Raw genomic sequence first — 56919 nt, forward strand, 5'->3', positions numbered from 1 at the left:
GAAATAAAGTGCAGCTGCATGCCGTTATCGACAGCTTCAATGAGCGTGTGACTCCATGTGTTCGGTGAATCACGCAATTCTTCGCCACGAATATATCCATGGGTTTCAAACCCCAAGTCTTTTCCGGCGGCGGCTACCGCTGCAATGTGGTTTGAGTAGGCGCCGCCAAATGTGACCAGTGTTGTTTTATTTTCAAGTTGGGCCTGCTGAAGATTTAATTTCAGCTTGTGCCACTTATTGCCTTGAATGGTGGGGTGGTTCAAATCATCACGCTTCATCCAAACCTCAATTCCCTTGTTGGAAAAACATGGGTGACTGAGTTTTGATAAAACGGTTTGATGATGCATTAGTTTTTTCTGAGACAAATTTGAACCCTTAACGCGACAGAGTTGGTAAAATTCACGTTTTGATAAAATTCTATTCGATTCAACGAGGAGTTCGCGTGGAACATTTAACCACCAGCTTAGATGTCTTATTTATCCTTTTAGGGGCTATTTTAGTCCTGTTCATGCATGCCGGTTTTGCTTTTTTGGAAGTGGGAACGGTACAACACAAGAATCAAGTTAATGCTCTGGTCAAAATCATGTCGGATTTAGGTGTGTCGACCGTAGCTTACTTTTTTATCGGTTATGGTGTTGCTTATGGGGTTTTCTTAGGCTTCAACTTGGATGGACAACTTGCCAAGGCGATGACGGAAAAGTCCGGTTATGAATTGGTTAAATTCTTTTTCTTGATGACGTTTGCTGCGGCGATTCCGGCGATCGTTTCCGGTGGTATTGCCGAGCGTGCGAAGTTTTACCCGATTCTACTGTCTACCTTCTTTATCGTTGCGTTTGTTTACCCGTTTTTTGAAGGGATTGCTTGGAACGGTAACTTCGGTATTCAGGATTGGCTAAAAACCAACTATGGCGCGCCTTTCCATGATTTTGCAGGTTCAATTGTTGTTCACGCCGTGGGCGGTTGGATCGCATTGACTGCCATTATGGTTCTAGGGGCGAGACGTGGTCGCTATGGCAAAGATGGCAACATCAAGCAGGTGTATCCACCATCAAGCATTCCGTTTCTAGCGTTGGGTGCATGGATTCTGACCGTTGGTTGGTTTGGCTTTAACGTCATGTCTGCACAGCAAATCACTGGCATTCAAGGTTTGGTTGCCATGAACTCATTGATGGCGATGGTCGGGGGAATTTTGGCTGCAACTTTCATTAGCGACAAAGACCCAGGTTTCGTGCATAACGGACCTCTTGCCGGTTTGGTGGCGATTTGTGCGGGTTCTGATGTGGTGAGTCCATTAGGCGCATTGGTTATTGGTTTGGTTGCCGGGGCTTTGTTCGTTAAGGCATTTGTCTGGACGCAAAAAACGTTGAAAGTCGACGATGTACTTGGGGTTTGGCCGCTGCACGGTTTATGTGGTGTTTGGGGCGCGATTGCCGCAGGTATCTTCGGTGGCTCGGCGCTTGGTGGCCTAGGTGGTGTCTCCTTTATGTCTCAGCTGATCGGAACCTTGATGGGGATTGCCGTTGCTTTGATTGGCGGATATATCGTTTACAAACTGATTGATATGTTCTTCGGCATTCGTCTGTCTGAGGAAGAAGAACATCAGGGCGCGGATTTGACGATTCACAAAATTCATGCAAATCCACCGCGAGATGAATATTGATTTAGTAACTTATTGATTTTATTTGAATCGTTTTGCCGGTTTATTCATCGGTTGAAACAAACACAATCTAAGTGACTTTAATTAAAAACAACCCGCTTTCTCCAAGCGGGTTTTTTTGTGCTATTCTTGTATCCGGCTTGGATATTTATAAAATATAAACAGACTCATCGACGACTATGCGCAAACTTTCTGCTGATCAACTCTACCGCTTTACCACTATCAACCCTGAAAAATTTGAAGAACAAGAGACGAATGTCAATGCGTTCATGAAACGCTTTCATCCTCGTGCCTATCAATCTCTGAATTTTGGGTTGCATCTCAAACGAAATCAGAACCATATTTTTATTATGGGGGAACCGGGGGTTGGCCGTATTGGCATGACCAAATCCGTGTTACGTGATGCCGCTGCACGAAGAGATATTCCGCAGGATGTCGTTTTGGTGTCGGATTTCAGTGAATCTAACAAGACCCAGTATCTTTATTTCAAAGCTGGACATGGGCATGCTTTTAAAGCGGCCATGGAAGAGTTTATTACGCAGTTGAAAACGCAGCTGCCGGTCGTGTTTGACGGGCATGCTTACCAGTTGAAAAATCAGCAGTTGGAAAATGACCTTGCACAAAAGCAAGAAGCCGCTTTGACACCGGCATTCGAGTTGGCGGAATCATTGAGTATTGAGATTCAGCAAACTGAAAACAATTTTGTGCTGTTGGCGGTAGTCGATGGCGAGCGCTTGCGTATGTCCGAATTGAAGAATTTGGAAGAACCGCTACAAAAACATTTCCTTGAAGCCTTGGATCAAGTTGAAGAAGAGTTGAACAAAGGGCTGACCCGTTTCCCGTTCTTGCAGCACGAGTATTTGGATGCCGGTAAGAAGCTGAATACCCGTTTCGCCAACGATCATCTGTCACCATTGATTGATGCTCTGAAAATGGAGTTTGGAGAAAATGACTCTGTTAAACAGTACTTGGAGTCTTTGAAAGATGCGGTGATTTCCAAGCTACATTTGTTTTGGGATCAGTCCGGTGAAAGCGTCACCAGCACCACACAGAATTCCATGGAAGACCTGTTGGCTGAACAGCACGGTTTTTCGATTTTTGAAGTGAATCTTTTGGTCGACCATAGTGGTCTGAAGCATGCGCCAATTATTTACGAACAAAATGCCAGTATGCCGAAATTATTCGGTTACACCATCAACTCAGCCAGTGCCAATGCTACTGATACCCTGACGTTGGCAATGAACCATCAGGCCGGTTTGCTACAAAAAGCGAATGGCGGTTTCTTGTTGCTGAATGTTGAATCTCTGCTGAAAGACCCTGAAATCTGGTCGAATTTGAAAGCAGCGTTATTGAGCAAGAAACTGACGTTTGAAATTCCCTCTTCAAGCAGTGTGGTACCTTACCATTTGCCGGATTATCCGTTAAATGTCACGTTGGTTCTGCTTGGGCGCGCCATTCATTTCTATGCCTTACAGGAAATTGACAGTCAATTCAGTCGTTTGTTTAAGGTGCAGGTCGAGTTTGAAGTTGAGCTGGAACGTACAGAAGAACATGAATTGGTGCTGGCGAAACAGTTAGAAAACGAAATCAAGGATTGGGATGACTTACCTGTCTCCGTTTCTGCTTATGAAAGATTGATTGAATACGCTTCACGTTTGGCAGAGTCGGAAAGCCGTCTTTACACCAACAAGGCGATTTTGCGTGATGTACTTGCCGAAGCGAATGCTTTTGCCAGAGCAAACGATGAAACTGAAATCACCAGAAGTACAATCGAAGCGACGATTTTGCAACGGGATTTCCATACGGGCTTGATGGAAGATTATTTCCACCGCGCGATTATCGAAGAACAGGTATTGATTTCGGTTACCGGCTCGCATATCGGGCAGGTCAATGGTTTGACGGTATTGACAGTCGGACGCCAATCATTCGGTCAGCCAGTTCGTATTACCGCTCAGGCTTCATCCGGCGATGAAGGGGTGGTTGATATTGAACGTGAAGTTGAAATGGCAGGTCCTATCCATTCCAAAGGGATGTTGATTTTGTCCGGCTATTTACGTGGCCGCTATATGAAGTTCAAAGCGTGGGGCTTTAGTGCATCTATCGTTATGGAACAAACTTATGATGGCGTTGAAGGAGACAGTGCTTCCTCGGCGGAATTGTTAGCGTTGATTTCATCGATTTCTCAAATCCCATTGCGCCAGGATTTGGCGATTACCGGGTCGGTAAACCAGTTTGGTGAAATACAACCTATCGGTGGTGTGAACGAGAAAATCGAAGGCTTCTTCAAGGTCTGTAAAGCACGCGGTTTGACCGGCACGCAAGGCGCGGTTGTTCCTGAAGCAAATACCAAACATTTGATGTTGAATGCAGAGGTGCGAGAAGCGGTAGAGTCTGGTCAATTTCATATTTACGCGATGAGTCATATTGACGATGCTCTTGGCTTGTTTACTGATATGCCAGTTGGCAAAGTGAACGAGAAGGGTGAATTCCCTGAAGGCAGCGTCAACGATAGAGTGATTAAAGCACTGGAAAAAATGAACGAAAAGCATGACGAAAGTCATGATGATTAAGCGTTCGCTTAAAGCGGACACAAAACACGTCTAAAACCCGTCAATAAAACGGGTTTTGATTGTTCTTATTGTTCGTGGTTTTGACGCCGTTCCTGATGACGGCCTTTCCATGACTTGGCGACATGCCAGCGCCAGAAAATGTGGATGCCGAAATAACTGACAACCGCCAATACAACACCGACGACCGTACTGCCCAAGTACAGCGGTAACCAAATCTGATCCAAGGTATGCAATATACCGTCAAGCGACAAATCAAAAGCTTCTGAAGACTGTGCTTTATCTCCTAGAATCCATGTTCCCACCAAATAGTTGAAATAGAAAATCGGCGGCATGGTCAAAGGATTGCTGATCCACACCAAGGCAACACTAATCGGCAGATTTGCTCTGAAAATAATCGCGGTGATGGCGGAGGTCAGCATTTGAGAGGGAATTGGAATCGACATCCAAAATAAGCCACTTGCAAAGGCTTTTGCCGTATTATGACGATGAACGTGCCATAAATTCGGGTTTGCTATCCATTTGGCGAGAAAACCAATGCCTTTTATTTGGCGAATTTTTTCAGGGTTGGGCGCGTATTTTTTGATGAGTTTTTTCGGCATAGCGGTCGAGTTACTAAAATTTTTATGTTTCGTTATTTTGTTTTAGGGTTTATCAGCGCATTAGTCGGCATTTATCATCTGTCTCAACCGCCATGGACAAGCGGTACCGTGGGCTTGTTTTCGCTTTCCCTTTTGTTGTTTGTTGGCGCATTGCGTTTTTCAATGCCTCGGTATTCTTTCTTTACCAAGCTCAACCAAATTATTATACAGCTTATTTTCGGCGCACTTATTGCATTTTTGTTGAGCTTTTATGTCGAAAATACCGCCATAAAAATCCCTGAAACGGCGTTTAACCAGAAGGTTTGGGTGGAAGGCGAGATTGTCGGTTTGTCCACTGAAAAACAAACCGACTTCGGTCAGAAAAAAGTCCAATTCACCTTAAAACTGTCTCGCATTAATCAGCAGGCATTCCCCCCAACCTGGCAGATTTTTTCACCCAGAATCCGATTGTCTTGGTATTTTGATAAAACCGCCACCAGCCCGACATCATTGCCGAAAGCCGGCGAAAAGTGGCGCTTTTATATCAAGCTCAAGCCAAATCATTTCAGTTTGAACCCCGGTGCGTTTGATTACGAAACCTACTTGTTTCAACAGCATGTTCAAGCGGTTGGCTATGTGTTGAATGCGAAAACCTATGCTACTGCACAGCGGTTGGCGGCGCCATCTCAAGTTAGCTTGCAGCAGTGGATTTGGCAAAGGCTAAACCCTTGGTTTCAACAAAGCGCGTTTGGCGGTGTTTTCGGGGCGTTGCTCTATGGCGACAAATCTCAGATTACCGCACCGCAATGGCAGGTTTTCAGGCAAACCGGTACCGTCCATCTTATGGCGATTTCCGGTTTGCATATCGGCATCATGGCGGCCATTGGCTTTTGGTTGTTTGCATCAATTTGGAAAGGGCTTGTGTTGTATTTGCCGTTGCCTGCTTTGCGACAAAGAATCTCCCGTACTCCCAGCGTGATTTGGGGAAGTCTCGGCGCCAGCGGCTTTGCATTTATGTATATGGCGTTAGCAGGGTTTGCCATTCCTACGGTGAGAGCGGGGTTGATGGTGTTGATCCTGTTGATTTTTATCGTGTTTCGCCGTCGTTTTCAAGTATGGACGGCATTGGCACTGGCGGCATTTTTTATCACGTTACCGGATTCAAGAGCCGTGCTCAGCCAAGGATTTTGGCTGTCTTTTATTGCGGTTGCCATCATCTATGCGGTTATCGCATCTCCCGGTTTTCAGGGGCGTAGAACATGGCAGCAGTTTTTACTGCTACAACTCGCACTGACTTTGGGAATGGCGCCCATCTTGACGTTATTCTATGGTCAAGTGCCGACCATTGGTATTCTTGCTAACTTAATCGCCGTTCCGGTAGTTACACTGGCGGCGCTTCCTTTACTGATGTTGTCGGCGGTTTTTATCCTATTGTTTGGCTCATGGTTGCCGGGCGTTGCCGAGTTTGTCATGGGAGTCAATAACGAACTATGGCAATGGCTTTGGTGGGGGTTGAACGAGATATTGAAACTGGGTGAACACACTGCGGTTTATTGGATGCCGGGCATTGTCTCACCGGTTGCGCTGATTGGCCTTTATGCAGGATTGGTCATTTGGGTTTCCGCTAAATGGCCCACTGAGTTCAGTTTTAAAGGGAAGACATACCCTTGGAGAGAAGCTTATCGGTGGCTTGGTGCAGTCTTGATGATTGCGCTGTTCTTTCTACTGTCTTTCGGTTACAGCCAGTTCAAAAACGGCTTGTCGCCGGGAGAAGTCAAGGTGACTTTGTTGGATGTGGGTCAAGGCCAAGCCATGGTATTTGAAACTCGCGACCATACTTTGGTTTACGATACGGGACCCAAATTCAGTGATGCGTTGGATGGTGCCAGTATGGCGTTGCTGCCTTATCTTGCGCATGAAAAACGTAACAAAGTTGATTTGCTGGTGGTGAGTCACTCGGACATGGATCACGCAGGAGGAACCCAAACGCTGTTACAAAATATAGAAGTCGATCATGCCATTTCCGGGCAGCCGAAAAAATTGAATAGCAGGCTACAACAGACGTCTATCAAAACGCAATTCATGCCATGTTTTGCCGGGCAATCCTGGATATTCGATCAAGTTCATTTTGACGTCTTATCCCCACAAAAGGGCGTAGTCGCATCGGATGATAATGATGCGTCCTGTGTGTTACGGATTTCAACCGGCAAGACGGCGATGATGCTGATGGGAGACGCTTCAAAGGCGATAGAACATACTGTGATTGAGCAGTCTCGAAAGCCGGGGAATATGGCATTGAAATCCGAAGTGCTGATAGCCGGTCATCATGGTAGCCATACTGCAACCTCCTTGGCTTGGCTGGAAGCCATACAACCCAAGTTGGTGCTGTTTTCAGCTGGCTACTTGAATCGTTATCATTTTCCAAATAAGCCGGTTGTCGAGCGCATAAATAAGCTCGGCATCTCCATGCTCAATACCGCATGCAATGGTGCCATAACCTTAAAAATGACACCAAATGAATTTCAAGTCGAAAATCGTCAACGCATCGACCATAAAACTTGGTATCATCATCAATGTAAAGCGCCATAATCGCCAACCGATTAACCTTTACCATCTTTTCGTTTTCCCTTATGAATACATACCGCCGAGGATTCTATGAGTTGGCCGAGTTTCTGGCTGAGAGCCGATCACAATTACATTGCTTGGCAAAGCCGCTTGCTGTTGCCGATTTCCCGATTGGTTTGCCGCGTGGCACGTCGCCGTCTTCAAGCATTTGAAACACAACCTCCGCGCAAAGCCACGGATGCGAAAATCATTGTCGTCGGCAACATTGTTGTCGGTGGTTCCGGTAAAACGCCTTTTATCATGTGGTTAGTGGAGCAGTTGCAACAACAAGGTTTCAGTTGTGGAATCGTGAGTCGAGGCTATGGCGGCAAAGCCAAAACCTGGCCGCAAATGGTCACGCCGGATTCCGACCCGAAATGGGTGGGGGACGAACCAGTGATGCTCGTCAGACAGGCGAAAGTACCGATGGCGGTGTCACCAAACAGAGTGGACGCTATTCGGTATCTGGAGCAAAACGTCAAGGCGCAAGGCGGTCATCTCGATGTGATTATTTCGGATGACGGCCTACAGCATTATGCCATGGCACGTGACATGGAAATTGTGATGGTGGATGGCGAAAGAGGGCTGGGGAACCGCATGTGTTTGCCATCAGGGCCTTTGCGCGAGTCTAAACGTCGCCTTAAGACAGTAGATTTTATCGTTAGTAATGGCACCTTGCGCTATCCGTTGGCGATTGCCGATACCATTGAAATCATGCGTTTGACGCCGGTTTGTTTTCGCAATGTGAAGCACCCGGAAAAAACCTTACCGCTTGACGCATTCAAAAACCAAGCGGTGAATGCCATTGCCGGCATTGGTAATCCGGCACGTTTTTATCGTGCGTTGCATCGCTTAGGGGCGATAGTAACATCGCGTGATTTTGCCGATCATCAGGCGTATCAGCCGAAAGATTTTTCGTGGTTAAAACAGCAAAAGGAAGCAATTCCGTTACTGATGACCGAGAAAGATGCGGTAAAATGTGTGGCATTTTCTGAAGATGATTGGTGGTACTTGGAAATTAAACCTCAGTGCAGCCAACCTTTTGCCGAGCAAATCATCAAGAAATTACGTCGTCTTTGAACTGGCTTCAAGACGGACAAAAACGCAAAGAACACAAAACGAATATAAGCGAACTAAGGAAGAGTTGATTTCATGGATCCAAAACTTTTGGACATTCTGGTCTGTCCGGTCACCAAAACCTCTCTATTGTTTGATAAAGACAAGCAAGAGCTGATTTCCACTGCGGCTAACCTGGCTTATCCTGTTCGCGACGGTATTCCGATTATGCTTGAAAACGAAGCCCGCGAACTGGCGCCGGAAGAAGAGGAAGCCTATCGTAAACAAAAAGGGCAGCACGCATAAGTATGGAGTTTATTGTCGTTATTCCCGCCCGCTATGAGTCCAGTCGCCTTCATGGCAAACCTTTGATGGATATTCTAGGTAAACCGATGATTCAATGGACTTGGCAGCAAGCCAAATTATCTGGTGCAGACCGCATAGTCATCGCCACAGAATCTGAAGCCGTTAAACAAGCGTGTGAAGCTTTTGGCGCCGAAGTTTGCTTAACAGCGGCAACGCATCAATCTGGTACGGAACGTATCGCTGAAGTGGTCGAAAAGCTAGGCTTTTCTGATGATGACATTATCGTCAATGTTCAGGGCGATGAACCCATGTTACCGCCTGAATTAATCGTTCAGGTTGCTGATGGGTTGTCTACCCATGAAAGCGTACAGATGGCGACACTCTGTGAGCCGATTGATGATGTTGAAACCGTTTTCGACCCTCATGCGGTGAAAGTGATTCGTAACCAAAAGAACTTCGCATTGAACTTCACTCGTGCGCCAATGCCTTGGTCGCGAGATACCTTCTCCAACGAGCCACCAACCTTACCCGATAACTGGGGCTATAAGCGTCATATTGGTTTGTATGCTTATCGTGCGGGTTTCGTTAAACGTTATGTTGCGTGGCCGGAGTGTGCTTTGGAGCATGTAGAACGTTTGGAGCAGTTGCGTGTTTTATGGCACGGCGAAGCGATTTTGGTGTTGGACGCCTTGGGTGATGCCGGTATTGGTGTCGACACCCAAAAAGACCTGGATAAGGTCCGTCGCTTAATGTCGGAAAAGGCATAGCTTCTAAATTCAAATAACTGAAATGCCCCAACCTGGCAGATTTTAAACACAAAATACTTCATGTCTAAACTTTTAAATTTCTTAACATTAGTCGGTTTGATCGCATTTGGTTATTGGATGATCAAACGTTATTTCCATCAAAGAAAATTGCGACAGGAAGGCATTGTCATCGAACAAAAAGGGCTAAGACCGATTACGGTTTTCAGTATTGTTTTATTGTCGATTTATGCCCTGTATCTCATTGTCCACTTCTGGAATATGTCTTAAAACAAGAGTTACTGACAAGCGTCTATTTTTTCGAATAAACCTTTCTCGCAGCCTCTATTTGATGGCACAACGCTGGTAAAGCTTCAATAAAGCGTTGTGTCGGGCGTTGGTATAAATCGCTATTGACCCCAATGATTTGACGGTTCTGAACAGCTTGTAGCATTGGGAAAGCTTGCCAATTACGGCGCCATGAAGTCTGTTTGTCTTTGGCGCCACCCATTAGAATCACCTGAGGGTTCTTCATCAACACGCTCTCCCTGCTGATCTGTGGCGCTAAGGGGGTTAGGTCCGCAAACACATTTTGTGCCCCGCATAGTGACAGCCCTTGGCTGATGAACTGTTGACCATTGATGGTGGTAAGCGGTTGGTTCCACACTTCGTAGAACACGGAAACAGGCGCCTTGGAGGCGTATTGCAGTCTTAAAAACGTCAAGCGATGCTTCAATTCTTCAGCCGTCGAAAAAGCATGGCGTTGTGTACCCGCTCTGCGGCCGATTTCCTCGATTTCATTGGGGATGTCATTAAGTGTCTGGATATTGGATACAAAAACACGTAATCCCAAGTCTTGTAGTCGTTGCAAATCTTGTGGTTTGATTGAGGCTTGCCATACCAGAATCAAGTCAGGTTTCAAGGCGACGATCTGCTCAAAATTTAAGTGAAACGCATCGCCGACCTTGGGGAGTTTAGTCGTTGAAGCCGGATAGTTTGAATAGCGGTCAACCCCAACCAGATCTTTGCCCGCGCCAGCGGAAAAAACCATTTCCGTCAGGTGGGGTGACAGTGAAATAATCCTAAAGTTTCCTGCTTGAGATAAGGTTGGTAACGACAACAACAGGCAAAACAATAAGATGGGCAGGCGAGACAGAAGCATTGGGTTTTTCTCAGTAGTCCACGCCGATTTGCGCTTTGACACCGCTTTTATAGGCGTGTTTGACTTCCTGTATTTCCGAAACCGTATCGGCAATCTCTTTTAGCTCTGCAGCAGCTGAACGCCCGGTAACCACCACATGTTGCATCTCAGGGCGGGCCTGCAGTGCGCTGAGTACCCGTTGCCTGTCAATATAATCATAGCTCAGTAGATAAGTCAGCTCATCAAGCACCACCAAGTCATAGCTAGGGTCAGACAACATTGTTTCGGCAATTTGCCAGCCACGTTCCGAGGTGGCGATATCCTGTTCGCGGTTTTGAGTGTCCCAAGTAAAGCCATCGCCTAGCACATGCCATTCACAGTTTGGTTGGGCGCTGAAAAAAGCTTCTTCACCCGTATCGGTACGACTTTTGATGAATTGACAAACACCGACTTTCAGGCCATGCCCCAGTGCTCTGGCGACCATGCCGAATGCAGACGTCGACTTACCTTTGCCATTACCGGTAATCACCAGCAAAATTCCTTTTTCGATGTTGGCTTTGGCGATGGAAGCATCAATCTGGGTCTTCTTTCGTTCCATGCGGACTTTGTGATAGGTATTTTTCTTATCAGTCATTTTGTGCTCCCAGCAGGTTTAATAGCTTGTCCATATCCAAACAGCTCTCCAAGGTATTTGCCAATAGGTCTAATTGTGCGTGGCGTTGTTGGTCGGCGTCAAGCTCAGGTTGTGTTGCCATAGGATTGTTGTCTTTTCCCAACGTCCAGTTCATCAAATACTGGATGGCGGAAGGTTGGTCGAACACCCCGTGTAGATAGGTGACGAAAATCTGGTTGTCTTCACTGAACCCCCCTTCAACACTACCGTCTTCCAAGATGATTGCCGGAGTGAGGTCGGATAAATTGGTTTGACCACAATGGATTTCATAGCCGACAACGTTCGTTGTTTCATCCGAGATGAAGCGTCCTGTTCTATTTTGCAGGGCTTTTTCCGGCATGAGTGTGGTTTCATAGTTTAATAGTCCAAGCCCGTGTTGGCTGTCGCCACTTTCAGACTCCATGCCATGCGGATCATGAATGGCTTGTCCCAGCATTTGTAGACCACCGCAAATGCCGATCAGCTTACCGCCATAACGTAGGTGATGGTTCAAATGGGTTTCCCACCCTTGAGTTTTCAACCATTGCAGATCGAATGCGACATTCTTGCTTCCCGGCAAGATGATTAAATCCGCGGGTGGAATGGCTTCATTATGCTTAACCCATTGAAATTCAATGTCAGGGTGCTGCTGTAAAGGCGCAAAGTCGGTGTGATTGCTGATATGAGGAAACAGCGGGGCGATGACCTTGAGAGAGGTGTCGGACTTCTCGGTTTGTTGGAAGTCAACGGCATCTTCCGCGTCCAAAAACAAACCGTGAAGGTAGGGCACCACGCCTAGAACCGGTTTGCCTGTTTTGGCTTCCAGCCAATCCAAACCATCTTTCAGTAGCGCCAAGTCGCCGCGGAATTTGTTGATAACAAATCCTTTGATACGGTTTTGCTCAGAATCCGACAGGCAGGCGAGTGTACCGACGATATGGGCAAATACGCCGCCTTTGTCGATGTCTGCAACCAGAATGACCGGGCAATCGACGGACTCGGCAAATCCCATATTGGCAATGTCGCCTTCGCGTAAATTCACTTCGGCAGGGCTGCCGGCACCTTCGGTAATAATGTAATTGAACCGATGGCGTAAAGTGACAAAGGAGTCCAATACGGCATTGGCCGCAGTGGGTTTATATTCGTGATAATTCAGTGCGTTATAGTTGCCGATGCTCTTGCCTTGAATAATGACCTGAGCACCGACATCGGAATTGGGTTTAAGAAGAACGGGGTTCATATGCACGCTGGTTGGCACACCGGCAGCAAAAGCCTGCAATGCCTGCGCACGACCGATTTCCCCGCCGTCTTCGGTAACGGCGCTGTTCAAAGCCATATTTTGAGGCTTGAAAGGCGCGATTGACAAACCTTGCCGCGCCAAAACGCGGCAAAGTCCGGCGACTAACGTACTTTTCCCCGCATCAGACGTACAACCCTGCACCATTAAGCAATGAGAAGGGTTGTGGCTTTTGGAGGAAGTGTTTGTCGCTATCATATCTTCGGTGATTTACAGTTTGCCTCGCACGCCGACGAACAAAAGCGTACCGCCGTTGTTGTAGACATACTTTGGTGTGACGCCATCGCTTTCGTAGCTAGCAACTGCAGGCGTGTAATCTTCATTAAATAGATTCTGTACTTTACCGTAAATGGAAACATGCGGGTTAAATTGGTAGTCTGCAACCAAATCTGTGGTGCTGTAGTTTCCAATATTCGCGCCTTTCTTATCCGCCTTGTCATACAGGTTGCCAACATATTTTGTTTGGATACCGACATGGGTACGAGCCAAACCATAGTAATCAAACCCTAAGCCACCTTGTTGTTCAGGTCGGCGTGCCAGCCATTTCCCGTCCTTATCTTTTGCAGTCTGTTGCGTGAAGTTCAGCGTCAGATCACTGTCAATCGCATCCAATGTGCGCTTGTAGTTGGCTTCAATGCCTTCGTATTTAGAAGTGCCTTTTTGGTTGTAGTATTTGTAGCTGGCATCCGTTACCAATTCATCTTTGATTTCGTTGTTGAAATAGGTCAGCTCCAAGCCGTAAACACCCAAGGTCGCATCATAACCTGTCGAGGTTTCAGGTGTCAGTTGTGTGGTTTGTGTCGACAAATTGGTCAACTGATAGAGTGATGGTGCATTGTAGCCCGTGCCGTAGTTGGCGCTGATGAAGACTTCCGGGATGACATGGTATTTTGTACCGATTTTGCCCGTTGTTTTATTGTCGAAACGGTTGTACTCGTCATAACGAACCGCTTCGGTAATGACCCATTTTTCGCCAAACAATTGGTTGGTATTGTTCGCAGCGGCGGAACGGTTGTAATAGCTGTTTTTGTTTTTAATATCTTCAAGTTGTTTTGAAGCTACCGCAAAACTTGCTTGCTGTTTGTCGGCATAATGCCAATCTGCCTGCGCGCCGAACTGATTCACTTTACCTTCGTAAACAGAAGAGTAGGCTGGGTACTCTCTACGGATGTGAGAGTCCTGCGCATAGAGTTGCGTGTCGACCTTACCGAAGGTTGCCAGATAGCGTAGCTGTCTCAACGTGCTTTCAAAAGTGCTGTGTGAAGCCGTATTTGGCGTGCTGTAATCCGACTCGGAATCCCCACTACTATGCTTGATAAAGGTTTCCAAACGTTGTTGTTTTTCAAAGTTAATGCCTAAACGGAAAGAGGCTTCCTGCTGTGCAAAAGGGTCTTTTTCATCACCTTTACCGGAAGTTTTGTATTTTTTGATTGAGGTAAAACCGTCACTCGATAAGTCGCTGAAGTTTAATGCGAAATCGACTTTCTCATTACCTGCACCCAAGCTGGCAGCCAGTTTTTTCTGGTTGTTGCTACCAAACTCCAGGTTTGCATTGGCGCGCTTGCCGCCTTTTTTTGTGATGATGTTGATGACACCAGCGGAGGCGTTTGCACCCCAAACACCGGATTGAGGGCCCTTGATAATCTCAATGCGCTCAACGTCATCCAACATGATATTCGCGAAGTTGGTAGTACCGTCCGTGAGTGTCGGGTCGTTCAACTGCATGCCGTTTTGTAGAACGAGAATATTTTTACCGCCCATGCCGCGCATGAAAAGGCTGGTAGCCGTCCCTAAACCGCCATTTGAATAGGTGGTTAAGCCCGGAACTTGTCGCATGGCATCCTGTAGCGTTTGGTACTGGTGGTTTGCAATGTCTTCGGCGGTAATCACCGTGACATTTGAGGTGACGCTTCCAATATTTTGAGGCGTGTTATTGGCAGTCACAACGACTGAATTCAGGTTCTGGTCATCGGCAGCAAAGCTGGCAGAACAAATCGAAAAGATAGCCAATGCAATCGGCGTTTTGGCTAAACGCATTTTGTTAGGGTTCATAGAATTCCTTCGTAATGTTTATACGAAGGCAACAACGGATCGGGACAAGTGCCCGAACAAAAAAAGAGGTGGTAATGCCTGACGACACAAAAAAATCTCTTTTTCCGTATTGCCCACCGCAATCGGTTCAAAAGTTCGGCTCTACACAAGTGTGAGCCGGTTTTTCTGGCCGGTATCCGGGCTGAAGAACAATTTCCTAACGCCTTCTCGGAAGCTCTTGAGAGCAACTCCAATGGGTTGTTGTCAGGTCTTTTCTATCACCGTTGCGGGGGCAGCACTCGATTTGATGCGGTTTTGCGTTATCGCACGAGTTTCCCGTTTAACTGCATGTCATAAGACAGCAAGCACCAGAAAACGTGTATTCTACCGAAGAATTGAGTGGGGTAAAGAGGCAAATCGGCAAATTAGAGCTTTTGAGGGGGGAGATGCATAAAATCTACCAGGTTGGGGAGATAACTTTGATACCCAACCTGGTAGATTTTAAGGGTTTGCGGAATAGTGCGTGGAGTCTAGTTTTTTAATCTTTTATCAAAAACTCAAAAACGGAATAGTCAGTGGAAAGCTTTGTGCTAAACTTTACTCCATAAAATGGAATGGAGTGTGGAAATGGCAAAAAAGGAAGCAAAAACAGATTTATGGGTTCATGGTTTACTAAAAGAAGCAGGCATTGACCTTGAACCCCAAGGTAGCACTATTCTTGAAATTGATAATGCCTTAAAAACAGCTTCTAAAAGCGGCTCTGGCAAAGTAGGTTTTCCTGAATTTGTTGGCGTTGTGAAAGATTTTATTCTTGTTATAGAGAATAAAGCTGATGTTGCTAAACACGTAAAGCTTGATTCAAAAGGCTTGATTAGCGGAACGGTTAAGGACGTTAAGGATTTTGCTGTTAACGGCGCTCTTTTTTATGGCCAGCATTTAGCTCAAAACACGTCTTACAAGAAAGTTATCGCCTTTGGTATTTCTGGCGATGAAAAGAAACACAAAATTAGCCCATACTTTATTGATGAAACAGAGTATTACCGTGAGCTACCAGAGGTAGAGTCTTTCATCTCATTCAATGAAAATAACATTATTGAATACTATACAAGAGAAGTTCTGCAAGAGGATACCGACCAAGAAAAAGAACTCGCTGAAATCTTACGTGATGCTTCAGAACTGCACGAAGATTTAAGGAATTACGGAAATCTAAAAGATATTGATAAACCACTAATTGTTTCGGGTATTTTATTAGCCCTTAGAGAGGCTGAATTCGGTGGTTTTGATGTCAATCACTTAACTGGAGATGAGATTGATACAGATGGCGACAAAATATATAGCGCTATCGAAAAAAACCTTAAGCGTTCAAAAGTAGCTCCAGATGTCAAAAGGGATAAGATTCTTAGCCAGTTCTCGATTATTAAAGATACACAAATCTTAAATGAGATAAACACCACGCTGAACAAAACCCCTCTTAAGCATTTCACTGAATTTTTACATGACAAAATTTACAAAAGCATCAAATACACAAGCTCTTCTGAGGACTATTTAGGGCGCTTTTATGGCGAATTTATGTCCTATTCTGGCGGTGATGGACAGACCCTTGGAATTGTATTAACCCCTAAGCATATTACCGACCTATTCTGTGATTTAGTTGACATCAAATCGGATGACACCGTGCTTGACCCTTGTGCGGGAACAGCAGGCTTTTTAATCGCTGCTATGCATCACATGATTGCACGAACAGACAATGAAAATAACAAGAAAAACATCCGTCAGAAACAATTACATGGTTTTGAATTACAGCCCTATATGTTCACCATTGCCACAACCAATATGATTTTGCGAGGCGATGGAAAAAGCAATCTAATTAATCATAACTTTCTAAACGAAGACCCAAATAAGCTCCAATTAAAAGGTGCAACCGTTGGGATGATGAATCCGCCATATTCACAAGGCTCAAAGAAAAATCCAGATTTATATGAGATTGCCTTTACAGAGCACTTGCTAGATTCATTATTAGAAGGCGGTCGGGCAATTGTGATTATTCCGCAATCCTCTTTAACAGGGAAATCTAAGGAAGAAAAAGCAATAAAGGCGAACATCCTTAAAAACCATACGCTAGAAGGCGTTATCTCGCTCAATAAAGACACGTTTTATGGTGTGGGAACCATTCCATGTATTGCCATTTTTACGGCTGGCGAACCTCATCCAGAAGACAAGGAGTGTAAGTTTATCGACTTTAGAGAGGATGGGTTTAAAGTTAGTCCTCATGTTGGATTGATTGAAACAGAACAAGCTAAAGACAAGAAGCAACACCTTTTAGATGTTTGGTTTGACCGCATTGAAGCAGAAAGTAAATTCTGCGTTAAAACAACTGTTGAAGCGGATGATGAGTGGCTTCATAGCTTCTATTACTTCAATGATGAGCTACCAAGTGATGCTGACTTTGAAAAAACTATCGTGGATTATCTGACGTTTGAATCGTCGATGATTATGCAGGGTCGGGAATATCTTTTTAATTCAATAGGCTCCAAGAAGGTTTTTGTAGACATTGAAAGCCTTGATGATAAGGGATGGCATGAATTCTTCCTAAAGGACATTTTTCAAGTTGTTCAGCGTGGTAAGCGTCTCACTAAAGCAAACCAAACAGAAGGAAATCACCCTTATGTTTCATCAACCGCAATGAATAATGGGGTGGATAACTTTATTGGAAATGAAGAGGGTGTTCGCATATTCTCAAGTTGTTTGACTATCGCAAACAGTGGAAGCGTTGGCTCAAGCTTTTATCACCCGTACAAATTTGTCGCAAGTGACCATGTGACTCATTTACAAAATGATAAGTTCGACCGCCATATCTACCTGTTCATAGCGACTTTAACAAACAGGCTGTCGGATAAATACAACTTCAATAGAGAGATTAACGACAAACGCATTTCAAGAGATAAAATCATGCTTCCCACCCAAGATGACGGAAGCCCTGATTTTGAATATATGAGGCAATATATGATGAATCTGGAATATCAGAAACGGAATCAATATCTTGACTACATTCAAAGTCAAAGTTGAGTAACGCTTATTTATGAGCTTGCTCAATCTGCAAAGCTTTCATGTTCTCTCTCAACAAGAGCATGAAAGCCATTTAGAAATCACCGTAGAAAACCTGTTTAAGCCACAAGCCTGTCCGCATTGCGGCTTTACACAACTCTACTCCCACGACAAAACAGAGCAGATTTTCTTTGACATGCCGATGCAGGGAAAACCTCTTGTCCTAAAAACGCAACGTGTCCGCTACAAATGCCGTTCATGTGGTAAAACTTTTCGGGAGCCTTTAGCTGATATTGATGGTAAGCGTTTAATGACAACTCGACTCAAAGAGTACATTCAAAAGCGTTCCATGAGCGATACCTTTGCAGTGGTTGCCAGAGAAACAGGTCTGGATGAGAAAACGATTCGTCATGTTTTTGATGATTACGTTGCGGAAAAATCTAAAGAAATGCCATTCGAAACGCCTAGAGTGCTTGGCATTGATGAATTAAAGTTAGTCGGTAGCTATCGTTGCATCTTAACCAATATTGAGAAGTGTAGCGTTTTTGATATGTTGCCCTCTCGAAAGAAAGCCGATGTTATGAAACACTTAAAATCTCTTAAAAATCCTGAGAAGGTTGAAATAGTGACAATGGATATGTGGTTGCCTTATAGAGATACGGTCAAGCAGATTTTACCTGATGCTGTGATAGTAATTGATAAATTCCACATTGTCGCCACTGCCTCAAAATGTCTTGAAAAAGCTTGTAAAGGCATTCGCAGCCAGCTCGAAAAAAAAGAGCGTATCAAAAAGAATGACCGTTTTGTTCTGTTAAAGCGTCGCCATTCATTGACCGATAAAGAGGTTATAAAACTACAACAATGGTCAGCAAGGTTTCCAGATTTAGGGTTGGCCTATGATGCAAAAGAAGCGTTTTATTGTCTGTTTGACCAAGGCTTAGATTCCAAAGCCGCAGAGCAAGCTTTAATTGATTGGCAAAGAGGCTTATCACCTCAAATTGCACATTACTTTGAAGCTTTAACAACTGCATTATCGAACTGGATGCCAGAAATTTTGAATGGCTTTGTTTTTGATTACGAAATAACAAATGCCTATACTGAGAGCATTAATCGCTATGCAAAGGATGTTCAGCGTATGGGTAGAGGATACAGTTTTAATGTGGTAAGGGCTAAAATGCTCTACAACGCAGAGGCAAATAAACCAACAACCAGTACGATTCGCAAGAAGAAGCGAAAACCTATTGAAGAAGCACCTGTCTTTTATTTAATGTTGGATAACCTTACTGGTTCAGCTTCACAAAAACAGAAATACAGAACAGAAATTATTGAAGAAAAACGCTATTACGGTGCTCACATTCCCACTCTTTGCGAATTACTCGAAAAAGGTGAATTTGACTAAATTCCCAATTTAGCTGGAACGTGTGTGGAATTCATTTAATAGATTTTCCACGCACTATTCCAGGTCCCCGATTTTAAAGGACAGTGTATTAGGGTGCTTCGTTAGTGTTGTCTGATTGTCTGCGCTCTTCGGCTTGGCGTTCGGCTTCGTATTTCTCTCGAATTTGATGGGTGTAGCGATAGGTGATCCACAAAATTGGAAAAACGATAATCAGCGAATAGATCATGGACATAATACTTGCCGCAACTGTCGTGCCTTGCAGATGAACCGCCAAGCCGACAATGAACATAATCAACAGGCTGTTTCTCAATGCACGTTTAAAAGGGGACTGAAGCATGGCGTTTCCTTTAAAGAGTTAGTTTTCCAGCAGTGCCTGCAGGCATTTCAAATAAGCCTGCTCATCAGGTTCGGTTTGGTTACGTTGCGCTTGCCACATGGCTTCCGCCAGACATTCCATCATGGCATGTTCAGTTTCATGAACATCTCTTAGACGTTCACCCAATTTCTTGTAAACGGCCTGAATGCCTACCGGGCGATCCATGGAGACTTGTTCCTGCAGTCCCAAGTGCATTCCCATGTGAAGAAAAGGATTGGTTTCGCCCATCTCTGGGAAATAGTTATTGCCAAGATGTTGACTGTTGGTCAGCATGGCATGGTATTCAGGGTGCATTTCAATGACGCGGGCGACAAGGGTTTCCATCGCATCCAAAGGTTCGTTATTGCGCGCCTTTTGCCAAGTGTCCACGTAGAATTGACGCAGGCGGTCTCTTTCGGTTGTGTAAATCATTTCAATCTTGTAACTCTATGGGTATTAGCACTATTTTAACGAATTACGCTACCGGGTTGGAAAGTAATCGGCAATGCGGCAGACTGACATTGAACCTGTTAAACTGAGCTGAAACTGCTAAAATCATTATGAGTGATGAAATAACACAAACCATCAATACGCGCAAACTTGCCTACAAACTGGGAGAAAACTCTTGTTACAAAGACCTAGGTTATCGTTAAAAATAATTCATACGAGTCTTCGTGTGCGCTATTTCTTGGCGGTTATGGTCGGTTTGGCGCTGTTTTCTTCACCAACATTCTCGCAGGAAAGTAGCGCGGAAGAAATATTGGAAAGTCATCCTCTTGGGCTGGTCAGTCCTGAGATTCAAGCAGAATTAAGCAATGAAGCTTTACACACTCAACTGGTCACTGCGGCCATTGAGTACGACACCTTTAACCAACGATGCAGAGGGGTGAGCGCAGCCTATAACGAGTCAAAAGTGAACCGTTTGTTTCTGAACAAGTTCGGCATCACCATGAACGACTATATGATGAACTATATGTCGAAGGACGCCAACGACCCCAGAGACGTGAAACAGAAAATCGTTAACCGTGTCTATCAGAGCATCGCCAAGATGGGCGGTTGCCAACCAGCCCGATCCAAAGGACTGGAAAAAAACCTGAAAGACGAATACCGTAATCTGTACCATCAGGTCGAAAAATCTACTTGGTTCCCAAACGTTCATAACGATTGATCGTTAATTAACAGGCTGTTTCCTTAAATTTAAACGCAGTTTAGAACTGAAGGCATCGTTTATGAAGATTTTAATTGCCCCTGATTCATTTAAAGGCAGTTTGGAAGCGGTTACTTTTTGTGAAGTCGCCACGCAAGCCATTCACAGTATCTACCCCAATGCCGAAGTCATCAGTCAGCCGATGGCTGATGGCGGCGAAGGGTTGGTTGACACCTTATCCAGCCTTGACGGTGCCGAACGTATTTCTGTCATAGTGCAAGACCCGGTTGGTAAAGCGATTACCGCCAATTATGCCTATCTTCAAGAATCTCAAACCGCCATTATCGAGATGGCAGCCGCATCTGGTTTACCCTTGCTGAAACCTGATCAACGTAAGGCGATGAAAACCTCAACCTATGGTACCGGTCAACTCATACAGGACGCGCTTTCCAGAGGTGCCAAACATTTCATTCTAGGGCTGGGCGGCAGTGCCACTACCGATGCCGGTATCGGGTGTTTGTCGGCAATGGGCTTTCAATTTCTCAACACAAATCAAGAACATGTCTCTTTGGATGGTGAGGGCTTGTTGGCTTTGGAAACCATTATTCCGCCAACCAATTTGGCTTTAGACAGCATCAGCGTTCAAGTGGCGTGCGATATTTCCAATCCACTGTATGGCGAAACAGGGGCAGCCTATATGTTTGGTCCACAAAAAGGTGCGTCATCAGAAGAAGTGGCATTATTGGATCAGGGGTTGCGAAACTTTGCACGTGTGGTCAAGAAGGATTTGCAGTTAGAAGTCGCAGAGCTTGCCGGTGCGGGTGCAGCAGGCGGCATGGGTGCAGGGCTAAGGCTCATCGGTGGGCGGTTGGAATCCGGTTTTAAAATCGTCTCCGAGTTGCTGCAACTGGAGCAACAGTTTCAAACACATCAATTCGATTTGGTCATCACTGGAGAAGGACAGTTCAACGAGCAAAGCCAATACGGCAAGGTGCCGGTCGAGGTTGCCAAGCTTGCCAAGAAATATAAGGTATTCGTTGTCGGCATTGTCGGCGGCATTGATTTTCCGATTGCCGATATCCATAAGCTTGGCATTGATGCCATCTTCAGTATTACCGACAGACCTTTGGCGTTGGAAGATTGTTTTAAAGAAGCCAGGCCATTACTTTTTAATTTGATTCAGAACATTGTCAGACTAACGTTTAGAGATATTCAGGCGTAAAATATTAGCTGAGAATGGCTTGAATGCTTTTCTGCTAGTGGTTTATGACGATATAAAGCTCATTAAGGAGTCGTGTGATGGGTGAAATGTACGATGAATATCAAAAGATGCTGGATCAAGGCATCTATGAGGATGAAGAAGACCTGATGAATCAAGAAGGTCTAAGTTATGACGATTTGTATAAAGACGATGATGAATATGACGAAGAGGATGACTTCGTCGAAGATTTCGATGATGGTCTGGGTAATAGGTTAGAAGATGATTTGGATAACGATTTGAACGATGAGTTCAATAAAGACTACTAGGATGGTGGCGTAACTTGATTGCCGTTAAAATTTAACGGCGTGCATATTCTTGAGCATAGGTAGCAACCACTATTCGTCCTAGGGTTTGCTACACACTTCTGGATTTCATATCAAAAATCTACCAGGTTGGGGTTAATGCGGCGAAAACTGATCGCTGATAATTCTCCCCACTTGTTCAAGTACATGGTTTCTGGTTTCAAAAGGTTCTTTGCTGCCAGTGTAATAAACCGCCACTAAAATCGGGTCATCGGCATCCGGCCACATGATGGCGATGTCGTTCATCGCACCATTGTTTCCAGAACCGGTTTTATCACCGATAGGCCAGTAGGTCGGAATGCCGGCACGAAGCTTATTGGCACCAGTTGTGTTATTTAGCATCCATTGTGTGAGTTGGTTTTTTGAAGCTTCTGACAACACATGTCCCAAAAGGATTTTCTTCATGCTTTTCAACATGGCGTTGGGCGTTGTGGTATCGCGTTCATCACCAGGTATATTGGTGTTGAGATGGGGCTCAATACGATCAACACGGGTTTCCCTGTCACCAATGCTTCGCATAAAGGTCGTCAGTCCTTGCGGGCCTCGAACAGGCTCAAACAGCAAGTTGGCGGCAGTATTATCACTATGTTGAAGCGCGGCCGCCAGTAATTGCGAAACGGTCATTTCGCCCTCGCCATTATGTAGGTTTTTTCGCGTGATGGGGGCATAGTTCAACAGGTCAGAAGTGGAGTAGGTGACAACACGACTAAGAGACTCTTCTTTGGCATCTACTTTGGCGAGCACTGAAGCCGCTAGCAGGAACTTAAAGGTACTACACAAAGCAAAGCGTTCATTGCCTCGGTATTGCAGTTGAAAGCCACTACTGGCGTCCCAAACCGCGACGCCAAGACGCCCGCCGAAAGTAGATTCCAGCTCTGAGATTTGCTGTTTGAAGTTTGCTTGGGCACTTTTCAAGCTATCGGCATAGGCTGGGGCGACAAACAGCCATAATGACAGGGTAAAGAAAGAAGACACTATCGTTGTTTTGACAGTCTGTAATACTTTCATAAAGTTTCCTTTAGCAAGGTTAAGCATGCGGCGTCGTTATTAAACGCCATGTGGGCAAAGAGATGCAACTTATCGTTTGGCAATCAGTTGGACGACAGCGCCCAATCCGCTATGAAAAGTGCCTTCGGAGACATCTCTTTCAGTTTCGTGCATCATTAAGCAATCCAGTCCTTGGATTTCGTTTTCTAAATTCTCTAGGCTGACGGTCATCTCAACCACTTGTGGTCCGCCGGTTTTGTATTCGAGTTGCTTCGGGCAATAGGCTTCCAGCAAAAAGATGCCGTTAGGTTTTAGTGCATTTGCGATTTGCGCATGAACACCTTGCCGCATGGCAGGAGGCAAATGGCAGAAAATGGAAACGATACCGTCCCATTTGGATTGACCTAGGTCGAAATGAGCAAGGTCGGCAACGACAGTCTCGATTGCTACGCCGCGTTGTTGAGCCAGTTTTTGCGCTTTTTCCAATCCGACGGCAGAGTTGTCTACCGCAGTGACATCATAGCCTTGTTCTGCAAGAAAAACGGCATTGCGACCTTCACCTTCAGCCAAACAAAGTACTTTGCCTTTTGGCAGTTGTTGGTAATGTTCGGCAAGAAAAGTGTTAGGTGATGTTCCGTAAACATATTCATCAACGGCGTAGCGATCATCCCACATGTAATGTCCTTGTTATTCAGTTTTGTCTTTGTATTCGCACAGGTCATAAATGCAGCAGGCACCGCATCTTGGTTTGCGCGCAGTGCAGGTATAGCGTCCGTGTAATATCAGAAGGTGGTGCGCGGGGATTATGTACTCCTTCGGCACGAACTTCATTAGGTTTTTTTCGACCTCCAGCACATTTTTTCCAGGTGCTATCTTGGTGCGATTTGAAACACGGAAGATATGGGTATCCACCGCCATGGTGGGTTGCCCGAACGCGGTATTTAAAACGACGTTGGCTGTTTTCCGTCCAACACCTGGGAGCGCTTCAAGTGCCTCTCGCGTCTGTGGAATTTCGGAGCCGTGAAGGTCTATCAGCATCTTGCAGGTTTTGATGATATTTGCCGCTTTGCTGTTAAACAGGCCAATGGTTTTGATGTATTCTTTCAAGCCTTCTTCGCCAAGCGCATAGATTGCTTCTGGCGTATTGGCAACAGGGAAGAGTTTGGCTGTGGCGATATTCACGCCCTTGTCGGTCGCTTGCGCCGACAAAATAACGGCAATCAGCAACTCGAAAGGGTTCGAGTAGTTCAGCTCGGTTTCCGGGTTCGGAATGGCCTCGGCTAGACGTTGAAAAATTTCAAGGCGTTTTTGTTTATTCATAGATTAGGACTGATTGACTGCTACCTGTATTCCTAAGGCATTGGTTTTTTTCGCATGACGTCTTTGTTCGATGGCATTTTTCAGTGCCACCAACAAACCCAGGCCGATGAATGCACCCGGAGGCAAAATTGCCAACAGCATCGGGTGGAAGTCGGATGGCATATAAAGGGTTAAACCTTTGGCGGCATCACCGAACATCAAGTTCATTTGATCGAAAAGGGTGCCATTACCGATAATCTCGCGCATTGCGCCCAGTACGACCAAAACAGCGGTGAATCCTAGCCCCATGAAAAGACCATCGATAAAAGCTTTGTCGACAGGGTTTTTGGAAGCATAGGCTTCTGCTCGACCGAGAATGGTACAGTTGGTAACAATCAACGGAATGAAAATCCCCAGAATACCATGGAGTGTGTGAAGGTAAGCATTCATCATCATGTCGATAATGGTCACTGCCGAAGCGATGATGGCAATGAAAATAGGAATGCGAATTTCCGGTGAAACGTGGTTTCTAATTAGGGATACCAAAACGTTGGAAATGACCATAACGACCATGGTGGCAAGCCCAAGTCCAAGACCATTGACGGTGTTATTGGTAACGGCAAGTAAAGGACATAGCCCCAACATGGCAACCAGCGCCTGGTTGTTGTCCCAAAGACCGTTACGGGCGATTTTGGAGTAATCACTCCAAGAGGTTTTTTGCGTAGTGTCAGTCATAGAGTTTTGCTCCTTGCTGATTGACGAATGTCAGTGCTTTTCTCACGGCTTTGACGACCGCTCTTGGTGTAATCGTCGCGCCGGTAAACTGGTCGAAAATACCACCATCTTTTTTCACGCGCCACTTGGCCGCGTTGTCATCACGAAGGTTCATGCCATTGAAAGAAAGTATCCAGTTGGACTTTCTAAGTTCTATTTTGTCGCCTAGTCCTGGGGTTTCTTTGTGTTTCAAAACACGCACTCCCGAAATGCGGCCATCCGGAAATACGCCAATCAATATGGTGATTTTACCGCTATAACCGTCAGGCGCTATCGCTTCAAAAATGACGCCGGCAGGTTTGCCGTTTTTGCGCGCGCGATAGAAGGTGACCGGGGTTTCTGAACCTAGCAAGGCTTCATTGGTGAAGTTCTTGGTATCTTTCAGTGGGTCATTATCGTAGCTGGAAGCCGGTAGCACTTCGTTAAATGCCGCCTGTTTGTTTTCTTTTTCCGCGTTGTCGATCAACTCTTGTGTGATGAACTTAACCGCCAATAGTAAACCGACACCGAGCAGCACATAGAGGCTCAACACGCGTGCAGACTTAAACATCTGCTGGAAGATAGACGCTTTTTGAGTATTTTGGGGGGTTTCCGTTGTCTCTGTCATAGCAAAAGCTCTATTTTTTGTGCCCAAATACACGCGGTGTGGTGTATTGGTCAATCAAAGGTACGAACATATTCAAAATCAATACGGCAAAAGCGATTCCATCCGGAAAAGCGCCCCAGTTACGAATGATATACACCATAATACCAATGCCAATTGCATAGACCAAACGCCCTTTTGGCGTGGTGCTTGAAGTGACTGGGTCGGTGATGATAAAGAAGGCAGCCAGCATAACGCCACCGGAAAGTAAGTGGTAGCTTACAGGTGCATAAGTGCTAGGGTCGATTTGATGAAAAATGAACGCCATGGTCGCCAATGCGCTCAGAAAGCCAACCGGATATTGCCAGCGAATCGTGCGTTTATACAGCAACCATAAACCGCCCAATAGGAAAGCCAAGTTGACTTCTCCCCAACCAATCGGGAAGGCATCTTTTCCGAAAGTGGCACTGTTGAGTGTTGCTCCGACGGGGACGCCTGTTGAAAGCGCTGTTTTTACTTCTCCTAGTGGGGTCGCTCCTGTGATTTGGTCGATAGCAACATTCGCGTGGCCGAAGAAAATCACCGATGCGGATTCCATGAAACTAAGGTAGTGTCCTGATACTTCAGCCGGCAGTGTCCACTGTGTAACTTGCGCCGGAAATGAGATCAATAGGAAGGCATAGCCGAGCATTGCCGGGTTGAATGGGTTATAGCCCAATCCGCCATAGAGATGCTTTCCGAAAATCAGCGCAAAGGTTACGCCCGATACAATGATCCACCAAGGCGCTTCTGGCGGAATACAAAATACGATACCGGTGATGGTAATCAAGCCACTTAGATCTGCCAGATAAGGAATAACAGGGCGTCGACGAAGCTTAAGCATTGCGGTTTCGACAACCAAAAGCGTTAAAACTGCCAGCGCCCATTGGATAGTGATACCAAAGCCAAAGAAGTAAATATGTGCCATTAACGCAGGGATGGCAGCATATTGCACCTGAATCATGGTTTTACGCACCGAAACGACATCATGCGTAAAAGGAGAGGTTGCGGTATTAAGTAATGAGTTATCGCTCATGAATCACTTCCTGATGTTTCAGTATTGTCAGGCAGGGGTTTCTTGCGTGCTGCGGCACGTTTTTTCGCAGCTTCCATTGCAGCTTGACGCTTATCGACCACTGGTGCTTCTTCCACCTTAGCAGTGTTTTCTTCCTGCGCTGAGATTTCTGTTTGGTCTGCTTGCATTTGACGTTTTGCAGCCATTTCCTGAGCACGTTTCTGTGCCGCTAAACGTGCGCGGGTCTTGGCATCCAATTCGGGTGAATCCACTTCGGCAGTATGTGATGAGGTGTCCTTTGCTGTCTCGGATTCTGATTCCGTATTTTCGGATTTTTTCGCCGCCGCCTGAGCACGTTTTTTAGCGGCCGCCATGGCTTTTCCACGTGCCGACATAGCAGGGTTGGTTGCCGCTTGTGGTTCAGATTTTTCAGTGGCAGCTTCGGCACGTTTCCTCGCGGCAGCAATCGCTTTTTCGCGCGCGGATAGCGGTGCACCTGGCTGTTTTTCGTCCTCAGAAGTTGCTGTACTTTCAGTAGTTGTAGCATCACTTGATTGCGCTGCTTTTTTGCGAGCTGCTGCGGCTCTAGCGGCGGCTGCGGCAGACGAAGGGGCTTTTTGCTCAGGTGCCGGAGTGGAGGCTTCTTGTTCGGCTTCATTTGCGGCTTTGCGTTTAACCGCTTCTTTTTTGGCTTTCAGCTTCGCTTCACGTTCCTGTTTGATGCGTTCTTCGCGAGCCAATTTTGCCTCATGGCGTTCTTTCGCGCGTTGAGTGGCTAAGGTTTCTTGTTTGTTCTTTTTCACTTCGCCTTTGGCAAAGCGGTAGTACTGAACCAATGGGATATGGCTTGGGCACACAAAACTACAGCATCCGCATTCGATACAGTCGAATAGATTGAGCTTTTCAGCTTTGTCGAACTCATGGCTGCGAGCATGCCAGTATAGTTGTTGCGGTAATAGGTTAACGGGGCAGGCATCCATACACTCACCACAACGAATACAAGGCATGACCATTTCGGCAGGTTTTGGCGGATTCGCCAAGATACAGTTAGTGGTTTTAATGACGGGTACATGATTGTTTGGCATTTCAAAGCCCATCATCGGACCACCCTGTACAAGCGGATAATTGAGTTTGGTTTTTGGCTCTGCAAGCTCAACCAAATCCTCAAAGGAAGTTCCTATCAATGCTTCAATATTGAATGGATGGTTTAGTCCCAAACCGGAAACTGTCACATAACGAGATGTCAAAGGTTTGCCGTGACGTACGGCATGAAAAATAGCAGCAAAGGTGGCAACGTTCATCATCAACAGACCAATGTCGACCGCATGAGCGTGTGCAGGCACTTCAATACCTGTCAGTTGCTGAGTCAGTTGTTTTTGTCCCCCCATCGGGTAAACCGTCGGAACAGGTTGAATTTCTACCAGGTTGGGGTGGTCAAGCTCTGCCACGGCTGCCTGCATAGATTCAATGGCTTCAGGTTTATTGTCTTCGATACCACAGATTATGCGTTCACACCCTAAAGCCTCGGCAACAATTATCGCACCGTGAATAATGTCTTTGGGATGCGTTTGCATCAAAATATCATCACAAGTGATAAAAGGCTCACACTCAGCGCCGTTGACCAGTAGGGTGTGGATTTTGCCTTTTTCATCCGGTATTTTGGCAAAAGTAGGGAAGCCTGCGCCACCCATGCCGACGATACCTGCACGATAAACCAGTTCTTTTAATGCCTTGGGATCCGAAGGTGTTTTGCCATCAGTTTTCAAAATATTGTCAATGGCTTCGTCTTTGAAATCCGGTTTCAGCACAATGCAAAGCCCAGTCAACCCCGATGGATGCGGCAGGGTACGATTCTCAATGGCGACAATTTCACCGGATGTTGGGGCATGTACCGGGGCGCTAAGCCCCTTTTTGCTTTCGGCAAGGCACTGATTTTTGAGGACTTTGTCACCCACTTGAACTTTTGGTTCAGTCTCGACGCCGACGTGTTGATGAAGTGGCAGAATCAACTCGTTCGGGATAAAGCTTTTATGAATAGGGTGCTGTTTCGACAAGCTTTTGTTGTAACGAGGAAAAACGCCGCCGCTGAAGCGATACAGTCGACGCTTCGCCATAGGATAGATTTTGGCAAGAAACTTAAAGAAACCGGTTTTCATGAAAACTTCTCAATTAACGGACGGGTGTTGGCAGTGGGATCAGGTTCTGCCCAACTCCAGTTTTGCAACGTCGGTTCTACCGGAATCATGGTGATGCAGTCCACAGGGCAAACCGGGACACATTTTTCACAACCGGTACACTCGGATTCGATAACGGTATGCATGAGCTTGGTTGCGCCGACAATCGCATCCACAGGGCATGCTTTGATGCAGTGGACGCAGCCAATACAGGTGTCTTCGTCAATAACGGCGACAATTTTGCCCTCTGCAACTTCCGGGACTTCTTCCATTTCTTTGGGTTCACGGTTGGTGATTTCCGAGATTTGAATCATGACTTCATGCCCACCCGGAACGCAAAGATTGACTTCGGAGTCGCCATTTGCCAATGCTTCCGCATAAGGGCGACAGCCTGGAAAACCGCATTGTCCGCATTGCGTTTGCGGCAGGATGTTGTCAATTTGATCGGCCATCGGATTGCCTTCCACTTTGAAGCGGACAGCGGCATACCCCAGCAATAAGCCGAAAACCAATGCAAGCCCTAAGAAAATTAGTATGGCGGAAATCATTCGATGCGTTTTCCCTTACTTGACAAGGCCGCCGAAGCCCATAAAGGCAATGGACATGAGTCCAGCGGTTATCAACGCAATTGGAACGCCTTGAAAAGGCTTAGGAACATCTGCATATTCAACGCGTTCGCGAATGGATGCAAATAGCACCATGACCAGTGAGAAGCCAACAGCCGCCCCAAAACCATAGAGTGCAGATTCCAAGAAGTTGTGGCGTTCGCCCACATTCAACAAAGCAACCCCTAGTACAGCACAGTTAGTGGTAATCAGTGGAATGTAGATTCCTAAGACCTGATATAAAACCGGACTGGTTTTATGAATAGCCATCTCAGTAAACCCAACCACGGCGGCAATCGCTAGGATAAAACCGATGGTCTGTAAAAACTCCAGATGGAAGGGAACCAGTAAATAGGTGTTGATTAGGTAGCTTAAAACGGAAGACAGCGTCATAACAAAGGTGGTCGCCAAGCCCATGCCGACTGCGGCATCGGTCTTTTTGGAAACGCCCATGAACGGGCAAAGTCCTAGGAATTTAACCAGCACAAAGTTGTTTACCAAGATGGTACTGATTAGGATTACAAAATACTCTGTCATATCATTCCGTCGTTATTTGCTTTAAGTTCGTTAAAGCCGTATCGAAGCAAGCTTAAACAACACAGTATAGTCAAAAAAATTGCACTGAAACAGCTGAGATTTTAAAGACCAACGCATAAATAAAGATTATTAGCGGGCTTAAGCGAAAGCCCGCAATAGCTTATTTTACACGCATTCCTGGTTGAGCGCCTTCATCAGGATTTAAGATGAATAAGTCTTTGCCACCAGGGCCGGCAGCGAGAACCATTCCTTCGGACATACCAAAACGCATTTTTCTCGGCGCCAGGTTGGCAACCATCACCGTCAGTTTGCCAACCAACTCTTCAGGCTGGTAGGCTGATTTAATACCGGCAAATACTTGACGTTGTTCTAGACCGATATCCAGTGTCAGTTTCAACAGTTTATCGGCTTCTGGTACCGCTTCGGCATTGACGATTTTGGCAATACGGAAGTCCAGTTTAGCAAAGTCGTCAAATGTAATCTCCGGTGCAATCGGGTCGATATCCGAATTTACGGTTGCAGGTGCTGCTTGAGCTTGAGCTGCGGGCATGTTTTGTTTGGAATCGTCAATCATTTTTTCAACGGCATCCATTTCAACGCGGGTCATTAGGGGTTGGAACTTTTGAATGGTATGCCCTATCAATGGCGACTCAATCGCATTCCAGTCTAAAGTGTTGAGTTGCAAGAAACCGAGTGCTTTTTCAGCGGTTTCAGGTAGAACAGGTGCCAAATAAGTCAGCAGTACGCGGAAGAGGTTAATGCCGACACTCACAGATTCATGTAGTTCAGCTTCTTTACCTTCTTGCTTTGCCAGTACCCAAGGGGCAGTTTCATCAATGTATTCGTTTGCTCTGTCAGCGAGTGCCATGATTTCGCGCATGGCTTGACCATACTCGCGTTTTTCGTAAAGCGAAGCAATCATTTCCGATTCAGCAACGAAAGACTGATAGAGTGTTTTTGCGTTGTCTGATAAGTTGTCAGCCAATTTGCCGTCAAACTTCTTCACCACAAACCCGGCACAACGGCTCGCAATATTGACAACTTTACCGACAAGATCGGAGTTGACGCGTTGGACGAAGTCTTCCAAGTTCAAATCCAAGTCGTCTATTCGGCTGTTCAATTTGGCTGCGAAATAGTAGCGCAAGTATTCTGGGTTCAGGTGATCCAAATAGGTTTTCGCCATGATAAATGTGCCGCGGGACTTCGACATTTTTTGGCCGTCAACCGTCAGGAAGCCATGGGCGAAAATAGCATTTGGTGTTCTGAAATCCGCACCAGATAGCATTGCAGGCCAGAATAGAGCGTGGAAGTAGATGATGTCTTTACCGATGAAGTGGTAAAGTTCGGCATCACTGTCTTTTTTCCAGAAGTCATCGAAGTTGACGCCAGTTTTATCACAAAATGCTTTGAAGCTTGCCATATAACCGACCGGTGCATCCAACCAGACATAGAAGAACTTATCTTTTTCGCCTGGAATTTCAAAACCGAAGTAAGGCGCATCACGGGAAATATCCCAACCACGAAGGCCTGATTCAAACCACTCGTCAAGTTTGTTGGCGATTTGTGTTTGAAGGTGACCTTTGTGAGTCCATTCCTTCAACATGTCGCCAAAGTGATCTAATTCAAAGAACAAATGGTCGGTTTCTTTTTCAACTGGCGTGGCGCCCGATACCGCAGATTTTGGATTCAAAAGTTCAGTCGGGCTGTAGGTTGCACCACAAACTTCACAGTTATCGCCGTATTGATCTTCTGCTTTACACTTAGGGCAGGTGCCTTTGATAAAGCGATCCGGTAAGAACATTTGTTTTTCCGGGTCATAAAACTGGGTGATCGTTTTACGCGAAATATGACCTTTTGCTTTTAGCTGTTCATAGATGTAGCTGGCAAAATGACGGTTCTCAGGGGAATGCGTAGAGTGATAATGATCAAAAGCAATGTTGAAGCCGGCAAAGTCACGTTGATGCTCTTCAGAAACGCGGGCAATAAGCTCTTCTGGCGTAATGCCTTCGGCTTGTGCGCGTAACATGATCGGGGTTCCATGCGCATCGTCGGCACAGACGTAATAACACTCGTTTCCACGCATTTTCTGAAAGCGGGACCAAATGTCGGTTTGGATGTATTCAACCAAATGTCCCAAATGAATAGGACCGTTTGCGTATGGAAGCGCGCTGGTAATCAGGATTTTTCGGCTAGCTGTTTGTGTCATTGTTTTCTGAATCAGTTATCTAAAAAATTGGACAAACATTATATGCTTTTTGAGGACGTTTTTTGCCAAAAGAAGCAGAAAGTAAGGGTTTTTTCGATATTAAAGTCGCGCATGGCGCAATCAAAAAAACTATTGTTTGAAGGGCGACTTTTGGTGAAGTTTTAATTGCAGTCGTCATAAGTCTGATTTAATATGACCTGAAGCGGCATTAACCCTGGGTTTATCAGGTGTTTAAATGGATTGTGTCGTTACGCACTAAAAAATGCATTGTGCTACAGGGGAGGTTTAGTCATGGGTGTAAAAACTCAGGTGAATGATGGTGTGGTGAATATCTACATTAAAGGGAATTTTGATATTAGTTGCTACGATGATTTCAACAAGACGTTGAATGAGCACTTAGATTCAGCATCCAAGTTCGTGATAGACCTGTCAGAGACCACTTATATGGACAGTTCGGCACTCGGTATGTTGCTGTTGCTTCGGGAAAAAACAGGCGGTAATCCTGCGAAAATCGAGTTTACCCATGTGACACCGGAAGTTATGAATATTCTAAAGGTGGCGAAATTTGACCAATTGTTCACGATTGTCTAGCTGGCAGTAATTGAGAGGGCTGCTTTGAGAATTCTCGTAGTTGACCCATCCGAAACAAACCGTTTTTATTTAAAACTTGTACTTGAGAAAAACGGTTATGACGTTCTATTTGCATCCAATGGTTTGGATGCCTATCAAATGTTTGAATCAGAGCCAGTTGATTTGGTTATTTCTGAATTAACCTTGCCATTTATGAGCGCATACGACTTGGTTGAAAAAATTAAGTCGAACTCGTCAAATCAAATGATTCCTGTTTTTATCGTGACGAACGAGGTGAGTTCCGAAGCGATACAAAAAGCACTTGAAGTTGGTGCTGACGACTTCCTGCAAAAGCCTTATTCCGAACAGTTGTTTCTAGCCAAGATATTGTCGCTACTACGCATGAAACAGTTGACGACGGAACTATACAAATCAAATCAAACGATTTCTTCATTACACAAAAATCTGGAACTTGAACATCGGTCTGCCGAGCGTATTTTTGAGAAGTTCGTTCATGGCCCCGGTAAATTGGTGCCTGGGCTTGAAACGCATATTAAGCCGGCATCGATTTTTAATGGCGATGTTTTTCTTTCTACGGTGATGCCTTCAGGAAGTGTGCTGGTGTTGCTTGGCGATTTCACAGGGCATGGTTTGCCAGCCGCCATTGGAGCGATTCCTGTGGCGGAAGTTTTTTATTCCATGGTGCGAAGAGGGCGTACGCCGTCTGAGGTGTTGAGCGTTATCAACAGTAAGTTAAAAGAAATCCTGCCCACGCACATTTTTTTCAGTTGCATTATGGTTAAGATTCAGCCGGACAGAAAGTTGGTTTCCATCTTTAATGCTGGTATGCAACCGATCATTAAATTCAATACTCTCAAGAGAGAAGCAGAAGAGTATCCCTCAAGCTCCCCGCCATTGGGTATTTTGGATACAAACGAGATGTCCTTGAACTTCTTACGTATTGAGGTGGAACCTAAGGATTGTTTTTTTCTATATACCGACGGTATTGTGGAAGTGATGGATACAGACCGCAAGATGTTCGGGGTGGAACGTTTGGTTGAAGAAATTTCTTCGCGTAATAATCCGACAATCAATGACTTGGTCGAGTCGGCGAAAACCTTTAGTGCGGAACCTTTGTTTGAAGATGATGTCACTATCATCAAGCTTTCGATGGACGAGATTCTTAGTGAAAGCAAACAAAAACTCATGAAATCATCCAATATTGAAATTAAGCCTGCGACGCAGTGGCGACTCACTTTTGATTTTTGCCATAAGAATATCCGAGTCAATGGCAATCCGACTGAAGGGGTGGTGGATGCCATCATGGTCATGCAGCCGTTGATTTCCTTTAAGGAAGACTTGTATTTAGTGATATCAGAACTTTATGCCAATGCTGTCGAGCATGGTTTATTGAAATTGGATTCTTCGATTAAAGATCAACCCGATGGGTTCAGTAAGTTCAATGAGCTCAAGAACAAGCGTTTGTCTACGTTGGAGGACGGCAAGATTACCATTTACGTCAGGCAAATGCCGAAAGGGCTGCATTCGGGAGAGATAGAAATTCGCGTTTCACATTCGTTTAGTGAATCCGGTAACGATGAGTCTTGTGCAAAACAGTTAACGACAGAAGACAAAGAAAATGCCTTTTCCGGAAGAGGGCTGTTATTGGTTAGAGCCTTGTGCAAGTCACTTGCGTTGGACTTGGATAATGCTACGGCAACCGCCATTTTTGCTTGGCAACAGCCTGAGGTTCTAAATGAAGCCTAGAATCTTGCTGGTTAATGATGATTCGCGAGAAATCATCGTTTTTAAGCAAATTTTTTCAGAAGAAACCAGTTATGTGACATCTCCGTTAGCGGTAATGTCTAAAAAAACCGAATCGTCTGCAAGCGCGTCAACAGCAATATCAGGGTTTGAGCTTTTGTTGGCGGAGGATTTAGAAAAGGCTTTGCATCAAGTACAGGGTTTCATTCACGATGAAGTGCCTGTTTCGATTATTTTTATCAGTATCAATCAACACAAATCTCAGGAAAGAATTGCTTTTGCCAAGGAAGTTCAGTTGCTTGACCCTAGAGTCTATTTGGTGCTGTTTACTGATGCAAAAGGTGAGCGATTCGAGTCGCAGTTGCAGGCGTTGGAATCTTCAGTGTTGTTGCTTAAGAAACCTTTTGATGTTGATGAAGTCAAGCAGTTAGCTTTGCATTTTGCTCAAGAATGGCATAAGGACAATTCTCTGGCAACTCTTCAGCATGGATTGGAGAAGAAGATGGCAGAAAACATCTTTGAAGCTTCAATGTACAGTTTGCTAAACCCTATTTTGTTATCGATTAGCGACAAGGTAAACAGCCAGGTTGGGTTGTTGTATTTTTTACAGCAGCAAGTTCAACCGGTTGCAGAAAGCCAAAGTAGGTTTCAAGAAATCAATGAACGCCTGCAGGCAGACTCGAAAAGTCTGAGTAAAACCGTTCAAGTGGTACAACAACTTTTTTCAGAGAGCGACGAAATCACGGTTTTTACCATAGAAAGTGCAAGGAGTCGGATTTTTAATTTGATTCCTGAATTGAAGAACTTGCCAGACGATATAGAACTCACCACGGATTTGACTTTAGATCCCAGTCTATCATTGAGTTTGGCAAGAAATTTAATGATACTCGCAATAACATCCCTGGTGAGAAATGCTTTGGAGTCGGTTAATAGACACTTGTTGAAAGCAAAGAAAGTCACTGAAAAAGGGCATGTTCATTTGCATTCAGAAATGGTCTCAGAGACAAAAGTTTGCTTGTCCATTCAAGATAATGGCGAAGGGTTTGAGCCTGCTCGATTTGATGATATTGATGTCTTTATCCGCAGTGGCATCGCAACCGCTGACGAGATAAGGTTTCAGCTGGTGAAGGTTTTTCTTGAAAGTGTGAAGGGTGAGTTTTCAATTGAAAGTAAAGGTCTTGGAAAAGGGGTATTTGTGAAGCTGATTCTCCCCTTATCCATTCATCAAATATCCTAAAGTCTTAGCTGTTTTCCACCACAATGTTGGGGAATACCGATGCATAGCTTTTTCGTTGTAAAGCAATGTCACTGCCGATTGCCCAAGCCATTTGACGATAACGACCGGCAATTTCTCCAGCAGGTTGTTCAACCAAAGCAGGTTTTCCGGTATCCATTCCGATTCTGATATGACTGTCTAGTGGAAGTTGTCCAAGCAGTTTGGTGTTGGATTCCGTCGCCAGAGTGGCACCGCCATGCTCACCGAAAATAGCTTCTTCATGCCCGCATTGGCTACAGACATGCGTGCTCATATTTTCAATAATACCTAAGATTGGAATATTTACTTTTTCAAACATTTTCAATCCTTTACGAGCATCAATTAAAGCAATTTCTTGAGGGGTTGTTACCACAACCGCGCCCGTCACAGGGATTTGTTGTGATAGGGTGAGTTGAACATCACCCGTTCCTGGAGGAAGGTCAATAACCAAATAATCTAAGTCGGACCAGTTGGTTTCCTTCAGTAGTTGCATCAGCGTTTGTGTGACGATAGGGCCACGCCAAATCATTGGTTCGGCAGGGTCAATCAAAAAGCCAATAGACATGAGTTTAAGACCATGTGCTTCCAAGGGCTCCATACTTTTACCGTCTAAGGTCTGTGGCTTGTCGTGAATGCCAAGCATGGTCGGAACGCTAGGACCGTAAATATCCGCATCCAGAATGCCAACTTTTGCGCCTTCCTGTTTTAGCGCTAATGCCAAGTTCACACTGGTTGTGGATTTACCAACACCGCCTTTACCGGATGCCACCGCAATGATGTTTTTGACACCTGGTAGGGGCTGCGACTGATTTTGGGTTTGGTGGGTGATAATATCAGTCGTCCAATTGACTGTGATTTCTTTAACCTCTTCATTCTGAAGGAGCGCATGACTAAGTTGTTGTTCCAGAGCTGGCCATAATGAGCGCGCTGCGAAAGGCAAGCTGATATCAAGACTAAGAACGCCTTTTTTGAAGTTGGCGTCTTTTAGGATTTTGTCTTGAAAGACAGCGCTATCGACACCTTCGATATTCAGGTTGCGAAGGGCAGATTCCAAGTCATTCTGTAGAGGTTCACTGAGAGCAGAAGAGAATATTTTTTTTAGGAAGCTCATGGTAACGTCCTCATAAAGTTAAATTTTAGCGTTGCGGATATTTGGAAGGGGGATACCCCCAACCTGGCAGATTTTTATTTGTTTTTTGGTGTTTAGCTTAATAGGTCAAGCTGACGCTCGTCCATATTGCGAGCTTGATCTTGAGTGATGCGGCTTGCAGTAGGACCTTTCTGATCGCGGTATTTTGCATCTGCGCGTTTGTTGTATGGCTTGATGGCAGCACTGGACAAGGTTTCAAAGTTGATGGCGCAAATATCCATTCCTGGTCTTAGTGCCAATGGCAGTTTACCGCTGTTGAATATTTCCAATACGATTTGTCCGTTCCAGCCTGGATCGATTCGGTGTGCGGTGACGTGTACCATCAAGCCGAGTCTGGCAAGGCTGGAGCGTCCATCCAACCAACCGACCAAGTCATCTGGAATGGAGACGGATTCAAAAGTTGCTGCCAACGCCAACTCACCTGGGTGAAGGAAGAAAGCATCGTCCTCGGCAATGGTTATTTCATCGCCCATGATGGTATCCATAATCTTTTGCATTTGATTGCTTGGGCCGCTCAGGTCGATATAAGGGGCAGTATGATCATTGAAGACACGGAATTTGTTATCGAGTCTCAAATCGACGCTGATGCCTTTGATTTTACTCTGGTCAGGCATAGGCTCGATTCCGATTTTGCCGATTTTTAAATGCTGGATAATATCTCTATCGCTTAACTTCATAGTCTTTTTCTATCAGTTGGAAAAGTCGGGGACTCTGTTTAATTCAAGCGTAATCGTTCTCTTTTCCGCTTTGTTTTCAATTTCAATCTGGCCGGGGAAGTCTCTTATTTCCGGTACAAGCCATAATTTAACGCTCATTTTATCATTATGGAACTCAAAGCGCTTCGTTTGTAGCTCATCCTTGAAATCCAAGTCGATTTCATCCGGCTGGTTGGTGACCGAAAACAGGATTTTTTGTTGTACCTTGTCGTCTTGGAAGTACATGTCTTTGAGCGGTAAGTGGTTACGGACACGATACTGGATTGCATAAGCAATGGATATGGTGTCATACACCAGTTTGTGCAGTGGCCAGTTTTTGTTCTCTTCAACGTAATGTACTCGGTGTCTCTTATCATCACGAACCAGTGTGTAGGTCTTGTGTTCGGTGTGGTCGTCGTAATGGCGAGTCAGATACTTTTTGTACTCAAGCCATTTGAATTCTTTGTCGTTTTGAATCAGTTTGATTTTTTCGATGGCGGATTCATTGATAAAACGCTGTGCCCATTTTGGGGGGGAGGCTTCGCTCGTTAGTAGACAGTTTTGTTGTTGGCAGCTTAGGGATTGCTTGGCTTCGCCCACATTAAATCCAAACACACGTACATTGAACGTCGCTTTGAAAGGATAAAGTGTCTCCGCACGAGACGGCGCAGAAAAAAGGGTTAGGCAGGCTAAAAAAGTTAAGGTAAGGCGATGTGTAGGGGTTAGCAAAAACATGGTGCCACCTAGCGTTCTTTTAGCATGATTTCAGCGAAATCAAGCGGTGCCGTGAGCAATGTGTTCTTGAAACGCACTTTATTGTCTTCTAGTGTCAACGCACCAGATGCGAGCCAGTCGGCAACCAAAGGGTAAGTTTTGTGTTCAAGCGCATGAATTTTCTGACGAAGGGTCTCCGCGCTATCGTTTGGTTCTATGGCGACTTTTGCCTGAAGGATGACTGGGCCGCCATCGAGTTCAGCAGTCACAAAATGAATGCTCAAGCCGTGCTCGCTATCCCCAGCCTCCAATGCTCGTTGGTGAGTATCAAGTCCAGGGTATTTAGGGAGTAATGATGGATGGATGTTCAGCATTCGCCCTAAAAAGTGATGGGTGAAGGCGGGCGTCAGTATACGCATGAACCCAGCCAAAATAACTGCTTGTACCTGTTTGGCATCCAGTGCGTCAATCATAGCGAGGTCAAAAGCTTCACGAGAGTCATAGGCTTTATGGTCTAACACTAAAGTTTCGATGCCAGCGGCTTCCGCACGCTCAATCCCTTTGACATTGGGACGATTAGAAATGACGAGTTGGATATCGTAGTGCGAATGCGATTGAGCATCAATCAGGGCTTGCAGGTTACTGCCATTGCCTGAAATCAAAACCGCGATAGGAGTTCTTTGAGATGTTTGTGTCATATCCGTTTAGCATCGGTCAGAGACCGATGCATTAGCGTTATATCAAATTGGGTTAAACGGATGGATTAAAGCAATTCAACATGTGGTTCAGTTTGGCTTGATGTTTCAATCTTACCAATTTCAACCACTGTTTCACCCATTTGGCTTAGTGTTGCCATGGCTTTATCTTTCTCCGCAGCGTCCACTACAATCACCAGACCAATTCCACAGTTCAATGTACGGTGCATTTCGTGGAATTCGACATTTCCTGCTTGCTGAATCCAGTCAAATACTGCAGGGCGGTTCCAGCTTGACGTGTCGATTTTCGCCAAAGTATTGTTAGGCATGACGCGAGGCAAGTTTTCAAGTAAACCACCGCCAGTAATATGGGAGATTGCATGAATGTCGACGCTTTTCATCAACTCCAATACTGACTTAACGTAAATGCGGGTTGGTGCCATCAATTCATCAATCAAAGGTTGTCCATCACAATCTGACTGAAGGTCAACTTTGCTGACTTCAATGATTTTACGGATTAGCGAATAACCATTTGAGTGAGGGCCCGAAGAGGCAAGACCTAACATAACGTCGCCTTCTTTAACTTTGGTGCCATCAATCAAATCTGCTTTTTCCACGATACCGACACAGAAACCAGCTAAATCGTAGTCGCCGTCAGGGTACATACCCGGCATTTCAGCGGTTTCACCGCCAATCAACGCACAACCAGACTGCAAACAACCTTCACCGATACCGGAAATAACGTCTTTTGCCACGGCAATATCAAGCTTGCCTGTCGCATAGTAATCCAAGAAGAATAGTGGTTCAGCTCCTTGAACGATCAAGTCGTTAACACACATGGCAACCAAATCGATACCCACTTGGTCGTGTTTGCCGCTTTCGATGGCAAGGCGTAGCTTGGTACCTACACCGTCAGTTCCTGAAACCAAAAGTGGTTGTTTGTATTTGTCCATCGGAAGCTCGAACAAAGCTCCGAACCCCCCTAAAGAGGCGGATACTTCAGGGCGACGAGTCGCTTTTGCAATAGGTTTGATGGCTTCTACTAGGGCATTACCTGCGTCGATGTCTACGCCGGCATCTTTATAACTGATCGATTGGGTTTCTGTTGTCATACGTATGTTTCTTGTTAATCGCGTTGATTTTCGGGGCAAGCTTAAGTTTAAAACTCATCCCAAAAAGCGTTTATTAATATTATTAAGTGTCAAAAAATCGGATAACATATTGTAACTAAAATTTAAGTAATAAGCAGGAAACTTTGATGCTTGGCGTCTGGCAAAATAATTGGAGAAGCGTTCAAAAAGTCGTGGCGATGTTATTCGTCATGTCCGCTTTTTTTGTAGGGAGTGCTGCGCACGCTGGTGATGAGCTTTTCGATGTAAAAATTCCGATATCGGATTCCGATGCGAATTTATCGAAGCAAGATCAGTTTGACAAAGCCTTGGCGGAAGCCTCCCGCGTTGAATTGATGCGCTTGACAGGGCGTCTAGATATTAATGACGATGATGAGTTTCAAGAGTTGTTACAAAACCCGAAAGATTGGTTGAGCCGCTACAGCTATCAGCCTATTGTTCAAGAAGGGGTCGCGGTTGGAACGCAAATAGAATTCAGCTTTGACAGAAAACATATTTATCAATATTTTCAGAAGCACAATCTTGTGCTGTGGCCATACAGTAATCGTCCAAAAACCTTGGTGTTCGGGTCGCAGAAACTGGGTAATGACACCGTTAATTTGAATGCTGATGCTTTGGAAGATAATCCTGCGTTGGATTACAGAAAGCCAGCAGAACGCATGGGAGTACCAGTTTTAGAGCCTTCGAACGCTGTGGATTCTTCTCTGTGGGTTTACCCTTTGCAAAATGCTTCGCCTGAACAGATTGTATTTTTGGAATCTCAAGTCAAAGCGGACTACCTGATGACCTATCAAGAAGAAGTCTCGGAAACAGGTGACAAAGCTTTTCATTGGGAGCTTTTTGACAAGCAGGGTCAAAAGGTTCTGGATGGTCAAGCCGACAACACGCTTGCAATGGATAATTTGAAAGACATTTTCGCCAGACTCTTGGATTACTATTCACAAGGCTACCGTGCACAAGCGGATATTCTGGGGTCACTTACTCTGACGCTGGATAATGTTAAGCAGGTAGAGGATTTGGAATCGGTAGAGACGGCATTGAACAACCTAAAACCGGTCGTTCACTCCGTGAGATTGAATACACTGCAAAATAATCAGGCGAACTTTGAAATCATTTACCAAGGTATTTACAGCAACCTGTTAACTAAAATTCAGCAAATTCCGCATGTATTGGTGACAGATAACGATGCGGTTATCGGTGTCGTTCAGGCAAAATGGTCTGATGAAGCTCAACCGAACCAACCCGTAGACTCATCTACAGGCGTATCGCCAGATACAGCCGTTTCTGGTAGTGCAAGCAGTACGCCTTTGGCGATACAAGGGCAGGCTTCCAGTAGTGCAATTTCACAAAACCCTCAGGTTGAAAAAGGCAATGATGTCCAAACCGAAGGGGCTGTTATAGAAACCATGCCGCAAGGCGAGTCAATTGCGCCTTAATGCCGGCTGTTTGACGAGGCTTAACCGATGTTCCTATCCTTTATCTTCACTGTAACAACGCCATGATGTATGCTCAATTACCGCTGAAAATTGAGCTTAAGGACGAAGCGCGTTTTTCGACTTATGTTTGCGAAAGTGAAGGGTTAAAAAACACGTTGAATGCTTTGCAGTCGGCTTTAGGTGGAATCGATAAAAACACTCAGGGTTCGTCGGAAAACTCCGTGCTGGGAACCAAGGCCTGTTGTTTTATTGGGCCTATGGGGGTTGGGAAAACACATTTGTTGCAGGCGGCTTGCCGCTTTCAAATCGAAAATCAGGCGAATGCTGCAAAGCAAAATAGTGCGCAGTCTTTCGGTGCAGGTGTTTATTTGCCTCTGGGAGATGTCACCTTACCTTTTGTGCCAATGGTGTTGGATGGCATGGAACAGGTTGACCTGGTCTGTGTTGATGATATTGATCTGGTGATAGGGCAGGAAGACTGGGAGTTGGCGCTGGCGAATCTGTTGATGAAGTCTAAAAATATGGGGCATGCCGTGTTTTTTGCATCCAATCAACCGATACACGAATGGACCATCATCACCAAGGAACTGGCATCGGCAATGGTTAATGTGTTACCCATTCCGCTGGAACCAATCAAAACGGATAAAGCGCTTGTTGACGCCTTACAGAAGCACGCGGAAATGTTAGGGTTTCATCTGTCGGTGGAAGTCTGTAATTATCTCATCAAGCAATACTCCAAAAATTTGCAGGAGTTGCTGGCTGTACTAGGCTTGTTAGCGGAAGCCTCCATCGTACAAAAACGCCGAGTGACCCTGCCTTTCGCCAAGCAAATCCTAATGCCTAAATTTGACTGAGCCGGTTGCTCAGTACGAGTTAGTCAGACTTTATTCAGCGGTTAGAACGTTGAATTTAGGGTAAAATATGCTAATAGCAAACGATAAATAAACATAAAAGGAAACATAAATGCACGGTCTGGATTCGGTCAGCTTATCTAGCTTTTCTAACGCTTCATCTAAATATTGGAAAAAAACTTTATCAGCACTATTGTTGTCTCTGGGAGTCATGGCATTGTCGCAAACCAGCGCTTTTGCAGCGGATTCATCGGATGATCCGGCATTTGTGACATTGGATGGAAAGAACGTTAAGTTATCCGATTACAGAGGCAAGTGGGTAATTGTGAATTATTGGGCAACTTGGTGTCCGCCTTGCCGCATGGAAATCCCGGAGTTGGAGATGTTCTATGAAAAGCATAAAGATAAAGACGCAGTTGTGCTGGGCGTGAATTATGAAACGGGTGACGTTAAGCACGTGCAAGACTTTGCTCGTCAGCAAATGGTTTCCTATCCTATCGTCCGTGAAAAAGGCGGTGCGAATGGCAGAAGTACGGTATTTGGTCCATTGAAAGGGTTGCCGACAACCTATATGGTGACGCCTAAAGGTGAAGTAGTTGCGGCAAGAACCGGTATGGTCGATCAAAAAATGTTGGAAGACTTTATGGCTAAATTCAACTCTATGTCTTCGAAAGACAAATAATTTAAAGACCAGTGATATGAACAAAGCACAACTGACTTTTGGATTGAAATACTGGCGGCTGGCAATTCACCTGATTTTCAAGACCAAGCATTTTGGCGTGAACAACATTTGGTGGGCGAGACAACCTTCGGCTATTGGTTGGCATTGGTATGAAATTTGTTGGGGAATCTTGACGGTTATGCCGATATGGCGTAATTATCAGTCATTAAGAGTGAGAAGTTGCCTAGGGTGGATTCCCCAAGCAGACTGTGAAGCACTCGGTTACGATAAAGTCATTCAAAAAAGCATCAAGTAAGAGTTAGTGCCATGATTCAAATGGATTTAGAGCAAAGACAGTCACATCGTTTCTTCCGACCATTTTTGGTAACGGATCACGAGGATGTTGATTTTTCTGATCCATTTGAAGGCTATGACGTGAACTTGACCGGCCTTGGATTTGTCGTTGAATCAAACGATTTGTTTCTTCCAAGCCAGGAAGTCAGTCTAAGAGTTAAAAATACAGAGACGGATGAAGTCTATTGTTTAGAAGGGGTGCAGGTCATTCACTTGCAGTCTTCAGATTTGGACGATGGTAAGTTTATTTGCGGCTGTCATATTTCCAAAGTGACCAGCAACCAATTGCTGGCGCATCACCGCCTGGTGATGACCGATGCACAAACGGCGGTTGTCTCCATGCAAACCTCGAAACTGTCGGAATTCAACTTTGTGGAAGATGGCTCTGAGCTATCCAAGGATGAAGCCGATTTTCAAGAAGCCAGTTTGGCTTTGAACCTTGCGGTATCCCAGTCCGAACGAAACCAGCATGAGATTGAGCGCTTTATTGTCGATGTCGAGTCGATTATGCGTACCGATGCCAAGGCTGATGTGAAGCTGGCAGATCTTCAAAAAGAATTCGATGCTTTTAAAGACCACTTGGGTACCATGAACGAAAGCACGATTGCTTTTGCGACTTTAGCCAAGTTGCTGGCGCATACACCGAATATTGAACAGCATCGGTTGGCGTGGAAAACCCTTATTTCAGATTTTGAAACCCGCTTCTTGACCGAAGCCCAGCAAATTGCCTATGACTTTATGCATCAGGGGTTGAGCGCGGAAGAAGCAATCAAGTTGGCAGATGAATACATGCTGTCGTCAAAAGCCAATCGAGATTCAAAAGACCAGCATTAACGTCGCTTTTTTATTCGGCAACCAGTTGTTGAATACGATAGACACCATCAGAACCACCGAGTGTTTTTGCCAGCAAAGGCAGCGCTTCCTCCATGGCGGCATACAATGTCCACGGTGGGTTAATCAACAGCATGCCACTTGAAGTCATCCCACGAGAACCATTGTCTGAAGTCAGCCCCAACTCAAAAGATTGGATATTGCGAATACCGCTTTTCACAAATGCTTTTTCCAACTGCGTGATACGCTGGCGTTCCACCACCGGATACCAAAGCGCATAGGTTCCCGTTGCGAACTTTTTATGGGCTTTGATGAGAGACTCGACGGTTTGTTTATAGTCATCTTTCACCTCATAAGGTGGATCCATCAAGATAAAACCACGTTTTTCTTTTGGCGGAAGCTGGCTTATACAAGCTTGAAAGCCATTTGAATTGGCAATGTGGATGCGTCGATCCTGCTTGAAGTTTTTGCTCAGTGTTTGGTATTCACGTGGATGCAGCTCAAACAGCGAAAGTCGGTCATAGTCCCGCAAAAGATGTTGTGCAAACCAAGGTGATCCGGGGTAGTGAGAGAGTTCAGAACCCATGTTGAAGTCGTCAACGGCTTCCAGATACTGAACAATACTTTCCGGTAAGTTGGCACGATCTAGTGCCCAGAGTTTGCCGATGCCCTTTTCATACTCACGGTTTTTTTGCGCTTCGTTATCACTCAAAGTAAAAGCGCCGGCGCCGGAATGGGTGTCCAGATAAAAAACAGGTTTGTCTTTTTGGGTCATGTAACGCAGGGTATGAACGCACACCATATGCTTAAGCACATCGGCGAAATTACCGGCGTGAAAAGAGTGTAGATAACTGAGCATGTAAGCTGTCCTGATTAGCGATTTCGGTTACGTTTGTTCTTTTTTTGTTTTTTGGCTTCTTCTCGTGCCAGTTTTTTAGCTTCTTTTTCGGCACGGCGAACTTCCACCTCCTGAAGCTCGGCTTCCATCATATCTGGTAATTCGAAAGTCACTTTACCCAAATAGCCATCACGGATTTCGGTAATCAAAATGCGTGAAACCTTATCCATGTCAACTCTGCCGCCGCCCACCAAACAGCCTCGCATGCGCCCGATCTCTTCAAGAAGCTCAACATCCGCATAAGGGTTGTCCAAAGAAGGCAACTCTTTGAGTTGATAGCGCTCCAACAATCTGTCCGGGTACATTTTCAGCAGGTATTCCGCAGCATAACTGGCAACATCCGGTAACTCGAAAGCGGTTTCCTTGATACCGCCGGTAATCGCCAAACGATAGCCGGAGTGTGGATTTTCTATATTTGCCCACAGCATCCCCGGGGTGTCGAACAGGGTGATGTTGTCTTCGAGTTTGATGCGTTGCAGCATTTTGGTAACGGCGGGCTCATTACCCGTTTTGGCAATCGGGCGGCTGGCAAGTGTGTTGATCAAGGTTGATTTTCCGACATTCGGAATTCCCAAAATCAAAGCGTGAATCACTTTGATGGAATCTTTCTCTCGCGGGAACATGCGATTGATCAAGTCGAAAATCTGCGTTTTACGATCTGCCTGTTGAGCGTTCAACGCCAGAGTTTTGATGTTTTTGTGCTGCTCAAAATAGGCTTGCCAAGCTTCGGTCTTTTCGTCATCCGCCAAATCGGATTTGTTGAAAATCTTGATGGTCGGTTTGTCTCCGCGTAACTCGGCAATCATCGGGTTTTCACTACTGTAAGGAATGCGTGCATCAAGCACTTCGATAATCAAATCCACTTGCGGTAGGATTTCACGCACTTCCTTTTGTGCTTTGTGCATGTGACCTGGATACCATTGGATTTGCATGTTGTTGTCCTGAATAGTTTGCTTAACGAGAGTATGAGCGCGAATTATACCAGCCTTTGAGGTTGTTCGCGCAGCAAGGAGAGGGGACTAAGTTTAGCGGAATAGCCCGCGAATAAAACGTACAAAGACGACCACGGCAGAAATCAACCAGGCATAGACAAACCATTTGAAGAAAGCATAGAAAGATTGCAACGGGCCTGCCATCTGGTCAAGGCTCTGAACGGTCAATACGCCGTTTTCGGCATGGCCGAGCATCATAATGACCACCATGAGCATCACTGCGCCGATTGCTGCGCCACCGTAGAGAAATGCTTTTGTCCAAATATCCATAGTGCTTCCTTTGAGATAAGGTTTGATGAGAGAAAAGTGTAAGTGAGAAACCTCAAAAAGCCAAGCGTGTCATGCATATCGGATAGAGAGTTGATTATCGAATCGATAGATAATCCAAATATTGGAACACTAAATGCTGTGATACTTTAGTAACAGATTCGGTTGGTTTTTCGGGGAAGCCTGAATTGAATCTCTATTGTCGATTTCACTCGTCAAATCAAGGAGATAGTTATGCCATACGCAAGAGAACCTGACACTAGTTATAAGCCTGCTTATAAAAAAGCTTCTGCACCAAGTCGGAAGTCTTCTGCACAAAATGAGAAGACACTGAGTAATGTGGTGTCATTCAAGCAAAAAGAAGTAGACATGATGCCTGGCGATTGGGCGGAAGTCGGCAACCCAACGCCTTATGAGTTATGTACGACTATTCATACTTGTAAGCGTTTCTGGCACATGAACAAACAGGCATTGACGCACCCCGATTGTGATGTCGAGGTCACTGAATACAACATCCGAGTACTGGAAAAGCTTTATATTCACTTGATGTCTTATCTTGTTGAATAATCCATTCATTAACACAGAGTAGCCATATCATTCACATCCCGGCTGCTCTTTACCCCAACCTGGCAGATTTTCATCAAAAAGTCATAGAAAACTTCCCAGCAATATTGTGTTGTTGGAATCTTATCCTTTAAGATGGAGGAAAGATTGCAGAGGAGGCGGCTATGCGCATTGTGTCTTTGGTAAACGGTTCTCTATTGTCCGAAGCGGCGAGTTTCTATGCCATCGCCTATGCCAAGGCAATCAAACTCCCCTTGAGTTTCTTGTTTATAGACAATGGCAAAGAGTCGTTGGAAAAGCTCGAATCCTCCATTGCCACACTGGAAGAAATCGCCGAAGCCAATGGTGTTAAAACCGAAGCGGTCATGCTGGAAGGAGATGTTATTAGTCAGCTTCAGCATTATGCCAAACTCTATTCTATTGATACATTGTTTTGTGCCACTCGCAAACTGTCCAACTCCCATTCATTCAGTGACAAAATCGTCAGAGCCGGTTTGGAAACCGACATCGCCGTCGTGAAGGTGAAGAACGTACCTCAGGTGCGTGCTTATCAACGTGTTTTGTTGGTATCCGGCGAGCGCATCAACCCGCACGCTTATTTGCTGTGGTTAGGTTTGGTGATGGGGAATGAAGCCAAAGGCAAGTTGTATCTGCAAAACAGTCATTCGGCACAAAATGCCTCAACCAAGTCCGGCTTGAAATACGAATCACAACCCTTTATGCAAATCGCCAATATGTTGAATCAAGACGTGGATGTGGTGCAGGTGCTGCAACCGATTAGCCCGGAACGTATCAATAACTATCTGGTGGAGAACGATTACGATCTGGCGGCTTACACTGCGTCGGACTATTCACAAAAACTGTTGAACCAAGTGACGGATGACTCCAGTATCAACAGTATTCTGTTCTATCCTTGGCAAATATAAGCTGAGGAGTCGTCTGAATGCTTTTTCAACAACCTAAGGCTCAAATCCTAAGAACCTTACAAACCACCGAATCCGGTCTTACCAAGCACGAAGTTTCCAAGCGACTCGAGTCTTTTGGTCTCAATCAAATCAGTCAAAAAAAGAAAAAAGACTATCGTATTGAGTATTTGAAAGAGTATGTCTCGTTTTTCCCGATTCTGTTGGAGATCGCTGGGGTATTGGCGTTAGTTGCAGACCACTTTCAGCCGGGAGAAGGTAATAATATTCTTGCCTATGCCATTTTCACCGCGGTATTCCTGAATGCCACCTTTACCTTTTGGCAAAAATTCAAAGCCGATAAGGCAATGGAAGCCTTACTCAAACTCATTAAGTCCGAAGCCAATGTGTTAAGAGACGGCGACTGGAAGGTAATAGATGCCGTTGAAGTGGTGCCCGGTGATATCCTGCGTTTGGAGGAGGGGGAGAAAGTTGCCGCAGACGGCATCTTATTGGAAGCCAATGATCTCTATTTGAACCTTTCGGTGTTGAACGGTGAGTCAACTCCCTCTGAGCGTTTGATTACGGCCGGAGATGCCAAACGTGAGCTGGATGCGAAAAATATGGTGTTTGCCGGTTCTGCAGTGAGCAATGGTAATGGTCTGGCAGTGGTGACAGCCACGGGCGATGCCACTGAGTTTGGGAAGATCGCGCGCATGACGGCTGAAGTCGCCATTACCGAAACGCCAATAGAAAAAGAAATCAAACACATGACCACCATCCTGACCTTATTGGCGTTGGCTGCCGGTTTGGTGTTTTTCCTCCTTGGATGGTTCTCAGACCGAGGGCTGCTGATTTCCGCGATTTTTGCCTTGTCTTTGATTGTCGCTAACGTTCCGGAAGGGCTGTTGCCAACCATTACCCTATCCTTGTCGTTAGCCTCGCAACGGATGGCGAAACGCCATGCACTGATTAAAAACCTCAACTCAGTGGAGACACTTGGCTCTGCAACGGTCATTTGTACCGACAAAACTGGAACACTCACGCAAAACGAAATGACGGTGAAAACCGTTTATCTCGCCGACGGTAGCGAAGTTTCGGTATCTGGAAATGGTTACTTCCAATCGGGTGAGATGACGTTCGATACCAAGGTTTCCGAAGACAGTGAACAACACCTCAAACAATTATTGACTGCCGCCGCACTCAATACTCACGCTACCGTCAATGTCGGGCAGCGTAGTGCCATCGGAGATCCGACTGAGTTAGCCCTTGTGGTTGCCGCTAATAAGATGGGGGCAGTGCCCGAAATGGAAAAACTCAAGGAGTACGCCTTTTCCTCAGAGCGTAAAATGATGTCGACATTGGTGGCGGTTAATGGCGAACAGCAGCTTTTTGTAAAAGGGGCGATGGAGAGCGTACTGCCACTTTGCAAGTATGAACAAGATGGCGCAGTGATTCCGCTAACCCAAGAAACCATCGAGCGCATTGAGGCGAAAAACCACTTGCTGGCAGAGCAATCCTATCGGGTATTGGCTATCGCCATGAAGTCGGGTGATGGAGAAGAAGACCTCATTTTCCTTGGTTTGGTAGGGATTATCGATCCACCGCGAGCAGGGGTGAAAGAAGCGATTGAGCAATGTTACTCCGCCAGAATCCGCATTATGATGATTACCGGCGACAATCCGGTCACTGCCAGCGCGATAGCACATCAAATCGGGCTGAATGTCGACGAGGTGATTACCGGACCTGAATTGGAACATCTCTCCAATAAAACTTTGCAGCAGAAACTACGCCATAAACATATGTTGTTCGCGCGTATGGCATCCGCCCAAAAGCTACGCATTGCCGAACTGTTGCAGGCAAATGGTGAAGTGGTCGCCATGACGGGAGATGGCGTTAACGATTCTCCTGCATTGAAACAGGCGGACATAGGCATTGCTATGGGCTCGGGCACGGATGTCGCCAAAGAGGCGGGTGACATGATTCTATTGGACGATAATTTCAAATCTATCGTGTCGGCAGTGGAAGAAGGGCGTACGGTCTATTTCAATATCAAAAAACTCACCACCTACATTCTCAGCTCGAATGTGCCGGAAATTGTGCCTTATGTATTGCAGTTTTTCCTGAAAATTCCCATGCCGTTATCAGTAATCCAGATTCTATTGATCGACTTGGGGACGGATCAGTTGCCCGGTTTAGGGTTAGGGGCGGAAAGACCGGAGAAACATATCATGCAGCGTCCCCCTATTGGACGTAACGAGAAGATTCTGGACTGGGAGGTTTTCAAACGCGGCTATTTCATGTCGGGGATGTTTGAAGGCGCGGCGGCGATGTTTGCATTCTTGGGCTTTTTGTTTCTCAACGGTTGGACTTATGGTGATTTGAATATCGATAACGAATTTCACCGCCAAGCCATGACCATGACTTTGCTGGGAGCGATTACTTGTCAGATGGCAAACGTCTTCACGCTGCGTTCCTGGGAAGACTCCATGTGGAATCTGACTCGTACCAATAAGATGATTTGGTTTGGGGTGATGATGGAAGGCGTGTTTATTCTGTTGATACTCTACGTACCGGCAGTGCAAACCGTATTCAATACCGCCACGGTTCCTCTGGAAGACCTATGGTTATTGATTCCATTTCCGATATTACTGCTGCTGAATCACGAGTGGTACAAGGCACGGCAAAAAGCCAAGTGGCAACAACGTTTCCAACACGCCTAGGGGGGACTTAAGCGTTTTTCAATGTCGCTTTGCGGTGTTGGTGTCTACCCATCAATACCAGCGCCAGACCGCCCAACATCAATAGCGAGGCAATCCAGAAACGTAAAGTCAAAGGCTCATCAATCAGCCAAGTGGCGCCGAAAGCGGCAATCAGCGGCATGAGTAGTTGTGATCCGGATGCCAAGCTGGACGACAGGTGTGGTAAGGCGGTATACCAAAGAATATAGCCTAACCCAGAAGTGACAGCACCGGAGATAACCGCTAGCAGCACACCATATTGCGTCAGGTAAACATGGTCTTCAAACAACATCGCTAACAAGCTCGCAACGGCAATCATCGGCAAGGTACGGTAGAAGTTATAGGCGGTGTCGGACATCGGGTTTTTAGATTTGCGTCCATTCAAGCTATATAACGCCCAGCTATAGGCGGAAATAAACACCATCACCAAGCCCCACCAAGAAGGGGTAGTCAGTTTCGGGTACATTAAATAAGCTAAGCCTGCCAGCGCCAGTGCAACGCCAATCCACTCGGCGCCATGCAGTTTGTCACCCGCGCGTACGGCATAGCCCAGCATCGTTAACTGCACAATAGCCGCCAATATCAAAGAACCTGTCGCAGTGGTGACAGCGACATAGCTGAATGAGAAAGCGATGGCATAGGCAAATAGCATAAAAGCGGCTTTCCAGCTTCCTTTTGATACGGTGGTCGCCATGGCATCTGGCATGGCAAGATGGTGTGACTTTCGCCAAGCGAACCAGCTCATGACGATAAACAACATCACCGCGCCAGAACCTAACCGCAAGCTGGTAAAGCTAACGGGATCGATCCATTTGTCATCCAATGCCCAGCGGCAAATCACCGCATTGGCGGCAAAAGCGGTGATGGACAGTAGTGTGAAGAGGGCGGTTTTAATAAACAGGGCACGTGTCATAAGATTGGATCATCAAACAAGAAAATAATCTGCTTATTCTAGTGGAAGCGTCATTAGAAACAAGATGACGCGAAAAATAAAACTCATGGTTGCCAGTCTGTTTTTATCTTTTGATCTTTTGATCTTTTTATCTTACCCCCCCAACCTGGCAGATTTTGTCGGGAATCAGTTACACTGTGCATAAGCATTCGCAGAGGATTAAAAATGTCAGCAGGACTTTTGGTTTTATTGGATGACATCGCCAGTTTGTTGGATGATGTTGCGGTTTACTCGAAAATAGCCGCCAAGAAAACAGCCGGTGTACTTGGCGATGACTTGGCGGTCAATGCGCAACAGGTGTCCGGGGTGGCGGCAGAGCGGGAGCTGCCGATTATCTGGGCAGTGGCAAAAGGCTCACTGCTCAATAAAGTGATCCTCGTGCCTTCGGCTTTATTAATCAGTGCGTTGATGCCTTGGTTGATTCCTATCGTTCTCATCATAGGCGGCGCCTACCTTTGTTATGAAGGCTTTGAAAAGCTATTGCACGATTGGCAACATCGCAAACAGAAAAAACAAAAAGAACCGCAAGAGTCCATGTTCCCTAAGTTCTCCAAAAAGACCTCTGCGGAATGGGAAAAAGCCAAAATCCGTGGTGCGATCCGCACCGATTTTATTTTGTCGATTGAAATCATTGTCATCGTACTCGGCACGGTGCAGGATGCCGGTTTTATCTATCAAGCACTGGTGGTTTCTTTAATAGCCTTTGCCGTCACTTTAGGGGTTTATGCCGTGGTGGCATTGATTGTCCGGCTGGATGATATTGGCTTTGCCATGCTGCAATCGGAAGCGAAGGGTAGCCTTCAAAAACTATGGCATGTCATCGGTAGAAGTTTGGTGGTCGCCGCTCCAAAGGTGATTAAAGCCTTAGGGGTAATCGGCATGGTGGCGATGTTTTTAGTAGGCGGCGGTATTTTGGTTCACCACTTGGCATTTTTGCACCATTGGTATGAGCTATTGGCGGTAAACAGTCATTGGGTGACAATCGTTTACGAACTGTTATTTACCCTAGTCATTGGTTTGATATTGGGAGCGATCGTTGTTGCGGCGGTTAAAGGGATGACGGCAATCTTTAAGCCCAAACCACAATAATTGCCATCAAGCTGAAGCCCCGCTGGCAATCAAGAACACTTTGTACCATTGAAAGTGTCGCTTTTTGCAAAGCTCTCTCACTTAATGCCGCTGTTTTCCTTTTTTCCACCGACAGCAAAATGAATTTTTTATTTAAATTCATTTTCTCAGTATTGTTGTAAGTGTAATGTATGCTACACTATTTTTCCGAGATTACTTTTCCTGCTGTACACCATCTGTACCAATGCAATAGCGTCCATTTCCCGGACACATCTCATTAACACTTTGCTGTTTGTTCTGGCTGTAGAAGGTTGGTTCCTCGGAAAGATTTTGCTTTGAAGCAAAGATACTTGATAACGCCGTTTGTTTTCACACCATTTTGAGAGGTTTGTATGTCTGCCACCCGTGTTGCTTTTCGCCCATTACTCGCGTTGTTTTTGCTTGGATTGCTATGGGGGTATAACTGGGTGGTGATGAAGGGCGGTTTGTCAGACATCGCAACGCTCTGGTTTGGCGCCATTCGAACCATTGTTCCTGCCTTATTTTTGATTCTGCTATTACCCATCATGGGTAAACCCATTGCGCCGCCGCCACTTAAATTTGCTTTACCGCTTGGGGTGTTGCAAACCGCCGGGTTTGTCGGATTCATGATGTGGGCGTTGAAAAGCGGGGCAGCAGGGGAAACGGCTGTTCTGGTTTTCACCATGCCGCTTTGGCTGACGTTAATGGCGCATTTGTTCTTACATGATCACCTTTCCCGATTACAGTGGATGGCACTGGGCGTGGCGGCTATTGGGTTGTTCCTGATGATTGCGCCCTGGGAAGGTCACTTGGCAATGGCATCTAGCCTACTGGCCGTTTTGTCTGGTTTGACTTGGGCGGGCGGTTCTATTTGGCAGAAGAAATACGGTCATCTCTACAAACTGGATATGATTAACGTTATTGCATGGCAAATGCTTTATGGTGGCATTGTTATCTTAATTGCTGCAATGTTATTTGACCCTTGGCACTTTAATTGGAATCTTCACTTAGGTTGGGTGCTTTTCTACAACCTGATTCCCGCAGGTGCATTGGGTTGGTTGCTTTGGTTCTATGCATTGCACAACCTACCTACAAAGGTTGCGGGGTTTGGTTCATTGTTGATTCCGACCATTGGTGTATTGAGCGCATGGGTTCAGTTGGGTGAGCGACCAAATCAATTTGAGATGTTTGGAATCCTGTTTATTATGGCGGCTTTGGTGATGATTCTCTGGCCGAAGAAAATAAATTCTTGACAGAAACATACCGGTCGGTATGTAATAGAAAACATGAAACAAAATACATCAGATGACAGCCGTAAAAAATTACTGGATAGCGCATTTCAGGAAATCTATAAATGCGGGTTTCAGTCTGCGAGTCTTTCGTCGATTCTGTCTGAAACAGGATTAACCAAAGGGGCTTTGTATCATCACTTTCCAACCAAGAAAGATCTTGGGCTGGCGGTGATTGATGAGGTGATTTACCAAAGTATTAGAGATAGAATTTTTAATACCATCCAAAATGCCGAGTCGCCGCTAGAAGGGATATTGTCAGTCTTATCCGAGAGTAAAAACAGAAGTCAGCACCAGATAGATTTGGGCTGTCCTTTGAATAATCTGATTCAAGAAATGTCTCCTTTGGATAGTGACTTTAATACCCATTTGGTTAAAGTAGTCGAACGCTGGCAGGCAATTTATCAAGAAGCACTGGCGCAAAGCCAAAAACGTGGCGAAATCCGGCAGGATATTGATATCAAGGAAACCGCGCTGTTCATCTTTGCAGCCCGGCAGGGTTGTATTAGCGCATCAAAGACCATGCAGTCTTCAGAAGTGTTGGCGAGCTGTTTGGACAGATTGTATGACTATGTACTTAGTCTAAAGAATTGACTGAATAATCAGTCAAAACTAGGTGGCGGATTTCGCCATTTTTTTATCGCTTATAGCATACCGGTCGGTCGGTATTTTTTAATAGGTCAAGGAGTTAGTTATGTCTTTGTTAAATTTAGAAAGTGTTGAAAATGCAGAAGGACAAGTTGTAGACATTTACAACCAAATTCAGCAAATGTTCGGCAGTGTTCCCGATGGGTTTTTGCTTCACGCTATCAGCCCTGAGTTACTGAAAAATAATTGGGAAAACCATACTTATTATCTACAGCACTCGGCGTTGTCATCTCCTTTATTGGCGTTGATTCGTATGTTGGTCTCTAGAGATAATGCGTGTGATTATTGCATTGATTTGAATGCTGCCATGTTAATCAATACAGGGCAATTCACCCATGAGCAAATTGATGCGATTAAAGTTGATCCGGCTAATGCACCGATTAGTGAAAAGGATAAGGCGATGTTGTTGTTTGTTCTCAAAGCAACTCAAGATGCCAAATCAGTGACGGGGGAAGATGTGCAGCAACTGCGAGATCTAGGCTGGTCTGATAGGGATATTTATGATGCCACTGCACATGGTGCGAGAAATATAGCAATGGATGCGATCTTCAATACCTTTAAAATCGAATATTGATGTGAATCTTTACTTTTTTAAAGGTACCCTAATTTGCTAGGGGGCGGTTTTTTTGTTTTTAATCGGTTGCATGACTATGTTTCCGGTTTGAAAAACGACCAGTAATTTAGGTCGAAAAAGTGATGGCGAGTGTTCGCTATTTTTTTTGGAATTAAGTACATACCGGTCAGTCGGTATCTTATTTAATGTTTCACCTCTAAGGAGAGCAAAATGTCTTTATTAAGTTTGGTTACACCTGAAAATGCAACGGGTAGAGTTGCTGAAATCTACGATGAGGTCACTTGGACCTTCGGCAGTGTTCCAGAGGGCTTTCAGCTTCACAGTGTTAGCCCGGAATTGCTTGATGATAACTGGCGAAATATCAGTTACTTCATGGGACACAAAACACTGAGTTTTCCGTTATTGGCATTGATTCGGATGCTTGTTTCGCAAGACAATCAATGTAGTTACTGCATCGGTTTGAATGAAGTCTTATTGATTAACAAGGCGGGTTATACTCTTGAGCAAATTCAAGGTATTAAAGCCGATCCGTCAACTGCTCCGCTCAGTGATAAAGAGAAAGGAATGTTGTTGTTTGTGTTGAAAGCGACTCAGCATTCCAGAAGTATTACTGCTGAGGATATAGAGGCGTTAAAAACAATCGGTTGGACGGATAAAGATATTTACGATGGCTTAGTGCATGGTGCCCGTAATGTGGCGATGGATGTTATTTATAATGCCTTCCAGGTTGATGGCTAAACAGCATTGATTTTTTAACTAAAAAAAACCGCCATTTGGCGGTTTTTAAGTTTCTTCTTATTTCAAACTTGAATAGTAAGCACTGATATTGTCTATGTCTTGCGCACTAAGTGCTTTTGCCATAGGTACCATCATCAAGTCTTGTCTTTTTCCATCTTGATAAGCCTTCAGAGCAGCTTTTAAATATGCATCATTTTGCCCTGCAAGGTTAGGGTATTGCGGCAAAATGGCTTTACCTTGCTCACCATGGCAGGCAAAACAAAGCTTGGCTTTGAGTTTACCGGCTTGTATATCTCCCGCTTGTGCATTAAATGAAAATGCTGCAAAAGCCAAAACATAAAGTGAGTTGAGTAGATATTTTTTCATAAAAAATCCTTTGTTATTTTGTGTTTAAAGAGTGTTACTAACCCAAGTAAAAATGCCGACCATAAAAAATATTCCCACCCAGACAATCATGATGCCGATGGCTGAGTTGGCAAGTTTGTTAACCGTTGGTGAGGCTTCATAGACGCCTTGGGTTCTACCTGCTTTATAAATTGCAGTAAGAAAAAAGCCGCCAACCAAACCGCCAACACCGATAAAGGTGAGGAAAAACAAAGCAGTACTTGGAATATCTTCCATCACTTTATAAGTCTCTATGTCATATCCATAAGGCAGCATGTATTGCATGCGCAGTAGTTCTCGGAAAGTCGCTATCACAGCTGCCATAACGACGGTAACTGCCAATGCCTGGTAGCTGGTGACATGAGGCACTTTTTGCTGGCGTAGTGAAACGCCACACAGCAAAATAAGAATC

The 56919-nt window shown here is 45.3% G+C and carries 57 protein-coding genes and 1 riboswitch (2 of these 58 running past the window's edge); of the genes, 28 read left to right on the forward strand and 29 right to left on the reverse strand.

What is annotated here, in order from left to right; translation table 11 throughout:
• Window positions 1-347: the 5' portion of a 1-aminocyclopropane-1-carboxylate deaminase/D-cysteine desulfhydrase gene (locus F8R13_RS01915; protein WP_152831638.1), read on the reverse strand. Its footprint begins 586 nt before the window's first position; the window shows 347 of its 933 coding nt (coding positions 1-347); its start codon is at window positions 345-347; its stop codon lies off the left edge, out of view.
• A 95-nt stretch (window positions 348-442) separates the two neighbouring features.
• On the opposite strand from F8R13_RS01915, the gene F8R13_RS01920 reads away from it, so the two are divergent.
• Both F8R13_RS01920 and F8R13_RS01925 read left to right on the forward strand, forming a co-directional pair.
• Window positions 443-1660, forward strand: a complete 1218-nt coding sequence (locus F8R13_RS01920; RefSeq protein ID WP_371414876.1) for an ammonium transporter — start codon at window positions 443-445, stop codon at window positions 1658-1660.
• Between the two features lie 176 nt (window positions 1661-1836).
• On the forward strand, window positions 1837-4227 hold the full coding sequence (locus tag F8R13_RS01925; RefSeq protein ID WP_152831640.1) for a Lon protease family protein: 2391 nt from the start codon (window positions 1837-1839) through the stop codon (window positions 4225-4227).
• A gap of 65 nt (window positions 4228-4292) precedes the next feature.
• Here the strand turns inward: F8R13_RS01925 and F8R13_RS01930 are convergent, their stop codons facing one another.
• The gene (locus tag F8R13_RS01930) at window positions 4293-4826 is read right to left on the reverse strand and encodes a DUF2062 domain-containing protein (RefSeq protein WP_152831641.1); all 534 of its coding nucleotides are present in this window, start codon (window positions 4824-4826) and stop codon (window positions 4293-4295) included.
• Between the two features lie 24 nt (window positions 4827-4850).
• Here F8R13_RS01930 and F8R13_RS01935 point away from each other — a divergent pair, with 24 nt between their 5' ends.
• The 5 genes from F8R13_RS01935 to F8R13_RS01955 all read left to right on the forward strand — a co-directional run bounded on the left by F8R13_RS01935 (window position 4851) and on the right by F8R13_RS01955 (window position 9805).
• Window positions 4851-7394, forward strand: coding sequence for a DNA internalization-related competence protein ComEC/Rec2 (locus F8R13_RS01935; protein ID WP_152831642.1), 2544 nt, complete (start codon window positions 4851-4853; stop codon window positions 7392-7394).
• A gap of 66 nt (window positions 7395-7460) precedes the next feature.
• A complete protein-coding gene (lpxK, locus tag F8R13_RS01940) occupies window positions 7461-8489 on the forward strand; it encodes a tetraacyldisaccharide 4'-kinase (protein WP_152831643.1) in 1029 nt (342 codons plus the stop codon).
• Between the two features lie 72 nt (window positions 8490-8561).
• A complete protein-coding gene (locus F8R13_RS01945) occupies window positions 8562-8771 on the forward strand; it encodes a Trm112 family protein (RefSeq protein ID WP_152831644.1) in 210 nt (69 codons plus the stop codon).
• Window positions 8772-8773: 2 nt separating this feature from the next.
• Window positions 8774-9538 carry a 3-deoxy-manno-octulosonate cytidylyltransferase gene (gene kdsB, locus F8R13_RS01950; protein WP_152831645.1) on the forward strand — a complete coding sequence of 255 codons (765 nt, stop codon included), beginning with the start codon at window positions 8774-8776 and terminating at the stop codon, window positions 9536-9538.
• Between the two features lie 60 nt (window positions 9539-9598).
• Window positions 9599-9805, forward strand: a complete 207-nt coding sequence (locus F8R13_RS01955) for a hypothetical protein (RefSeq protein WP_152831646.1) — start codon at window positions 9599-9601, stop codon at window positions 9803-9805.
• A 22-nt stretch (window positions 9806-9827) separates the two neighbouring features.
• Here F8R13_RS01955 and F8R13_RS01960 read toward each other — a convergent pair whose 3' ends face one another.
• The 4 genes from F8R13_RS01960 to F8R13_RS01975 are packed head-to-tail and all read right to left on the reverse strand — an operon-like array spanning window position 9828 to window position 14656.
• Window positions 9828-10676, reverse strand: coding sequence for a cobalamin-binding protein (locus tag F8R13_RS01960; protein ID WP_152831647.1), 849 nt, complete (start codon window positions 10674-10676; stop codon window positions 9828-9830).
• Between the two features lie 10 nt (window positions 10677-10686).
• A complete protein-coding gene (gene cobO, locus F8R13_RS01965; protein ID WP_152831648.1) occupies window positions 10687-11289 on the reverse strand; it encodes a cob(I)yrinic acid a,c-diamide adenosyltransferase in 603 nt (200 codons plus the stop codon).
• The gene (locus F8R13_RS01970) at window positions 11282-12802 is read right to left on the reverse strand and encodes a cobyric acid synthase (protein WP_152831649.1); all 1521 of its coding nucleotides are present in this window, start codon (window positions 12800-12802) and stop codon (window positions 11282-11284) included. Before F8R13_RS01970 ends, cobO begins: the two co-directional genes overlap by 8 nt.
• A 12-nt stretch (window positions 12803-12814) precedes the next feature.
• On the reverse strand, window positions 12815-14656 hold the full coding sequence (locus F8R13_RS01975; protein ID WP_152831650.1) for a TonB-dependent siderophore receptor: 1842 nt from the start codon (window positions 14654-14656) through the stop codon (window positions 12815-12817).
• Between the two features lie 149 nt (window positions 14657-14805).
• Window positions 14806-15023: riboswitch (cobalamin riboswitch) on the reverse strand.
• Window positions 15024-15262: 239 nt separating this feature from the next.
• Between F8R13_RS01975 and F8R13_RS01980 the strand changes: the two genes are divergently transcribed.
• Together F8R13_RS01980 and F8R13_RS01985 are read left to right on the forward strand one after the other, a co-directional pair.
• The gene (locus F8R13_RS01980) at window positions 15263-17701 is read left to right on the forward strand and encodes an N-6 DNA methylase (RefSeq protein ID WP_152831651.1); all 2439 of its coding nucleotides are present in this window, start codon (window positions 15263-15265) and stop codon (window positions 17699-17701) included.
• 13 nt (window positions 17702-17714) lie between these two features.
• Entirely contained in the window at window positions 17715-19079 is a 1365-nt protein-coding gene (locus F8R13_RS01985) for an ISL3 family transposase (protein WP_152831652.1), read from the forward strand.
• A gap of 88 nt (window positions 19080-19167) precedes the next feature.
• On the opposite strand, the gene F8R13_RS01990 is transcribed toward F8R13_RS01985, so the two are convergent.
• Together F8R13_RS01990 and F8R13_RS01995 are read right to left on the reverse strand one after the other, a co-directional pair.
• Entirely contained in the window at window positions 19168-19416 is a 249-nt protein-coding gene (locus F8R13_RS01990) for a hypothetical protein (RefSeq protein WP_152831653.1), read from the reverse strand.
• 18 nt (window positions 19417-19434) lie between these two features.
• On the reverse strand, window positions 19435-19866 hold the full coding sequence (locus tag F8R13_RS01995) for a DUF1841 family protein (RefSeq protein ID WP_152831654.1): 432 nt from the start codon (window positions 19864-19866) through the stop codon (window positions 19435-19437).
• A 244-nt stretch (window positions 19867-20110) separates the two neighbouring features.
• On the opposite strand from F8R13_RS01995, the gene F8R13_RS02000 reads away from it, so the two are divergent.
• From F8R13_RS02000 to F8R13_RS02010, 3 genes are all read left to right on the forward strand, one after another.
• Window positions 20111-20602 carry a hypothetical protein gene (locus tag F8R13_RS02000; RefSeq protein WP_152831655.1) on the forward strand — a complete coding sequence of 164 codons (492 nt, stop codon included), beginning with the start codon at window positions 20111-20113 and terminating at the stop codon, window positions 20600-20602.
• Between the two features lie 61 nt (window positions 20603-20663).
• Window positions 20664-21803, forward strand: coding sequence for a glycerate kinase (locus tag F8R13_RS02005; RefSeq protein ID WP_152831656.1), 1140 nt, complete (start codon window positions 20664-20666; stop codon window positions 21801-21803).
• 77 nt (window positions 21804-21880) lie between these two features.
• The gene (locus F8R13_RS02010) at window positions 21881-22108 is read left to right on the forward strand and encodes a hypothetical protein (protein WP_152831657.1); all 228 of its coding nucleotides are present in this window, start codon (window positions 21881-21883) and stop codon (window positions 22106-22108) included.
• A gap of 132 nt (window positions 22109-22240) precedes the next feature.
• Here the strand turns inward: F8R13_RS02010 and bla are convergent, their stop codons facing one another.
• From bla to metG, 10 genes are all read right to left on the reverse strand, one after another.
• The gene (bla, locus tag F8R13_RS02015) at window positions 22241-23152 is read right to left on the reverse strand and encodes a class A beta-lactamase (RefSeq protein WP_172967668.1); all 912 of its coding nucleotides are present in this window, start codon (window positions 23150-23152) and stop codon (window positions 22241-22243) included.
• Between the two features lie 69 nt (window positions 23153-23221).
• Complete coding sequence (locus F8R13_RS02020) at window positions 23222-23806, reverse strand: cyclopropane-fatty-acyl-phospholipid synthase family protein (RefSeq protein WP_152831659.1); 585 nt, start codon at window positions 23804-23806, stop codon at window positions 23222-23224.
• Window positions 23807-23818: 12 nt separating this feature from the next.
• Window positions 23819-24451 (reverse strand): endonuclease III, encoded by a 633-nt coding sequence (nth, locus tag F8R13_RS02025; protein WP_152831660.1) that lies wholly within the window; start codon window positions 24449-24451, stop codon window positions 23819-23821.
• Between the two features lie 3 nt (window positions 24452-24454).
• Window positions 24455-25165 carry an electron transport complex subunit E gene (locus F8R13_RS02030; protein WP_152831661.1) on the reverse strand — a complete coding sequence of 237 codons (711 nt, stop codon included), beginning with the start codon at window positions 25163-25165 and terminating at the stop codon, window positions 24455-24457.
• Window positions 25158-25811, reverse strand: coding sequence for an electron transport complex subunit RsxG (rsxG, locus tag F8R13_RS02035; RefSeq protein ID WP_152831662.1), 654 nt, complete (start codon window positions 25809-25811; stop codon window positions 25158-25160). Before rsxG ends, F8R13_RS02030 begins: the two co-directional genes overlap by 8 nt.
• A gap of 10 nt (window positions 25812-25821) precedes the next feature.
• Window positions 25822-26862, reverse strand: coding sequence for an RnfABCDGE type electron transport complex subunit D (locus F8R13_RS02040; RefSeq protein ID WP_152831663.1), 1041 nt, complete (start codon window positions 26860-26862; stop codon window positions 25822-25824).
• Window positions 26859-28997: an electron transport complex subunit RsxC gene (rsxC, locus tag F8R13_RS02045; RefSeq protein WP_152831664.1), complete on the reverse strand. Its 2139-nt coding sequence runs from the start codon at window positions 28995-28997 to the stop codon at window positions 26859-26861. Before rsxC ends, F8R13_RS02040 begins: the two co-directional genes overlap by 4 nt.
• Window positions 28994-29563, reverse strand: a complete 570-nt coding sequence (rsxB, locus tag F8R13_RS02050; RefSeq protein ID WP_152831665.1) for an electron transport complex subunit RsxB — start codon at window positions 29561-29563, stop codon at window positions 28994-28996. Before rsxB ends, rsxC begins: the two co-directional genes overlap by 4 nt.
• 15 nt (window positions 29564-29578) lie before the next feature.
• Window positions 29579-30157 (reverse strand): electron transport complex subunit RsxA, encoded by a 579-nt coding sequence (gene rsxA / locus F8R13_RS02055; RefSeq protein WP_029908654.1) that lies wholly within the window; start codon window positions 30155-30157, stop codon window positions 29579-29581.
• A 160-nt stretch (window positions 30158-30317) separates the two neighbouring features.
• Window positions 30318-32363 carry a methionine--tRNA ligase gene (metG, locus tag F8R13_RS02060; RefSeq protein WP_152831666.1) on the reverse strand — a complete coding sequence of 682 codons (2046 nt, stop codon included), beginning with the start codon at window positions 32361-32363 and terminating at the stop codon, window positions 30318-30320.
• A gap of 291 nt (window positions 32364-32654) precedes the next feature.
• Between metG and F8R13_RS02065 the strand changes: the two genes are divergently transcribed.
• From F8R13_RS02065 to F8R13_RS02075, 3 genes are read left to right on the forward strand one after another with little or no spacing between them, the layout of a single operon-like run.
• Entirely contained in the window at window positions 32655-32954 is a 300-nt protein-coding gene (locus F8R13_RS02065; RefSeq protein WP_152831667.1) for an STAS domain-containing protein, read from the forward strand.
• A 24-nt stretch (window positions 32955-32978) separates the two neighbouring features.
• Window positions 32979-34700, forward strand: coding sequence for a fused response regulator/phosphatase (locus tag F8R13_RS02070; RefSeq protein ID WP_152831668.1), 1722 nt, complete (start codon window positions 32979-32981; stop codon window positions 34698-34700).
• Entirely contained in the window at window positions 34690-35934 is a 1245-nt protein-coding gene (locus F8R13_RS02075) for a hypothetical protein (protein WP_152831669.1), read from the forward strand. The genes F8R13_RS02070 and F8R13_RS02075 overlap by 11 nt, the downstream gene beginning before the upstream one ends.
• Window positions 35935-35938: 4 nt before the next feature.
• Here the strand turns inward: F8R13_RS02075 and apbC are convergent, their stop codons facing one another.
• The 5 genes from apbC to purM form a co-directional block, all read right to left on the reverse strand.
• Entirely contained in the window at window positions 35939-37063 is a 1125-nt protein-coding gene (gene apbC / locus F8R13_RS02080; RefSeq protein ID WP_152831670.1) for an iron-sulfur cluster carrier protein ApbC, read from the reverse strand.
• 92 nt (window positions 37064-37155) lie between these two features.
• Window positions 37156-37779 carry a dCTP deaminase gene (gene dcd / locus F8R13_RS02085; RefSeq protein ID WP_152831671.1) on the reverse strand — a complete coding sequence of 208 codons (624 nt, stop codon included), beginning with the start codon at window positions 37777-37779 and terminating at the stop codon, window positions 37156-37158.
• A 12-nt stretch (window positions 37780-37791) separates the two neighbouring features.
• A complete protein-coding gene (locus F8R13_RS02090) occupies window positions 37792-38532 on the reverse strand; it encodes a DUF3108 domain-containing protein (protein WP_152831672.1) in 741 nt (246 codons plus the stop codon).
• Between the two features lie 8 nt (window positions 38533-38540).
• Window positions 38541-39209: a phosphoribosylglycinamide formyltransferase gene (purN, locus tag F8R13_RS02095; RefSeq protein ID WP_152831673.1), complete on the reverse strand. Its 669-nt coding sequence runs from the start codon at window positions 39207-39209 to the stop codon at window positions 38541-38543.
• 65 nt (window positions 39210-39274) lie between these two features.
• Complete coding sequence (gene purM, locus F8R13_RS02100; RefSeq protein WP_152831674.1) at window positions 39275-40318, reverse strand: phosphoribosylformylglycinamidine cyclo-ligase; 1044 nt, start codon at window positions 40316-40318, stop codon at window positions 39275-39277.
• Between the two features lie 146 nt (window positions 40319-40464).
• Between purM and F8R13_RS02105 the strand changes: the two genes are divergently transcribed.
• From F8R13_RS02105 to F8R13_RS02125, 5 genes are all read left to right on the forward strand, one after another.
• On the forward strand, window positions 40465-41772 hold the full coding sequence (locus F8R13_RS02105) for a DUF2066 domain-containing protein (RefSeq protein WP_152831675.1): 1308 nt from the start codon (window positions 40465-40467) through the stop codon (window positions 41770-41772).
• Between the two features lie 62 nt (window positions 41773-41834).
• Window positions 41835-42626, forward strand: a complete 792-nt coding sequence (locus F8R13_RS02110; protein ID WP_253806297.1) for a DnaA ATPase domain-containing protein — start codon at window positions 41835-41837, stop codon at window positions 42624-42626.
• Between the two features lie 109 nt (window positions 42627-42735).
• Window positions 42736-43305 (forward strand): TlpA disulfide reductase family protein, encoded by a 570-nt coding sequence (locus F8R13_RS02115; RefSeq protein WP_253806298.1) that lies wholly within the window; start codon window positions 42736-42738, stop codon window positions 43303-43305.
• Window positions 43306-43321: 16 nt separating this feature from the next.
• On the forward strand, window positions 43322-43600 hold the full coding sequence (locus tag F8R13_RS02120; protein ID WP_152831676.1) for a hypothetical protein: 279 nt from the start codon (window positions 43322-43324) through the stop codon (window positions 43598-43600).
• Between the two features lie 11 nt (window positions 43601-43611).
• Window positions 43612-44472, forward strand: a complete 861-nt coding sequence (locus F8R13_RS02125; RefSeq protein WP_152831677.1) for a PilZ domain-containing protein — start codon at window positions 43612-43614, stop codon at window positions 44470-44472.
• 10 nt (window positions 44473-44482) lie between these two features.
• On the opposite strand, the gene F8R13_RS02130 is transcribed toward F8R13_RS02125, so the two are convergent.
• From F8R13_RS02130 to F8R13_RS02140, 3 genes are all read right to left on the reverse strand, one after another.
• On the reverse strand, window positions 44483-45328 hold the full coding sequence (locus F8R13_RS02130; RefSeq protein WP_152831678.1) for a 23S rRNA (adenine(2030)-N(6))-methyltransferase RlmJ: 846 nt from the start codon (window positions 45326-45328) through the stop codon (window positions 44483-44485).
• Between the two features lie 14 nt (window positions 45329-45342).
• Window positions 45343-46299, reverse strand: coding sequence for a ribosome biogenesis GTPase YlqF (ylqF, locus tag F8R13_RS02135; RefSeq protein WP_152831679.1), 957 nt, complete (start codon window positions 46297-46299; stop codon window positions 45343-45345).
• Window positions 46300-46392: 93 nt separating this feature from the next.
• Window positions 46393-46629, reverse strand: a complete 237-nt coding sequence (locus tag F8R13_RS02140) for a hypothetical protein (RefSeq protein ID WP_029908688.1) — start codon at window positions 46627-46629, stop codon at window positions 46393-46395.
• 231 nt (window positions 46630-46860) lie between these two features.
• On the opposite strand from F8R13_RS02140, the gene F8R13_RS02145 reads away from it, so the two are divergent.
• The 3 genes from F8R13_RS02145 (at window position 46861) to F8R13_RS02155 (ending at window position 50815) form a co-directional block, all read left to right on the forward strand.
• Window positions 46861-47193 (forward strand): hypothetical protein, encoded by a 333-nt coding sequence (locus F8R13_RS02145; protein WP_152831680.1) that lies wholly within the window; start codon window positions 46861-46863, stop codon window positions 47191-47193.
• Window positions 47194-47354: 161 nt separating this feature from the next.
• A complete protein-coding gene (locus tag F8R13_RS02150; protein WP_152831681.1) occupies window positions 47355-48116 on the forward strand; it encodes a universal stress protein in 762 nt (253 codons plus the stop codon).
• Between the two features lie 17 nt (window positions 48117-48133).
• Window positions 48134-50815 carry a cation-transporting P-type ATPase gene (locus tag F8R13_RS02155; RefSeq protein WP_152831682.1) on the forward strand — a complete coding sequence of 894 codons (2682 nt, stop codon included), beginning with the start codon at window positions 48134-48136 and terminating at the stop codon, window positions 50813-50815.
• Window positions 50816-50822: 7 nt separating this feature from the next.
• Here F8R13_RS02155 and F8R13_RS02160 read toward each other — a convergent pair whose 3' ends face one another.
• Window positions 50823-51746, reverse strand: a complete 924-nt coding sequence (locus tag F8R13_RS02160; RefSeq protein WP_152831683.1) for a DMT family transporter — start codon at window positions 51744-51746, stop codon at window positions 50823-50825.
• Window positions 51747-51950: 204 nt separating this feature from the next.
• Here F8R13_RS02160 and F8R13_RS02165 point away from each other — a divergent pair, with 204 nt between their 5' ends.
• From F8R13_RS02165 to F8R13_RS02185, 5 genes are all read left to right on the forward strand, one after another.
• The gene (locus F8R13_RS02165; protein ID WP_152831684.1) at window positions 51951-52874 is read left to right on the forward strand and encodes a DUF808 domain-containing protein; all 924 of its coding nucleotides are present in this window, start codon (window positions 51951-51953) and stop codon (window positions 52872-52874) included.
• A 371-nt stretch (window positions 52875-53245) separates the two neighbouring features.
• Entirely contained in the window at window positions 53246-54127 is an 882-nt protein-coding gene (locus tag F8R13_RS02170; protein WP_152831685.1) for a DMT family transporter, read from the forward strand.
• 33 nt (window positions 54128-54160) lie between these two features.
• The gene (locus F8R13_RS02175) at window positions 54161-54757 is read left to right on the forward strand and encodes a TetR/AcrR family transcriptional regulator (protein ID WP_152831686.1); all 597 of its coding nucleotides are present in this window, start codon (window positions 54161-54163) and stop codon (window positions 54755-54757) included.
• A gap of 100 nt (window positions 54758-54857) precedes the next feature.
• The gene (locus F8R13_RS02180; RefSeq protein ID WP_152831687.1) at window positions 54858-55385 is read left to right on the forward strand and encodes a carboxymuconolactone decarboxylase family protein; all 528 of its coding nucleotides are present in this window, start codon (window positions 54858-54860) and stop codon (window positions 55383-55385) included.
• 210 nt (window positions 55386-55595) lie between these two features.
• The gene (locus F8R13_RS02185; RefSeq protein WP_152831688.1) at window positions 55596-56123 is read left to right on the forward strand and encodes a carboxymuconolactone decarboxylase family protein; all 528 of its coding nucleotides are present in this window, start codon (window positions 55596-55598) and stop codon (window positions 56121-56123) included.
• Between the two features lie 57 nt (window positions 56124-56180).
• Here F8R13_RS02185 and F8R13_RS02190 read toward each other — a convergent pair whose 3' ends face one another.
• Complete coding sequence (locus tag F8R13_RS02190) at window positions 56181-56489, reverse strand: cytochrome c (RefSeq protein ID WP_152831689.1); 309 nt, start codon at window positions 56487-56489, stop codon at window positions 56181-56183.
• Between the two features lie 24 nt (window positions 56490-56513).
• Window positions 56514-56919: the end of a hypothetical protein gene (locus F8R13_RS02195; protein ID WP_152831690.1), read on the reverse strand. The gene runs 830 nt beyond the window's last position; the window shows 406 of its 1236 coding nt (coding positions 831-1236); its start codon lies off the right edge, out of view; its stop codon occupies window positions 56514-56516.

Origin of the sequence: Hydrogenovibrio sp. JE_KL2, from assembly GCF_009296185.1 — a bacterium.
Lineage (GTDB): Bacteria > Pseudomonadota > Gammaproteobacteria > Thiomicrospirales > Thiomicrospiraceae > Hydrogenovibrio.

What these genes read in the sequence shown, in the direction of transcription:
- F8R13_RS01925 (WP_152831640.1), top strand. Translation starts at nt 1,837, where the DNA reads ATGCGCAAACTTTCTGCTGATCAACTCTACCGCTTTACCACTATCAAC.
- F8R13_RS01930 (WP_152831641.1), bottom strand. Translation starts at nt 4,826, where the DNA reads ATGCCGAAAAAACTCATCAAAAAATACGCGCCCAACCCTGAAAAAATT.
- F8R13_RS01935 (WP_152831642.1), top strand. Translation starts at nt 4,851, where the DNA reads ATGTTTCGTTATTTTGTTTTAGGGTTTATCAGCGCATTAGTCGGCATT.
- lpxK (WP_152831643.1), top strand. Translation starts at nt 7,461, where the DNA reads ATGAGTTGGCCGAGTTTCTGGCTGAGAGCCGATCACAATTACATTGCT.
- F8R13_RS01945 (WP_152831644.1), top strand. Translation starts at nt 8,562, where the DNA reads ATGGATCCAAAACTTTTGGACATTCTGGTCTGTCCGGTCACCAAAACC.
- kdsB (WP_152831645.1), top strand. Translation starts at nt 8,774, where the DNA reads ATGGAGTTTATTGTCGTTATTCCCGCCCGCTATGAGTCCAGTCGCCTT.
- F8R13_RS01955 (WP_152831646.1), top strand. Translation starts at nt 9,599, where the DNA reads ATGTCTAAACTTTTAAATTTCTTAACATTAGTCGGTTTGATCGCATTT.
- F8R13_RS01960 (WP_152831647.1), bottom strand. Translation starts at nt 10,676, where the DNA reads ATGCTTCTGTCTCGCCTGCCCATCTTATTGTTTTGCCTGTTGTTGTCG.
- cobO (WP_152831648.1), bottom strand. Translation starts at nt 11,289, where the DNA reads ATGACTGATAAGAAAAATACCTATCACAAAGTCCGCATGGAACGAAAG.
- F8R13_RS01970 (WP_152831649.1), bottom strand. Translation starts at nt 12,802, where the DNA reads ATGATAGCGACAAACACTTCCTCCAAAAGCCACAACCCTTCTCATTGC.
- F8R13_RS01975 (WP_152831650.1), bottom strand. Translation starts at nt 14,656, where the DNA reads ATGAACCCTAACAAAATGCGTTTAGCCAAAACGCCGATTGCATTGGCT.
- F8R13_RS01980 (WP_152831651.1), top strand. Translation starts at nt 15,263, where the DNA reads ATGGCAAAAAAGGAAGCAAAAACAGATTTATGGGTTCATGGTTTACTA.
- F8R13_RS01985 (WP_152831652.1), top strand. Translation starts at nt 17,715, where the DNA reads ATGAGCTTGCTCAATCTGCAAAGCTTTCATGTTCTCTCTCAACAAGAG.
- F8R13_RS01990 (WP_152831653.1), bottom strand. Translation starts at nt 19,416, where the DNA reads ATGCTTCAGTCCCCTTTTAAACGTGCATTGAGAAACAGCCTGTTGATT.
- F8R13_RS01995 (WP_152831654.1), bottom strand. Translation starts at nt 19,866, where the DNA reads ATGATTTACACAACCGAAAGAGACCGCCTGCGTCAATTCTACGTGGAC.
- F8R13_RS02005 (WP_152831656.1), top strand. Translation starts at nt 20,664, where the DNA reads ATGAAGATTTTAATTGCCCCTGATTCATTTAAAGGCAGTTTGGAAGCG.
- F8R13_RS02010 (WP_152831657.1), top strand. Translation starts at nt 21,881, where the DNA reads ATGGGTGAAATGTACGATGAATATCAAAAGATGCTGGATCAAGGCATC.
- bla (WP_172967668.1), bottom strand. Translation starts at nt 23,152, where the DNA reads ATGAAAGTATTACAGACTGTCAAAACAACGATAGTGTCTTCTTTCTTT.
- F8R13_RS02020 (WP_152831659.1), bottom strand. Translation starts at nt 23,806, where the DNA reads ATGTGGGATGATCGCTACGCCGTTGATGAATATGTTTACGGAACATCA.
- nth (WP_152831660.1), bottom strand. Translation starts at nt 24,451, where the DNA reads ATGAATAAACAAAAACGCCTTGAAATTTTTCAACGTCTAGCCGAGGCC.
- F8R13_RS02030 (WP_152831661.1), bottom strand. Translation starts at nt 25,165, where the DNA reads ATGACTGACACTACGCAAAAAACCTCTTGGAGTGATTACTCCAAAATC.
- rsxG (WP_152831662.1), bottom strand. Translation starts at nt 25,811, where the DNA reads ATGACAGAGACAACGGAAACCCCCCAAAATACTCAAAAAGCGTCTATC.
- F8R13_RS02040 (WP_152831663.1), bottom strand. Translation starts at nt 26,862, where the DNA reads ATGAGCGATAACTCATTACTTAATACCGCAACCTCTCCTTTTACGCAT.
- rsxC (WP_152831664.1), bottom strand. Translation starts at nt 28,997, where the DNA reads ATGAAAACCGGTTTCTTTAAGTTTCTTGCCAAAATCTATCCTATGGCG.
- rsxB (WP_152831665.1), bottom strand. Translation starts at nt 29,563, where the DNA reads ATGATTTCCGCCATACTAATTTTCTTAGGGCTTGCATTGGTTTTCGGC.
- rsxA (WP_029908654.1), bottom strand. Translation starts at nt 30,157, where the DNA reads ATGACAGAGTATTTTGTAATCCTAATCAGTACCATCTTGGTAAACAAC.
- metG (WP_152831666.1), bottom strand. Translation starts at nt 32,363, where the DNA reads ATGACACAAACAGCTAGCCGAAAAATCCTGATTACCAGCGCGCTTCCA.
- F8R13_RS02065 (WP_152831667.1), top strand. Translation starts at nt 32,655, where the DNA reads ATGGGTGTAAAAACTCAGGTGAATGATGGTGTGGTGAATATCTACATT.
- F8R13_RS02075 (WP_152831669.1), top strand. Translation starts at nt 34,690, where the DNA reads ATGAAGCCTAGAATCTTGCTGGTTAATGATGATTCGCGAGAAATCATC.
- apbC (WP_152831670.1), bottom strand. Translation starts at nt 37,063, where the DNA reads ATGAGCTTCCTAAAAAAAATATTCTCTTCTGCTCTCAGTGAACCTCTA.
- dcd (WP_152831671.1), bottom strand. Translation starts at nt 37,779, where the DNA reads ATGAAGTTAAGCGATAGAGATATTATCCAGCATTTAAAAATCGGCAAA.
- F8R13_RS02090 (WP_152831672.1), bottom strand. Translation starts at nt 38,532, where the DNA reads ATGTTTTTGCTAACCCCTACACATCGCCTTACCTTAACTTTTTTAGCC.
- purN (WP_152831673.1), bottom strand. Translation starts at nt 39,209, where the DNA reads ATGACACAAACATCTCAAAGAACTCCTATCGCGGTTTTGATTTCAGGC.
- purM (WP_152831674.1), bottom strand. Translation starts at nt 40,318, where the DNA reads ATGACAACAGAAACCCAATCGATCAGTTATAAAGATGCCGGCGTAGAC.
- F8R13_RS02105 (WP_152831675.1), top strand. Translation starts at nt 40,465, where the DNA reads ATGCTTGGCGTCTGGCAAAATAATTGGAGAAGCGTTCAAAAAGTCGTG.
- F8R13_RS02110 (WP_253806297.1), top strand. Translation starts at nt 41,835, where the DNA reads ATGATGTATGCTCAATTACCGCTGAAAATTGAGCTTAAGGACGAAGCG.
- F8R13_RS02115 (WP_253806298.1), top strand. Translation starts at nt 42,736, where the DNA reads ATGCACGGTCTGGATTCGGTCAGCTTATCTAGCTTTTCTAACGCTTCA.
- F8R13_RS02120 (WP_152831676.1), top strand. Translation starts at nt 43,322, where the DNA reads ATGAACAAAGCACAACTGACTTTTGGATTGAAATACTGGCGGCTGGCA.
- F8R13_RS02125 (WP_152831677.1), top strand. Translation starts at nt 43,612, where the DNA reads ATGATTCAAATGGATTTAGAGCAAAGACAGTCACATCGTTTCTTCCGA.
- F8R13_RS02130 (WP_152831678.1), bottom strand. Translation starts at nt 45,328, where the DNA reads ATGCTCAGTTATCTACACTCTTTTCACGCCGGTAATTTCGCCGATGTG.
- ylqF (WP_152831679.1), bottom strand. Translation starts at nt 46,299, where the DNA reads ATGCAAATCCAATGGTATCCAGGTCACATGCACAAAGCACAAAAGGAA.
- F8R13_RS02140 (WP_029908688.1), bottom strand. Translation starts at nt 46,629, where the DNA reads ATGGATATTTGGACAAAAGCATTTCTCTACGGTGGCGCAGCAATCGGC.
- F8R13_RS02145 (WP_152831680.1), top strand. Translation starts at nt 46,861, where the DNA reads ATGCCATACGCAAGAGAACCTGACACTAGTTATAAGCCTGCTTATAAA.
- F8R13_RS02150 (WP_152831681.1), top strand. Translation starts at nt 47,355, where the DNA reads ATGCGCATTGTGTCTTTGGTAAACGGTTCTCTATTGTCCGAAGCGGCG.
- F8R13_RS02155 (WP_152831682.1), top strand. Translation starts at nt 48,134, where the DNA reads ATGCTTTTTCAACAACCTAAGGCTCAAATCCTAAGAACCTTACAAACC.
- F8R13_RS02160 (WP_152831683.1), bottom strand. Translation starts at nt 51,746, where the DNA reads ATGACACGTGCCCTGTTTATTAAAACCGCCCTCTTCACACTACTGTCC.
- F8R13_RS02165 (WP_152831684.1), top strand. Translation starts at nt 51,951, where the DNA reads ATGTCAGCAGGACTTTTGGTTTTATTGGATGACATCGCCAGTTTGTTG.
- F8R13_RS02170 (WP_152831685.1), top strand. Translation starts at nt 53,246, where the DNA reads ATGTCTGCCACCCGTGTTGCTTTTCGCCCATTACTCGCGTTGTTTTTG.
- F8R13_RS02175 (WP_152831686.1), top strand. Translation starts at nt 54,161, where the DNA reads ATGAAACAAAATACATCAGATGACAGCCGTAAAAAATTACTGGATAGC.
- F8R13_RS02180 (WP_152831687.1), top strand. Translation starts at nt 54,858, where the DNA reads ATGTCTTTGTTAAATTTAGAAAGTGTTGAAAATGCAGAAGGACAAGTT.
- F8R13_RS02185 (WP_152831688.1), top strand. Translation starts at nt 55,596, where the DNA reads ATGTCTTTATTAAGTTTGGTTACACCTGAAAATGCAACGGGTAGAGTT.
- F8R13_RS02190 (WP_152831689.1), bottom strand. Translation starts at nt 56,489, where the DNA reads ATGAAAAAATATCTACTCAACTCACTTTATGTTTTGGCTTTTGCAGCA.